The sequence below is a fragment of the Streptomyces sp. NPDC057280 genome (genome assembly GCF_042668605.1).
Lineage (GTDB): Bacteria > Actinomycetota > Actinomycetes > Streptomycetales > Streptomycetaceae > Streptomyces.
On the sequence record NZ_JBHUYR010000001.1, the window covers coordinates 1,695,995 to 1,752,500 of the forward strand.

Consider the following 56,506-nt stretch of genomic DNA (forward strand, 5'->3'; position numbering starts at 1 on the left):
CACCGAGGTGACGGCGGGCGACGCGACCGGCACGGGCTGGACGTACGGCCCGCAGGCGGTCGGCGACTTCCTGCGCGAGACGCTCGCCCCGCTGGTCGAGGGCCGCAGCGCGCTGGACATCCCCGCGACGCACGAGGCGATGTGCCGATCGGTCCGCAACGCGGGCCGGCCGGGCATCGCCGCCTGCGCGATCTCGGCACTGGACATCGCCCTGTGGGACCTCAAGGCCCGCCTCCTCGAACTCCCCCTCGCCCATCTCCTGGGCACCGTCCGCGAACGGGTCCCGGTCTACGGCAGCGGCGGCTTCACGACGTACGACGACTCGCATCTGGCCGCGCAGTTGGGCGGCTGGGTGCACGGGCAGCACATCCCGCGGGTGAAGCTGAAGATCGGCGAGAGCTGGGGCCGTTCGGTCCGGCGCGACCTCGCCCGTGTCCGCTCGGCCCGCCAAGTGATCGGCGCCCAGGCCGAGTTGTATGTCGACGCGAACGGCGCGTACACCCGCAAGCAGGCGGTGCGTGTCGGCGGGGAGCTGGCCGAGCTGGGCGTGAGCTGGTTCGAGGAGCCGGTGTCGTCGGACGACCTGACGGGGCTGCGGCTGGTCCGGGACGCGCTGGTGTGCGACGTGACGGCGGGCGAGTACGGCTACGACCTCCCGTACTTCGCCCGTATGATCGCCGCCGGCGCGGTCGACTGCCTCCAGATCGACGCGACCCGCTGCGGCGGCCTCACGGAGTTCCTCCGCGCGGCCGCCCTGGCCCAGGCCCACGGCCTGGAGGTCTCCACCCACTGCGCCCCGCACGCCCATGCGGCGGCCGCCGCCTCCCTCCCCAATCTCCGCCACATGGAGTGGTTCCACGACCACGTCCGCATCGAGGACATGCTCTTCGACGGCGCCCTGGACCCGACGGGCGGCACGATCCACCCCACCACGGGCCTCGGCCACGGGCTGACCCTACGAGCCGAGGAGGCCCTGGAGTTCAGGGTGGCGTGAGAGGCGTACGGGGCCGGCCCTCGCCTAACCCCGCCGCCGCACCGCCCGGGCGGTCAGGACGCCCGCTCCCACCAGCAGCGCGGCACCCGCCCGCCCGCGGTTGCGGGACAGCCATTCCTGTGGACTCCCCGGCAGCGACTCCTCGTCGAACCGCCCGTGCGCCCCGAAGTCCCGCCCGTGAGGACCGTCGGCCGGGCTCCACAGGTTGCCGACCGCTCCCTCCGCCGTCCCGTCCTGCTGCGCCTCGAACGCGTTGCGTGCCAGGTACCGGTCCAGCAACCCCGGCGCCACCGCGTTGGCGAGCAGTGTCGCCACCGTCGATCCGCCGACCCAGTACTCCCGCCGCCGCCCATGGGACGCGGCATGCACGATCGCCCGGGCCGCCACCTCCGGCTGGTACACCGGCGCGACCGGTCGGGCCCGTCCCGGCATGCGGCTCAGCACCCAGTCGAACTGCGGGGTGTTGACGGCGGGCAGCTGCACCATCGTCGTACGGACGCCGCTGCCCGCGTGCAAGAGCTCGCAGCGCAGCGACTCGTTGAACCCCTGGATGGCGTGCTTGGCGCCGCAGTAGGCGGACTGCAGCGGGATCCCGCGGTACGCGAGTGCCGATCCGACCTGCACCACGGTCCCCCGGTCGCGCGGCAGCATGTGCCGCAGGGCGGCCCGGGTGCCGAACACACAGCCCAGGTACGTCACTTCGGTCACCCGCCGGAACTCGTCCGGGGTGATCCGGGTGAACGGCGCGAAGACCCCGGCGAAGGCGTTGTTGACCCAGACGTCGATGCCGCCGAACGTGTCGGCGACCTTCTGCGCCGCGTCGTCGACGGCCTTGGCGTCGGACATGTCGACGGGGACGACGAGCGCCTCACCGCCGGCGCGCTGCACCTCGTCCGCCGCCGAGGCGAGACCTTCGCGGCCCCGGGCCAGCAGGGCGACCCGGTCGCCCCGGGCGGCGAAGGCCAGGGCCGTGGCCCGCCCCACGCCGCCGCTGGCTCCGGTCACCACCACGGCCCTGCCGTGCCGGGAGAGCGCGCTCCAAGGACGGCTCACCGCGCATCACGCCCGGTGGTGCGGCTGTTCGGGGTCGATGTCGTCGGGTCGCGGCGCCGCGCCGCTGCCGGGGATGCCGGCCGCGGGCGTGTCCGCGCCGGGGGCGCCGGTCGCGCCGGGGGCTGTGGGCGGCATCGGCGGATACGGCATGCCGAGTCCGCTGGGCGGCGCGCCGGGGGCCGTACCGCCCATGACACGGTCGCGGCCCGTGGTGAGGTCGGCCTCGCTCTTCGGGGTGTGCCGGGAGTGGGACGGCCGGGCCATGCCGCGCAGCACGAAGGCGACGGCTCCGAGGATCGCCGCGGTGATCAGCGCGGCGGCCCAGTCCGGCAGCCCGAGGGCGAGAACCAGGCCGAGCGTGAGGGCGAGGGCGGCGCCCGCGTACAGGGCGACGGCGCCGGACGCGGCGTACAGCATGGCCTTGCGGCGCTGCTTGCGGGTCTGTTCGCGCAGTTCGTCGCGCACGGTCTCGCGCGCGACCTGCGCCAGCTCGTCGACGAGATGCTTGTCCAGATGCTCAAGATGATCCAAGCGGTCCATGGCCGCCGGGTACCCGCACGCCCGTACGCATAACGCGGTCCGTCACGGCCGATTACCGCCGGGTAGGGGGCGGGGCGCCGGGTACCCGCCCGGCTCGCAGTCCCCTATCGGAGGGAAGAGAAGAGGATGACCGCGCACACCGACGTAGTGGAGCTGCTCAAGGGGCAGCACGCACGGATACGGGAACTGCTCGACGAGGTGGCGGCCACCAAGGGCGACGAACGGAAGCACGCCTTCCATGATCTCGTCCGGCTCCTCGCGGTGCACGAGACCGCGGAGGAAGAGGTCGTCCATCCCTTCGCCCGCAAGCACATCGACGGCGGTGAACTCGTCGTCAAGGACCGCATCGAGGAGGAGGAGCAGGCCAAGCGGGCGCTGTCGCGCCTGGACGACATGGACCCCGACTCCCCCGAGTTCCTCGATCAGTTCGCGGCGCTGCGGCAGGACGTCCTGGCGCACGCCGACAACGAGGAGCGCTACGAGTTCGCGCACTTCAACCAGGTCGCCGACCGCGACAGGCTGGAGAACCTGGCCCGTGCCGTGCAGGCGGCCGAGGCCCTGGCGCCGACCCGCCCGCACCCCGGGACCGACACCGCGCTGAAGAACGTGGCGGTGGGCCCCGTCGCGGCCGTCGTCGACCGTACCCGGGACGTCATTCGCAAGGCCATGGGCTGATCCACGCCCGGTGAGCGGCCGGGGCGAGGAGATCAGGTGAAACGATCTCCTCGCCCCGGCCGCCGCGACTAGGCTCGTCCGCATGGACATTCTGGGAGCCACGCTGCGCGTCTGCGTCGACGACCTGGAGACCGCGGTCCCCTTCTACGAACGGCTGGCGGGCGGCCCCGCGCTCCGCTTCGAGCGCGGCGGTGTCCAGGTGGCCGCCGTGGGCTGCTTCCTCCTGATGAGCGGCCCCGAGGCCGAGTTGGAGATCCTGCGCAAGGTCGCGGCGACGATCGCGGTCAAGGACGTCGACGAAGCCCACGCCGTACTGACCGAGCTGGGTGCGCGTGTGATCGCGGGTCCGGTGGGCACTCCGGCGGGCCGCAATCTGATCGCGGTGCATCCGGACGGGGCGGTGTACGAGTACGTGGACCGTCGGGTCTGAGGCCTCCTGGTCACCGCATGCGGAAGTCGTAGCGGGCCGGCAGCGGTTCGTCGCTGATCCGCTCCCACAGCCGGCCTACCGCCTCCGCCCCTTCCCGCAGATCCGCGACCTCGAAGCCTTCCTCGAACACGGCCCGCGCCTCGTCGCGCCTCCCCTCGGCGCACAGCAACTGGGCCTCGACGAACCGGAATCGGCCGCGTTCGCGGGTCGCGGGATGCAGCCGTTCCCACACCGTCCGCGCCTGTGCCGTGCGCCGCACCGCGAGCAGTGCCTCGATCGCCTCGCGGCCCAGCGCGGCCGTGGCCGCGGTCCATAGCTCGCCCGCGTCGCGCCGCTCCCGGCACAGGTCGTCGAAGGCCTCCGCGTACCGGCCGGCCGCCCGCTCGTGGTCGCCGATCTCCCGGTCGGCCACCGCGAGGCAGCGCAGCAACGGCCAGACGGACGGCGCGAGTTCGAGGGCCCGCTCCCAACTGCGCACCGCCTGCGCCCGGTCCCCGGCGTGCCACTGGGCGATGCCGAGGTGGTACTCGGTGAGCGGGGTGGCGGGCGCGGTCTCCAGCATGTCCCGCCAGTGCGGGGCGACCAGGGTCCCGCCGGGCGGCCGTACCCGGCGCGGCTCGGGCAGCACGCCGACCCGGAGCAGCTGCAGCCACGGCTCCTGCTCCTCGCCGAGGGTGCTCTCGTCGAAGGGCGTGCCGGGCAACTTCCAGTCAGCGCGCAGTACTTCGAGCGCACCCCAGCCGGAACCGGTGGCGAGGGTCTCACCGGGTTCGGTGTCGGCGTGCGGCTTCCAGGCGGCGTACGCGGCGTCCACGTCGGCGCGCGGCAGCACGGCTTCGAGCCGAGCCTCCACTTCCCCGGCCTCGGGCGCACAGCTCAACGGCCCGTACGCCTCCAGCCACGCCACCTCGCTCTCCGCCTCCAGCCGCACATGCTCCAACTGGGTGCGGGCGAGCCCCGCCTGGATCTCGCAGTAGCCACCGGTACCGGGTTCGGTCAGCCATTCCTGCCAGCGCCGCCCGCCCCTTCCGGCCCCCCAGATGAACAGCTTGCGCCCGCGCAGCACATCGGTGGACGTCTGCACCAGCCCGTGCCCTTCGTCGTCGAGGGCGGCGATCCAGCGGCGCCGGCCGTCGGGAAGGTCGTAGAAGTAGTCGGCCGCGTACGGGTGCTGCCGTAGTTCCTCGTACGACGGGACCGGCACCCGGCGCAGCCGGCGCTCGTACCCGAAGTGATAGGCCTCGTCCGCGGGCGCCAGGACCCGGCGTTCCTCCGGTACGGCGATGTTGGACCACCAGTAGGTCGGCACCGGCTTCTCGTGCGGATTGCGGACGCGGACCCCGACGTACAGGAAGTCGGAGCCCTCCGGCAGCCAGAGGTCGACCTGGAAGGGCAGGTCCCGGAGCCGTTCCCACTCCCACAGCCGCAGCATCTCGCCGCCGTCCGGGGCGGGGACGCGGGCGGCGTGCAGGGGTGAGCAGGCGAGGGTGGTGTGGCCGGTGGCGCCGATGTTCCATTCGATGCCGCCGGAGAACCAGGCGCCGTTGAGGGCGAAGTCGGCGGGCTGGAACACCGGGTTGCGGTACAGGAGTTCGCGGCCGGACGGCTTGTGGAGGAGGGAGGCGATCCGGCCACCGAGGCCCGGCAGCACGGTGACCCGCAGCCGGTCGTTCTCGATGACGAGCGTGTCGAGGGCGCGGGGCTCGCGCATCCGCTCGTAGCCGTCCCGTACCGGGACGGGCAGCAGGCTGCGCAGCGGCTCGTACCCGATCTGCCGCGCCATCTCGCGCGGGAGGCCCTCCCGGTCCTCGACACGGTGCAGCTCGTCGAGGGGCCGGAGCGGAGGCAGGGGGTTGTCGGGCCCCGGCTCCGCGGCGGGCAGCGTCACTACGTCACGTCGGATCGTCGTCACGATCACCATGGAAGCCGCTCGCCGGGGAGCTGACCAGGGGCGCTACCGGTCAGGATTGGGCAAAGGCGGACACGACGATGTCGGCGAGGAGGGCGCCCGCAGTGCCGTCCGGGTCCAGGTCGGGGTCGTAGATGGTGACGTTGAGGCCGACGCAGTGCGGGGACGCGAGCAACGGCCGCAGCAGGGCGACGAGTTCGTCCGGCAGCAATCCGTCCGGGTCGGGGCTGTCCACCGCCGGCATCACGGACGGGTCGAGGACATCGGCGTCCAAGTGGACCCAGAAACCCTCCAGTTCGGGAATCTCGAAGGCCTCGGCGGTGGCCCGCGCCAGCGCCTGCGCGCCCCACTCCCGGATGTCGCCGACGGTGACGACGGGGATCTTGAGGGCGGCGAGTTCGGCGCGGTCGTCCTCGAACGCGTCCCGGTTGCCGAAGAGCCGTACGTCCTCGTCCCGCAGATAGGGCTTGAGGCCCTCCAGGTTCGTGAGGTCGTTCTGTCCGCGCCCGGTGCCGAGGGCCACCTCCTCGCCTCCGGCCGCCCCGATCCGGTCGGAGTTGCCGGGGTGCCGGAAGTCGGCGGAGGCGTCCACCGCGACCAGCCCGTAGCGGCCCAGACGGCGCAGCGCGAGGGAGGCGCCGAGTTGGATGGAGCAGTCGCCGCCGAGGACCACCGGGAACTCCCCAGCCCGCACATGCCGCTCGATGCGGTCGGCGAGCTTCACGGTGTAGGAGGCCAGGGCAGCCGCGTTGAAGACGCCGTCGCCCTCCTGCCAGTCGCCCCGGTCGTAGCGCGGCGGCACGACCACGCCGCCCTCCAGGGCGCCCAGCCGCTGCACGATCCGCTGCTCGCGCAGCGCACCGGCCAGCTTGTAGCAGCCGGGGACGGTACCGGGCGCGGGCGGCCGCAGCCCGAGGTTGGAGGGGGCGTCCAGGACCACTCGGGTACGCATCGTCGCCGTCACTTCGCCTTCCGGATCATCTCGGCGGTGATGGCCCACCGCTCGTGGTCCCGCCAGGCCCCGTCGATGTAGAGCATGTCGGGCGAGTAGCCCTCCAGGCGGAAGCCGCAGGAGCGGGCCAGGCCGATCGAGGCGGCGTTGGCGGGCTGCACGTTGATCTCCAGCCGGTGCAGCCGCATCCCGCCGAAGGCGTAGCGCACGACGAGCCCGAGCCCCTCCCGCATCAGCCCCCGCCCGGCGGCATGGGCGAAGGCGCCGTACCCGAGCGCTCCGCTCAGGAAGGCGCCCTCGACGATGTTGTTGATGTTGATGTACCCGGCGATGGCCCCGCCGTCCTTCTCACAGACGAGGAACCCCACCTTGGTCGGGTCCTCGATCAGCCGCTGCGCGAAGCCGGCGAAGCCGCCCGCGCTGTCCGGCGGGAACAGCCACGGCTGATGCAGTTCCTTGCTCTCCCTGGCCCGGGCGGTGAACTCCGGACCGTCCTCGTAGGTGATGTGACGTATGCCCACGCGGGGGCCCTCGGCGAGGAAAGCGGATGAGGTGTGCGGCATCCCGCCACCCTACGACGGGCTAGCTTCTGCGCCTCATGAAATACGCCCCGCACAGGGCGCCGATGACGCCCGTGGCCAGCAGTGCCGTCCACAGGGGCATGGTGACCTCGGGGATCAGCAGTCTGATCCTGGTCTCGCCGGTGTTCTCGAAGATGAAGATGAGGGCGAGGACGGCGAGCAGCAGGACGACGATCCTCGCGGGCGTCACCGCGCTGCTCTTGCCGCCGGCGGTGCCGCCGCTCGCGGAGGTCTTCGGGCTCATGCGACCAGCGTGGGCCAGCAGGGTGTCCCCCGCCCGGCGGGCGCCGCCCACCGGGTGACTCAGCCGCCGGCCACGGGCAGCTCCAGCACTCCGGTGTCGCCGGGCGCGCTCACCACGGTCACCGGCTTGATCCCCCGGTTGCCGAAGTAGGCGTCGTCGCTCGCCGCCACCACGAACCGCAGCCGGTGCCCCTGCTCGTACCGGTGGACGATCCCCGGCAGCGTGACGGTGAAGCGCCGGGTCACGTCGCGCACCCGGACCGGCGCGACCAGCCGGTGCACCAGCGTCTGGGTGCCGTCGGGCGCCACGTCGTACAGCTTGGCGAACAGCACCAGCTTGTCGGCGGCGTTCCCGGAGTTCTGGGTCCGCTCGGCCTTGGGCGAGACGACCTTCAGCGTGGCCTTCGGCGCGCCCACGACGTCGGTGGCGCGGGCGAGCGGTTCGCTGGTCCAGCCGAGGTAGGTGCCGGCGGTGTCGTACGGCGCCGGGTCGGGCAGCCCGACGATCCCGGCCAGCGAGCTCTCGGAGTGGCTGGTCGGCACGAGCCAGTTGGTGTACGTCCGGCTGCCGCGCGTCACCTTGTCGCGGTTGTCGACGAGCTTGCCGTCCCCGGACAGGTACAGCTTCTGGCTGAGCACGGGCAGGCTGCCGGCGGTGGCGTAGGTGCCGTTCGGGTCGGTGATCCAGTCGCGGTAGTAGGCGAACGCGGGTCCGGTGTCGGTGTTCTTCTGCTTGCGCAGATAGCGGTCGAACCAGGCGAGGACGCGCTTGCCGACGTAGCTGGACTCCAGGTTGCCCTGGCTCAGGTCGAGTTCACCGGCGACCTGGCCCCCGCTGTGCCCCCAGGACTGCCAGATCATCTTGGCGGTCGTGCCCTGCGCCTTGAGTGTCTTGTACGTCGCTGTCGCCTCGTTCAGGTTGAAGAGGCTGTCGGTCTGTCCCTGGACGAGGAGCGTGGGCGCCTTCACCCGGCTCAGGTAGCTGACCGGGGAGACGCTGCGGGCGTAGGCGAGCAGCTCGGCGGTGTCGGCGGCGGGGTAGCTGCCGGAGTTGAGGGTGCGGACGGTGTCGCAGGCGTCGGTGACGAAGTGCAGACAGCCGAGGGAGTTGATGCGGGAGGGGTCGAGATTCGGCGTGGTCAGGGGCTGGCTCTCGCCGATGAGGTAGAAGCCGTTGGCCCACTGCCACTTGAAGGCGCCGGGCACCTCGCGGGCGGCGTTGTTCGGGTCCAGGGAGTACGCCAGGTCGTGCCAGGTGATCATCGGCACGAGCGCGTCCACGCGGTGGTCGACGGCGGCCGTCGCCAGCTGGATCGCGCCGCCGTAGGAGCCGCCGATCATGCCGACGCGCGGGTCGCCCTTGCGGTCGAGGGTGACGAAGTCGGCCTTGGTGCCGTCGTCGGCGGCCCGCTTCCCGGCGAGGAAGTCGATGAGCCCGGAGGCCGCCGTGCCGTCGATGTCCGGGTCGTCCAGGGAGATCAGGCAGCCGGAGTTGCCGAAGCCGAGCCCGGAGTAGACGAGCGAGACATAGCCGCGTTCGGCGAAGGCCTTGCCGATCACGTCCGTCGAACCGTCGGACTTGCTGCCGCCGAAGCCGTTGGTGGCGAGCACGGCGGGTGCCCGGTCGATGCCCGTGGGCCGGTACAGGTCGGCGTCGATCGTGCACGCGCGGCCGCCGGCCTGAACGGTGAACTTGAGGGCGGTGACGGTGTACTGACCGGTGGCCTGGGCGGGTGTGGCGAGTGTGGCACCTAGCAGGAGAGCGAGCGGGACGCTGTAGCCGAGCACACGACGGGACACGAGACCTCCACGCTGAGGACAACCCGACCTACCGACCGGTAAGTACCGGCCGAACGTCATGGTGTGACACGTGTCAGGCGCGGTCAATCACCGGGACGAGTGTTTCTTGACAGAAATTCAGCGGAGGGCCGGCTCCGCCAGGATCAACGTGCCCGAGTCGGCGTCGAGTTCGGCCGTGACCCCGAACGGGATCGTCAACGCCCCTTCGCAGTGCCCGAATCCGAACTCCTCCACGACCGGCACCCCGAGCCCGCCGAGCCGGTCGACGAGCAAGGCCCGCACCTGCGCGTACGGATCGCAGTCCTGCCAGGACCCGAGCAGCACCCCCCGCACCCCGTCGAGCCAGCCCGCGCGCAGGAGTTGGGTGAGATAGCGGTCGAGGCGGTACGTCTCCTCCCCCACGTCCTCCAGACACAGCAGCCCGCCCCGCGCGGAGGGCCGGGCGTGCGGGGTGCCCAGGTCGGCGGCGAGCAGGCAGAGGCAGCCGCCGAGCGTGACGCCCCGCGCACGGCCGGGGACCAGAGCCGTACCGCCGGAGGCGATCGTGCGGACCGTCTCCGGTGCGAAGAGGGTGGCTTTCAAATGCTCCTGTGCCCGCGCGTTCTTGATGAAGTCGATCCCGGCGGCCATCGGCCCGTGCAGGGTGACGAGGCCGAGCCGGTTCGCGAACGCCTCGTGCAGGGCGGTGATGTCACTGAAGCCGACGAAGACCTTCGGCCCGGCCGCCCTCATGGCGTCCCAGTCGAGCAGGTCGATCATGCGCTGGACGCCGTAGCCGCCGCGGGCGCACAGCACCGCGTCCACGGCCGGATCGCACCAGGCGGCCTGGAGATCGGCGGCCCGCTCCGCGTCGGTGCCCGCCAGGTAGGTGAACTCGTCGTGCCGGTCCAGCACATGGGGAGCCACCACCGGGTCGAGGTCCCAGCCGCGCAGCACGTCGAGCCCGGCCTGCAGCCGCTCCTCGGGCACGGGCCCGCTGGGCGCGACGACGGCGACGCGGGCACCGGGGGCGAGTCTGGACGGCCGGACGAGTTCTTTCACTTGCTGAGCTCCAGGGTCGGGATGCCGGCGAGTTCGTTCACTTGTCGAGCTCCAGAGTCGGGATGCCGGGCGGGTTGAGGACGAAGACCTGGGCATACAGGGAGAGTTCGGACTCCAGGGCCCTGATCATGGTCTCCGCCCGCCGGAACCCGTGCCCCTCCCCCTCGAAGGCGATGTACGCGTGCGGTACCCGCCGCCCCTCCATCCGGGCGAGGAACCGCTCGCACTGGGCGGGCGGGCAGATCACGTCGTCCAGCCCCTGGAGCAGCAGGAAGGGCGCGGTGATCCGGTCGGCGTGCTCGGTGGGCGAGCGCTCCGCGTACCGCGCGGGCACCTCGGCGAGCGGCCCGACGAGCGTCTCCAGGTACTGCGACTCGAAGTCATGGGTCTCCCCCTCACCCCAGCCGGCCAGGTCGAGGATGGGATAGACGATCGTCCCGCAGGCGTACACGTCGGTCGCGGTGAGCGAGGCGGCCGCGGTCCAGCCGCCCGCGCTGCCGCCGCGGATCGCCAGCCGGTCCCGGTCGGCGGTGCCCTCGTCGGCGAGGGCGAGCGCGACCGCGGCGCAGTCCTCGACGTCGACGACGCCCCACTGCTCGCGCAGCCGGTTGCGGTACTCCCGGCCGTGCCCGGTCGAGCCGCCGTAGTTGACCTCGGCGACGCCGATGCCCCGGGAGGTGAAGTAGGCGATGGACAGGTCGAGGACGAGAGGCGCCCGGCTCGTCGGACCGCCGTGCGCCCACACCACGTACGGCGGCAGCTCGTCGCCCGGCGCGACGCAGCCGGGGTGGTGGGGCGGGTAGACGTGGGCGTGGATCTCGCGTCCCTCGGGCCCGGTGAAGGTGCGGATCTGCGGCTCGGGGTAGTACGCCGGGTCCACGGAATCGTCGTGGGCGGCGCCGATCACCCTCGCCCGGCCCGTGCGGGTGTCCAGCTCCACCACCTCGTGGGCGCTGCGCGGACTGGCTCCGACGCCGACGACCCGCTCGCCGTGCACCGCGAGGGTGGACGCGAACTCCGTCCAGGGGCCCGCCGCGTCGACGACCTCCCCGGTCTCCGGGTCCAGCACCCCGAGCGCGGTGGCGCCCCGCCCGTGCACCACGGCGATCAGACCGCTCTCCAGCGGCGCGAACCAGCGCTGTCCCAGCTTCCACAGCGGCCCGCCGAACTCCTCCTCGCGCGGGCACACCGGCTCGCCGTCGCGGTAGAGGTTCCACCAGCCGGTGCGGTCGCTCGCGTACAGCAGGGCGCCGTCGTGCGCCCAGTCGACCTGGGCGATGGATTCCTCGGGGCCGCCGGCCACCGTACGCGGTTGGCGCAGGGCGCCGTCGTCGGCCACCGAGGCGAGGACCAGCTCCGTGCCGTCCCACGGCATCCGCGGATGGTCCCAGCCGAGCCAGGCCACATGCCGCCCGTCGGGGGAGATCCGCGGTCCGGTCACGAACCGGTGCCGGGCGTCGGTCAGTTCGCGGACGGCGTCCCGGTCCTGGGCGGCCGAGCCGTCCAGCGGCACCGCGGCGAGGACGCGGCGGACGTCGGTGGGGCCGTCGCCGGTGAACTCCTCCAGGACGCACCACACCTCACCGAGGCCGGGGCGGAGCACCGGGTCCGCCCAGCGCAGGCCGCCGCCCACCGGGGAGACGGGGGTCAGGGGACGCGGGTCGCCGCCGGGCTCGTACCGGTACAGGCGCTGATCGGCGAAGTTCACGAAGACGACGAGCGGCCGGCCGCCGTCGCCCATGGTCCCGGCCCAGGGCTGACCGCCGTATTCGATCACCCTGCTGCGGACGTTCCACGGCGCCGGGAGCACCGGCTCCTCGCTGCCGTCCGCGCGGCGCCGCACCAGGGTGCGCCGACCGCCCTCGGTGGGCCGTGGCTCGGTCCACCACGCCTCGTCGCCGACGAAGCCCACCCACTCGGGGTGCCCGTCGTGCGCGGCGGCGAGGGCCGCGTCGATGGGCGAGGGCCATGAACCGTAGGGCAAGGTCTGCACGTCGTCCCCCATGTGCCTAGGCGCTCCGCAGGAACCGGTCGAGGACGCGGACGCCGAAGTGCAGCGCCTCGACCGGGACCCGCTCGTCCACGCCGTGGAAGAGCGCCTGGTAGTCGAAGCCCTCCGGGAGCTTCAGCGGCGCGAATCCGTAGCCGGTGATGCCGAGGCGCGAGAACTGCTTGGCGTCCGTGCCGCCGGACATGCAGTACGGCACCACATGTCCCTCCGGCGCGAACTCCTCGACGGCCGCCCGCATCGCCGCGTACGTCGGTGAGTCCACCGGCGCCTGGAGCGCGACCTCGCGGTGGTGGAACTCCCACTCCACGTCCGGTCCGGTCAGCAGGTCAAGGGTCGCGCGGAACTCGTCCTCGCCGCCTGGGAGATAGCGTCCGTCGACGTACGCCACGGCCTCCCCGGGAATCACGTTGAGCTTGTAACCGGCGTCCAGCATGGTCGGGTTGGCGCTGTTGCGGACGGTCGCCTCGACGAGCTTGGCGGCCGGGCCCAGCTTCTCCAGCAGGGTGTCGACGTCGGTCAGGTCCGGTTCGATGCCGTACAGGACGGCGAGTTCGGTGAGGGCGGCCCGGACGGTCGGGGTGAGCCGCAGCGGCCACTCGTGCTCGCCGATGCGGGTGACGGCGGCGGCCAGGCGGGTGACCGCGTTCTCCTTGTTCACCTTGGAGCCGTGCCCGGCGCGGCCGCGCGCGGTGAGCTTCAGCCAGCCCGTGCCCCGCTCACCGGCCGCGATGGGGTAGATCCGGCGCCCGGCGCCGTCGTGGAACGTGAACGCCCCGGACTCGCTGACGCCCTCGGTGCAGCCCTCGAAGAGCCCCGGGTGCCGGTCGGCGAGAAAGCCGGAGCCGTCCTCGGCGCTGGCCTCCTCGTCGGCGGTGAACGCGACGACGACGTCCCGCCGGGGCCGCACGCCCTGCCGCGCCCAGGACCGGACCACGGCGAGGATCATCGCGTCCATGTTCTTCATGTCGACCGCGCCCCGGCCCCACACGACCCCGTCGCGGATCTCCCCGGAGAACGGGTGCACGCTCCAGTCCCGGGCCTCGGCCGGCACCACGTCCAGATGACCGTGCAGCAGCAGCGCGTCCGCCGACGGGTCGGTGCCCTCGATCCGGGCGACGACGTTCGTCCGGCCCCTGGTGCGCTCCAGCAGCACCGGCTCCAGGCCCGCCCCGGCCAACCGCTCCGCCGCGTACTCGGCGGCGGGCCGCTCCTGGCAGTCGCCCCCGCCCCGGTTGGTGGTGTCGATGCGGATGAGGTCGGACGTGAAGGTCACGACCTCGTCCATCGCCTGCCCGTCAGCCATACTGCTCCTCCACCGCGGCCGAGACGATCGTGGTGACCGCCTTGAAGGCGCGGATTCCCTCGTACATCGTGGCGCTGGTGTACGCCACCTTCCGCTCGCCGATCCGCCGCACACCGGGCACGACGGTCGCGGCCATCGCCAGGTGCTCGGCGTCGAACTCGAGCGCGATCGTGAACGGCCCCGCGTCGAACGGTTCGTGACGTACCGCCAGGGCCGCCGCCTCCTTCGCCGCCGCGCGGATGTCGGCCGCGGTCCTGGCCGGTGTCCGGCACACCGCGGCGTAGCGCGACACATGGTCCTTGACCGCGACCTTCAGCGCCTCCGGCGCGTACCCGAGCGCGTCCTCACAGGCCACGTCGTCGCCGGTGACGAGGATGACGGGTACCCCGTACTCGGCGACCACGCGCGCGTTGAGGAGCCCTTCGCTGGCCCGCTCGTCGTTCACCCACACCCCGGTGATGGAGTTGGCGAGGTACGTGTGCGCGAGGACGCCCTCCATGCCGGCCCCCGCGTGATAGCCGACGAAGGCGATGCCGTCCACGTCGCCGTGCTGCACGCCCTCCACCATGGACAGCGCCTTGTGCCGCCCGGTGAGCATCTCGGCGCGGTCGTCTAGGCGCTCCAGGAGCAGGTTGCGCATGGTCCAGTGCGCCTCGTTGATCAGCACCTCGTCGGCTCCGCCGTCGAAGAAGCCCAGCACCGCGGCGTTCACGTCAGAGGTGAACATCGCGCGGCACCGCTCCCACTGCGGAGTCCCCGGCAGCACGTCGGCCGGCCAGGTCACGCCGGTGGCGCCCTCCATGTCGGCGCTGATGAGGATCTTCATGCCGCCTCACGCTACGCGGTTCCGGCGCCTCCCGGCAGCCCTGTGGAAAACCCTCACCGGCACAGACCAGTGAATCTCACACCTCAGGCCGTACGCCCCACCACCTGCCACTTCGACGGCAGTTCGATGCGCACGCCGTCGGCGGTGTACTCCGTGGTGGTGAGCGGCAGTTCGCCGCTCGCGAGGACGCTGAGGCCGGCCGCGCTCAGATACTCGGGGACGGCGGCGTCGGAGACCTCGCCGGGCGCGATGCCGTGCCGGAAGACCGGCGCCAGCTTGGGCGGCGGGCCCGAGGGGCTCTGGGCCAGGCCCATCAGGACCGGCTTGGCGGCCTCGGAGAGCTCGACGAGGAAGGCCCGGCCGCGCTCGCCGAGGAGGGCGGCGAGCCCGTCGACGAAGGGCTGGCGGTCGTCGGGCTCGCACTGGTGCAGTACGCCCCGCACATAGACGTTGGCGTCGCCGAGCTCCGCGTGCAGTGACTCCGCCTCGCCCTTCCCGGCGGCGTCGAGCACCCGGTAGCCGGCCTGGCCCGCGGGGTCGGCGTGCCGGGCGTGCTCGACGGCCGCCTCGGACAGGTCGACGCCGAGGACGCGCGGGAAGCGGTCGGCGAGGAACCGGGTCTGGGTGCCGTTGCCGCAGCCGAGGTCGACCATGGGCAGGCCGGGGTCGGCCAACCGTGGTTCGAAGAGGGCGAGATGGAGACCGGCGGTGAGCGCGGGCTCCGCGTCCCAGAACACCGCCCCCTGCTCCTCGGGGGCCTCCCTCCAGAAGCCCTCCCAGGCCTCCCGGTACCGACTCGTCACGCTCATGCCCAACTCCCCAGGGTGCGTAGCCGACCCGTCGCGAGTGACGGGCCAGTACGGTCTATCGCGCCCTGGTTACGGCTACAAGCGCGGAGCGCATTCCTTCACCCCTCGTACGAGCTGTGCACGCCCCCGGGCGCCCCGCGCGCCCCGGCAGAGTGTCAGCGTCGCGGCAGGGTCTGTTCGAACCAGACGGTCTTGCCGGCGTTCGTCCGGCTCGCGCCCCACTCCCGCGCCAGCGTGCTGACGATGCGCAGGCCGCGCCCGAACTCGTCGTCGGGACCGGCGTTGCGCAGGGTGGGCAGTTCGTGGTCGTCGTCGTCCACCTCGCACAGCAGCGTCTCGCCCCGCACGAGCCGCAGCTCGACGGGGCGGCTGTGGGAGTGCCGTACGGCGTTGGTGACGAGTTCGCTCACCATGAGTTCGGTGGTGTCGGCCAGCCGTCCGAGGCCCCACTCGTGCAGCTGTTCCCGGACGGCGGCGCGGGCCCGGCCGACCTCGATCGGGTCGACGGCGAGCCGCCACTCGGCCACGTCGTCCGGCTCGATGCCGTTGAGCCGGGCCATCAGCAGGGCGACGTCGTCCTTGCGGCCGCCGCAGGTGTTGAGGGCGCGGATGATGGTGTCGCAGGCCTCGTCCATGGACGCGGCCGGGTGGGCGGCGGACTCGCACAGCGTGGCCAGTCCCACGCCGATGTCCTCGCCGCGCACCTCGACCAGTCCGTCCGTGCACATCACGAGCCGGTCGCCGGGCCGCACGCGCACGCGTACCGCCTCGAACGGCACCCCGCCGACGCCGATGGGCGCGCCGGTCGGCAGGTCGAGCAACTCGCTGCGGCCGTCCGCCGCGTGCACGATCACCGGCGGGATGTGGCCCGCGTTGGCGATGTGCACCTCACCGGCGATCGGGTCGTACACGGCGTACAGACAGGTCGCGAGGTAGGTGTCGCCGAGGCGCTGGGCGAGGTCGTCGAGGTTGCGCAGCAGCTGGGCGGGCGGCAGGTCCATGGCGGCCATGGTCTGCACGGCCGTCCGCAACTGGCCCATCATCGCCGCGGAGTTGAGGCCGTGCCCCATGACGTCACCGACGACGAGGGCGGTGCGGGCGCCCGGCAGCTTCACGGAGTCGAACCAGTCGCCGCCGACGCGGCCGAGGAGGGTGCCCGGCAGATAGCGGGTGGCGATGTCGCAGCCCGCCATGCGCGGCGGGATGTGCGGCAGCATGCTGTCCTGGAGGGTCTCGGCGACGCTCTCCTGGTAGGTGTACATGCGCGCGTTGTCCAGCACGAGGCCCGCGCGGGCGGCGAGTTCGGCGCCGGTGACCCGGTCCATGTCGTTGAACTCGACGCGCTCCGGGTGCCGCAGCAGGATCATGAAGCCGAGGACCACATTGCGGGCCTTGAGCGGGACGACCAGCATCGAGCGGTGGGTGATCAGGGGCCGGATGTCGCGCTTCTCGAACTGCGCGGCGATGGCGTGGCCCATCTCCTCGCTGATGCGGGGCACGAGGACGGGTTCGCCGGTGGTCATGCACTGGAAGAACGGCGTGTGGGCGGGGAACGGCATGGCCTCGCCGACCGGCACCACGTCGTCCCAGCGGCCGGGTTCGTCGGTGTGCTCCACGGCGACCCGGTGCCACAGGGTGGTGGTGTCCGGCACGCCCTCGGGGAACCCCTCGCCGGCGACGACCTGTTCCCGCAGATACGTGCCGGCGACGTCGGTGAAGCGGGGGACGACGGCGCGGCTGACCTCGATGATGGTCTTCGACAGGTCGAGGGAGGTGCCGATGCGGCCGCTGACCTCGTTGAGGAACTCCAGACGCTCGCGTACGGCGGCGTACTCGAGGTCCTCGCCGTCCTCCTCCGCGGGATCCTGGGGCAGCGCCAGACCCTCGGCCGCGGCGCGCGCGGCCCGCTCCCGGCGGGCCCTGCGCTCGGCGCGTCGCGGGACGCCCCAGTCGGGGGTCACCGGCACCCGGTCGTTCTGGCTGAACTCCAGGACGGGATAGCCCAGTTCCAGTACCTGGGAGACGATCCGGGCACCTTCGTCGACGCTCATGCTGGGCAGGATCTCGGGGAGCCTGCGGGCCAGTTCCTCGGCGCCGGGGAAGTCGGTGTGCAGCGCGAAGGCCGGGGCGATGCGCTCGACGGCGATCTCGTCATCGGGGTCGTCGGCCTTGAGGGCGTCCGCGTCGGCGGCCAGCACCAGCAGCCGCTCTTCCCCGGGTCCGACCAGGGGGTACGCCCACCAGAGCACGTCCCGCCGGTGGCCCTCGGCGACCGTGAGCCGGGCGCGGCCCGCGGCCGGGTAGGCGAGCCTGCCGCCGAGGGAGGACTCCAGATCGGGTCCGAGGCCGTCGTAGGCGTCGTACGCCCCGTAGGGCACGGTGTCTTCCTCGTCGGGCAGCGCTCCGGAGACGGGCAGCAGATCGACCGCGGCACGCCCGATCGCCTCTTCCTTGGCGGCGCCGAACAGGCGGCGCGCCCCTCGGCTCCAGTGGGACACGAGTCCGGCGCGGTCCACCACGACCACGGCCAGCGGAATGCGTCCGACCGGGGTGCTGTCCACCGCTCCGCTCTCAGCGCCGCGGCTGGGAGGTGTGTCCCTCTCGCTGCCACGGTCCATGGCCCAGGCCCTCTCTCCCACGGCTCCGCAAAGATCTGTGCCGACCGTTCCACCGTACGGCCGCGTCCGGTGGTGATGTGCGGCAATGCGGGAATTGACCCCGCCTGATCGCATGCCGTGCGCCCCGCGCACGCCCCGGCCGGACGGAAACGGCCGGTTGGGGGCACCGTGGGGTTACTGACGGGTTTTCCGCCGCTGTATCCGGCTTGCTCAGTCCTCGTGCCCCAGCTGGAGGTCCCGTTCGGTGCGGCCGCCGCCCGCGACCTGGAGGACGGTGGCGATGGGCGGGTAGCCCGCGGCGATGACCGTGTACTCGCCGGAGGAAAGGTCAATGAACCGGAACGTTCCGTCGGCGCCGGTGGTGAGCGTGTCCACGACGTTGCCCGCCGCGTCCAGCAGCGTCACGCGCGCGTCCTCGACGGGACGGCCGCCGCTCGCCCGTACCGTTCCGCGCAGCACGGCGCCGCCGGCGAGCTCGATGTCCTGGCGGGTCTCCCGGGCGGCCTGGACGGTGACGGGGAGCGCGGCCGGGCGGAAGGCGGGGGCGCTGGCGGCGAGGGTGTACTCCCCCGCCACGAGTTCGGTGATGACATAGCCGCCCTCGCGTCCGCTGCGGGTGGTGGCGACGACCTCGCCGTGCACGTTGGTGAGGGTGACAGTGGCGTCCCGCACGATGGCGCCGTCCGCGGTCACCACGCTCCCGGCCAGGCGCCCGGCGCCGCCGAGGACGACGTCGAGCTCGACGGGCCGCTCGCCGACGGTGACGGAGACGGCCTGCGGCTGGTGCCCGCCCGCCGCCGCGATCAGGACGTACGCCCCCGAGCCTGGCGTCGAGAGCGCGTACCGCCCGTCCTCGCCGCTCGCGCCCCGGCCGATCTGCTGCCCGGTGACGTCGATCAGCGTGAGCGCCGCGCGCGGGACGACGGTCCCGTCCGGGTGCTGCACCGTGCCGCACACCGGGATTCCGGCGGCGTACGGCGAACGCGCCTGCGGGATCGGCGTGTTCAGGGGTGCGGGCTCGGTTTCGGCGGCGTTGTGGGACACCAGTGGTTTCTCCTTGAGGAAGAAGGCGGTGAGCAGTCCGAGGACGAGGACCGGCACGAGGTAGAGGAAGATCCGCGGCATGGCGTCGGCGTACGCCTGGATGTAGGCGTCGCGCAGCCGCGGGGGCAGCGCGTGGACGAGCTGCGGGGTGATGGACTCGGCGTCGGGCAGCCCCGCGGTCGGGGGCAGGCGCTCGGCGAGGGCGTCGGCGAGCCGGTCGGCGAAGAGCGTGCCGAAGATCGCCGCGCCGACCGAGCCGCCGATCTGGCGGAAGTAGTTGTTGGCGCTCGTCGCCGTGCCGAGGTCGGCGGGGCGCACCGAGTTCTGCACGGCGAGGATGAGGACCGGCATCACCATGCCGATACCGGCGCCGAGGACGGCCATCCAGAGGCTGTAGTGCAGCCGGGGCGTGTCGGCCTCGAGCCGGGAGAGCAGCCACATGCCGAGGACGGAGAGCGCGCCGCCGAGGACGGGCCACACCTTGTAGCGGCCGGTGTGGCTGATGAGCTGCCCGGAGATGATCGAGGCGCCGACGATGCCGCCCATCATGGGCAGCATCAGCAGGCCCGACTCGGTGGCGCTGGCCCCGTCGACCATCTGCAGGAACGTGGGCAGATAGCTGGCGGCCCCGAAGAGCGCGACGCCGACCACCAGGCCCACCAGACCGGTGACGTTGAAGACCGAGTCCCTGAACAGCCGCAGCGGGATGAGGGGTTCGGTCGCGAAGTGCTCGGCGACGAGGAAGAGGACGGTGGCCGCCAGCGCGCCCGCGCCGAGCCCGAGGATCACCCGGGAACCCCAGGCGTACTCGGTGCCGCCCCAACTGGTCAGCAGCACCAGGCAGGTCGAGGCGGCGGCGAGCAGCAGCATGCCCGGGATGTCGAGGCGGGCCCTGGTGCGCGGCTTGGGCAGTTTGAGGACGGCGGTGACGACGGCGAGGGTGACCAGGCCGAAGGGGACGTTGATGTAGAAGCACCACCGCCAGGAGAGGTGGTCCGTGAAGTAGCCGCCCAGCAGGGGCCCTGCGACGGAGGCGAGGCCGAACGCGGCGCCGATGAGGCCCATGAAGCGGCCGCGCTCCCGGGGCGGCACGATGTCGGCGATGATCGCCTGCACGCCGATCATGAGGCCGCCCGCGCCGACGCCCTGCACCGCGCGGAAGGCGATCAACTGGTCCATCGTCTCGGCCCGTCCGGCGAGGGCGGAGCCGATGACGAAGACGACGATCGCGAACTGGAAGACGCCCTTGCGGCCGAGGAGGTCGCCGAGCTTGCCGTAGACCGGCAGGCCGATGGTGGCGGTGAGGAGGTAGGCGGTGATCGCCCAGGACATCTTGTCCAGGCCGTGCAGCTCGCCGACGATCCTGGGGAGCGCGGTGGCGACGATCATCTGCTCCAGCGCGGCCAGCAGCAGCGCGAGCATCAGCCCGAAGAAGACCAACCGCACCCGGCGCGGGCCGAGTTCGACGCTCCCGGCGGGTTCGGGGACGGCGAGCCGTGGGCTCTCCGGGGCCGGTTCGCCCCGGAGGTCCTCCTGCACCGCAGTGGTCCCGCCCACGTGTCCGCTCCCCTCGCCGCGCCTCACAATTCCCGCTTAATGCGACAACTGCGAGCAAGCGCGACGAGTTACGGCAGACCGGAGTGATGGACGGAGATCCACTCGATCCGGTGAGGGGAGCAACGTCCCCCGCTCACCGGGGACTTACTTCTCGACGTTCACCGGGGACCTACTTCTCGACCTCGGTGGCGAGGTTGGCGAGCAGCGCATCGTAGATCCGGCCGAGGCCCTTGGGGGCGAAGGTCTTCTCGAAGAAGCCGCCGATGCCGCCGGCGCCGTTCCAGACGGTGGTCACGACGACACGGGACTTGCCCTCACCGGCCGGCGTGACCCGCCAGGTGGTGACCATGGAGGAGTTGCGGTCCTTCTCGACGAGCTCGCCGTCGGTGGGCTCGCTGACCTCCAGGAGGCAGTCGCGCACACGCTTGCTGGTGGCCTGGAGCTTCCAGTGGACGAGGGTGCCCTCGCCGTCGCCGCCCTCGCGCACCTCGTACTCGCTGAAGTGCTCGGGCAGCAGCTTCTGCCGCGTGCCGCTGTAGTCGGCGAGGGCGTCGAACACCTTCTCCGCGTCGGCGGCGACGACCCGCTCGGTGGTGGCCTCGACCTGCGCCATTGCAATCCTCCAGGACCTGGATTTCGGGGGTGGGGCCAAGCCAACCACCCCGGTCCCCGGGCGCCCAAATCGGGGCCGCGCGCGACACGCGGGAGCGCCCCCGGAAAAGACAGTCGCACGATCAAGGGAACATATGTTCTATTCTCTGTTCAGTGCTACCGAGGAGGCCTCATGCGCTGGGAGAACCTCACAGAGTCCGCCGAACACGGCAGGGCGGACGCCGCCCTGTTCGGCGCCGACGCGGTGACCAGCCGGACGTTCGACACGCCCGAATTCGCCGGCATCACCTTTCACGAGATCCGGGCCCGGTCGATCATCAACCGGGTGCCCACGGTCTCCCGGATGTCCTTCCAGTGGACGGTCAATCCCTACCGGGGCTGCTCGCACGCGTGCGTGTACTGCTTCGCCCGCAAGACGCACAGCTATCTGGACCTCGACACCGGCCTCGGCTTCGACTCGCAGATCGTGGTCAAGACCAACGCCCCGGAGCTGCTGCGCCGCCAGCTCGGCTCACGCCGCTGGCAGGGCGAGCACATAGCGATGGGCACGAACGTCGACTGCTACCAGCGCGCGGAGGGCCGCTACCGCCTGATGCCGGGCATCATCGGCGCCCTCACCGACCACGCGAACCCGTTCTCGATCCTGACCAAGGGCACGCTGATCCTGCGCGACCTCGACCTGCTGAGGCGGGCGCACGAGGTGACGGACGTCGGCATCTCCGTCTCGGTCGGCTTCACCGACCCCGACCTGTGGCGGACCGTGGAGCCGGGCACGCCCGCCCCGGAGCGCCGCCTGGACGTCGTCCGCACCCTGGCCGAGCACGGCATCGGCTGCGGCGTCCTGATGGCTCCGGTGATCCCGTTCCTGAGCGACGAACCGGCCCAACTCCGCGCCACCGTACGGGCGATCGCGGCGGCCGGGGCGACCTCCGTCACCCCGCTGGTGCTGCATCTGCGCCCCGGCGCACGGGAGTGGTTCATGTCCTGGCTCGCCCACCACCATCCCTACCTGGTGCGCCGCTACGAGCGCCTGTACGCCGACGGCTCCTACGCGCCCAAGTGGTACCAGCGCCGGATCACCCGTCAGGTCCACGAGCTGGCCAGGGAGTACGGCATCGGCCCCACCGACCCGGGCATGCCGCGCCGGCTTCCGGAGCCGGAACCCGATCCGGTCGCGCCCGACTTGCCGGGAGGAACCCAACTCACGCTGATCTGAGAGCGTTCGAGCGCTTCCGGCGGCCCAATCGGGTCAAGTCTTGCCAGAACGCGTTCTTCCGGGCGCCCTTTCCGGGACGATGCGGCGAGGACCGTGAAACTCGCGGCCCGAAACCTCCGTCCTGGGAGGACTCCATGAGAAAACGCGCAGCCGTGCTGTGCGGCGCCGCTGTCGTCATGGCCGGGAGCTTCACCGCCCTGCCCGCCGACGCGAGCACTCCGCGCACCGCGGACACCGCTCCGGCCGCGAAGCTCACCTGGAAGAGCTGCGGCACCACGAACTACCCGACGCTCCAGTGCGCGTCCCTCAAGGTCCCACTCGACCACGACCGCCCGCACGGGCGGCAGATCACGCTCGCCCTGTCCCGCGTGCCGCACACCGCGAAGAAGTCCCAGGGCCCGCTGCTGGTCAACCCCGGCGGTCCCGGCGGCAGCGGTCTGACGCTGGCCGGCTTCGTGGCCGGTTCGCTGCCCAAGGCGGTCGCGGCGCAGTACGACGTCATCGGCTTCGATCCGCGCGGTGTGGGCAAGAGCAAGCCGGCGCTCGACTGCAAGCCCGGCCACTTCAACCCCGTCCGCCCCGACTCCGTGCCGAGCACGCCCGCGATCGAGAAGGCCAACCTCCAGCGCGCCAAGTCCTTCGCGGCCGCCTGCGGCAAGAAGTACGCCGACCTGCTGCCGTACATCAACACGGTCCAGGCCGTGCGGGACATGGACTCGATCCGTGCCGCCCTGGGCGCGAAGAAGATCAACTACTTCGGCTACTCGTACGGCACCTATCTGGGCGCGGTCTACGCCAAGCTCTTCCCGGAGCGCGTACGGCGGCTGGTCCTGGACTCGATCGTCGACCCGACCGGCATCTGGTACGACGACAACCTCGGCCAGGACTACGCCTTCAACGACCGCCACCTCGCCTTCATGGCCTGGGTCGCCAAGTACAACGCCACCTACAAGCTCGGCACCGATCCGGCGAAGATCGAGGCCAAGTGGTACAAGGTGCGGGCCCGGCTCGCGAAGAAGCCTGCGGGCGGCAAGGTGGGCGCCTCGGAGTTCGAGGACACCTTCATCCCGGGCGGCTACTACAACGGCTACTGGCCCTACCTGGCGGCGGCGTTCGCCGCGTACGTGAACGACAAGAACGCCGACCCGCTGGTCGAGGCGTACGAGAACTTCGCCGCCGTCGACGCCTCCGGCGACAACGGCTACAGCATCTACGCCTCGGTGCAGTGCCGTGACGCCGACTGGCCGCGCGACTGGAGCCAGTGGCGCGACGACAACTGGGCGGTGTACAAGAAGGCGCCGTTCATGGCCTGGAACAACGCCTGGTACAACGCGCCGTGCGCGTTCTGGCCGACCGGCTCCCTGGAGCCCGTGGACGTCGCCAACGGCGACCTGCCGCCGGTGCTGCTCTTCCAGGCGACGAACGACGCGGCCACCCCCTACCAGGGCGGCGTGATGGTCCACCGTCTGCTGCACGGCTCCAGCCTGGTGGTCGAGCAGGGCGGCGGGAACCACGGCATCACGCTGAGCGGGAACGCCTGCCTGGACAAGCACCTGGCGGCGTACCTGACCGACGGCACCGTGCCGCGCAGCGGCGGCGAGGTCGACGCGGTGTGCGACGCGCTGCCCGACCCGAAGCCGCTGAGCTCGGCGTCGGCGGCGTCGCGGGGCTCGACGCTGCACGGCATGCTCGGCTTCCGCGGCTGAGCGGCCTTGCCTGACGGCCCGTCGGGGGCGTTGTCAGACCCGTGGTCCACCATGGACGCATGAGTGAGCTGACCAGGATTTCCGCCCCCGACGGGCTCGCGCCCGCCGCCCAGTACTCCCATGTCGTGCTGGGCACCGGCACGTTCGTCGCGATCTCCGGCCAGCTCGCCCTGGACGAGGACGGAAAGATCGTCGGCGAGGGCGATCCCGTGGCCCAGGCCCGCCAGGTCTTCGAGAACCTCCGCCGCTGCCTGGCCGCCGCGGGCGCCGGCTTCGACGAGGTCGTCAAGCTCACGTACTTCGTCACGGACATGGCACACATGCCTGCGATCCGCGCGGCCCGCGCCGCGCACCTACCCGACGACCGGCTGCCGGCCGCCTCCGCGGTCCAGGTCGCGGCCCTGGTGCGGCCCGAGTTCCTGATGGAGGTCGAGGCGTTCGCGGTGATCGCCCGATGATCCAGGTCAGAGACATGACCCTCGCCGACTGCGACCGCGTCGCCGAGCTCCGCATCCGAGGCTGGCAGACCGCGTACCGCGGTCTGATGCCGCAGCCGTACCTGGACGCACTGAGCGTGACCGAGGACGCCGAGCGCCGTCGCGAGCGGTTCCGGCAGTCCGGCGGCAGCGTGGTGAACCTCGTCGCCGAGCAGGGCGGCGAGCTGGTGGGCTGGGCCGCGCACGGCCCGTACCGGGACGGTGAAGAGCGCACGTCCGACGCCGAGTTGTACGCGATCTACGTCGACGCGGCGCGGTTCGGCGGCGGCATCGGGCACGCCCTGCTCCAGGAGTCGGTACGCCGCTGCACGGCCGCCGGTCACCCCCGCCTGCTCCTGTGGGTCCTCAAGGGCAACGCCCGCGCCCGTGGCTTCTACGAGCGGGCGGGGTTCCACCCCGACGGCGCCGAGGAGCCGTTCGAGGTGGACGGGGTGTCCGTACCCGAGGTGCGGTACGCCATGAGCCTCGGCGCGGACCTCAGCGCGGGCTAGGGATGCGGGCCAGCGCGTGCACCGCCGCCTCCGCCAGCGCCGGATGCGCCAGGGCCTCGTTCAGTACGGGCCGGGCGCGGGCGTCGCCGAGGGTGCCGAGGCCCTCGACGCAGGCGAGGGCCACGCGGCGGTAGGGGTCGTGCGGACGCAGGCGCCGCGAGAGCGTGGTGATGAGGGCCGGCACCGACTCGGGGGCACGCAGTTCGGCGAGCAGCCGGACCGGGTGCAGGGCGTAGGCGACCCGCAGTTCGTTGGTGGCCAGGGCCGCCGCCGCGCGGGCCGTGCGCGGGTCGCCGAGGCGAGCCAGGGCGTGGGCGGCGGAGGCGCAGCGCTGCGGGTCGCGGTGGTTGAGCAGCAGGACGAGGGCCTCGAAGGCGCGGGAGTCGCCGGCGACTCCCAGGCGGAACGCGGCCAGCTCCCGCGCCCACAGCGGCTGCCCGGGTTCGGTCAGCACCGCCGCCAGTTCGTCGAGGTCCTTCGTCCCCGCCAGCCGCTCATAGGCCGCCGACGCTCCCGACTCCTGCCGTAAGCGCTCCGTGAGCGATCGCAACTCTTCGTCCATGAAGGGCAGCCTAGGCGGGGTCAAGGGAGCGAGGGACGTACATCACAAAGACCGGGGGCTGGCGCGCTCGTTACCCGCGGGTTAAGCTCAATCGAGCGAGTTACCCACTCGCGGAACTCCTTGCGGTGGCCTGGTGACGCAGCCATCGCGAGAGCAGTCGGTTCGGTACCTCAGGTATCGGTATCTCAGTACGACGCGGCTTGGGACAGGGCCGGTCGGCTTCACCGTTCTCCGGGCGTGTGCACGCCCGCGACGACGGCATCGCACCACCGGGCGTGTGCGCGAGTAGCCCGGCAACACCCGCATCTCGCAGTTTCCCCGCACCCGGTGCGCCCTTCGGCGTACCGGGTCGCGCTCCCAGTCGTCACCCTCATTCCTGGAGTCCCGCGATGGCCGCTCCCCTGTCCGACACCCCTCTGTCCCCGATCCAGACCGTCGCCGTCGTCGGCCTCGGCACCATGGGCACCGGCATCGCCGAGGTCCTCGCCAAGGCCGGCCGCACGGTCCTCGGCATCGACATCAGCGAGGCCGCGGCCGCTCAGGCCGTCGCCGCCCTGGAGAGCTCCACCGGCCGTGCCGTGACCCGGGGCCGGCTGACCGAGGAGCAGCGCGCGGACATCCTCGCCCGGATCCGCACCTCCACCGACCTGCGCACCGCGGCCGACGCGGACCTGGTCATCGAGGTGGTCCCGGAGTCGTACGAGATCAAGCACCAGATCTTCCGTGAACTCGACGGCATCGTCCGGCCCGAGACGATCCTGGCGACCGGCACCAACGCCCTGTCCGTCACCCGGCTCGCGGCCGACTCGGCCCGTCCGGAGCGCGTGCTCGGCCTGCACTTCTTCAACCCTGCGCCGGCGATGAAACTGGTCGAGGTGGTCTCCTCGGTGCTGACCGCACCGAACGCCGTCACCGCCGTCACCGATCTCGCCCTCGACCTGGGCAAGGAACCCGTCGCGGTCGGCGACCGGCCCGGGTTCGTCGCCGACGGGCTGCTGTTCGGCTACCTCAACCAGGCCGCCGCGATGTACGAGGCGAAGTACGCCTCCCGCGAGGACATCGACGCCGCGATGCGGCTCGGCTGCGGACTGCCGATGGGCCCGCTCGCGCTCCTCGACCTGATCGGCATCGACACCGCGCGCACCGTCCTGGACGCCATGTACGCCGAGTCCCACGACCGGCTGCACGCCCCCGCCCCGATCCTCAAGCAGCTCAGCGAGGCGGGACTGACGGGCCGGAAGTCGGGCCGCGGCTTCTACTCCTACGAGGCACCGGGCAGCGCGACGGTCGTCCCGGACGCCCTGACGCCCGCCGAAGGCGGCTCCCGGGCCGAGGGCCGCACGGTCCGTTCCGTCGGTGTCGCGGGCTCGGGCACCATGGCGTCCGGCATCGCGGAGGTCTTCGCCAAGGCCGGGTACCAGGTCGTCCTCGCCGCCCGCAGCGAGGAGAAGGCGCAGGCCGCCAAGGCCCGCATCGGCAAGTCTCTCTCGCGCTCCGTCGACAAGGGCCGGCTCACCGCCGAGGCGGCCGCGCAGACCCTGGACCTGATCACCCCGGCGGGCTCCTACGACGCCTTCGCCGACGTCGACCTGGCCGTCGAGGCCGTCGCCGAGGACCTGGAGATCAAGCAGCAGCTGTTCCAGACGCTGGACAAGGTCTGCAAGCCGGGCGCGGTCCTGGCCACCACCACCTCCTCACTCCCGGTCGTCGCCTGCGCCCGCGCCACCTCGCGCCCGCAGGACGTGATCGGCATGCACTTCTTCAACCCGGCGCCGGCGATGAAGCTGGTCGAGGTCGTGCGCACGGTCCTCACGGCGGAAGACGTCCACGCGACGGTCCGCGAGGTCTGCGGCCGGATCAAGAAGCACGCGGTGGACTGCGGCGACCGGGCCGGGTTCATCGTGAACGCCCTGCTGTTCCCGTACCTCAACAACGCCATCAAGATGGTCGAGGAGCACTACGCCTCCCTCGACGACATCGACGCCGCGATGAAGCTCGGCGGCGGCTACCCGATGGGCCCCTTCGAACTGCTGGACGTCGTCGGCCTCGACGTCTCGCTCGCCATCGAGAAGGTCCTGCACCGCGAGTTCCGGGACCCGGGCCTGGCCCCGGCCCCGCTCCTGGAGCACCTGGTGGCCGCGGGCTGCCTCGGCCGCAAGACCGGCCGCGGCTTCCGCGAATATGCCCGCCGCTGACGCGTCCGGCGACTGGTACAGAACGAACGAGGACTGGGGCGGACTGCTCGACCCGCACGGAATCCCAGGAAACCCCCCGCCCGCAGCGGGCGGGGACTACCCGGGACATGAGCGCCAACCTGCGCACATGCAGTACGTTCGGGTCATGTCCCAGCCCGCCAAGTCCTCACGTACACCAGCTACGCCCGACGCGCCGGAGAGTGCCGCAGGCAGTCGCGCGGCCGCCCAGCGGCTCAAGATGCGCCGAGAACTGGCGGCCGCGGCGATGGAGCTGTTCTCGACCAAGGGGTACGAGGCGACCACCGTCGACGAGATCGCGGCCGCGGCCGGAGTCGCGCGCCGTACCTTCTTCCGCCACTTCCGCTCCAAGGAAGAGGCGATCTTCCCCGATCACGACGACACCCTGATCCGCGCCGAGGCCGTGCTCAACGCGGCTCCCCCGCACGAGCATCCGCTCGACACGGTGTGCAACGGCATCAAGGAAGTCATGCGGATGTACGCGGCCCGGCCGGAGATCTCGGTCGCCCGCTACAAGCTGACGCGCGAGGTGCCCACCCTGCGCGAGGCGGAGATCGCGTCGGTGGCGCGCTACGAGCGCCTGTTCACCCGCTATCTGCTCGGCCACTTCGACGAGCACGCGCACGACGACGACGCCAACGACGACCCGCTGCTCGCGGAGGTCGCCGCGTCCGCCGTGGTCACCGCGCACAACCACGTGCTGCGGCGCTGGCTCCGGGCCGGCGGGCAGGGCGACGTGGAGGCCCAGCTGGACCACGCCTTCGCGATCGTACGGAAGACCTTCGGGACCGGCATCGGGGCCGGACGCACGGCCGCTCCGCAGCCGTCCGCCGCGACGGTCTCCACCCACGGCGAGGTCCTGGTGACGGTCGCGCGCACCGACGCCCCCCTGGACCAGGTGATGCGGACCATCGAAGAGGCCCTCAAGGACCGCTGAACTCTCCGCCTCCGCTGTGATGACGGCCACCCTTCGGGGTGGCCGTTTTGGCATGTCAGAGCCCCTTTTCGAGCGGAATTCAAGCCGCGTTCGATCGATCATCGCTCATTTGTTACGTAAAGATTTCACCTGAGAGCGGTTGCTGGCACTCAGTGCCTTGCCAGGTGACACGCGGTGTCATACGTTGAAGGAGTCCGGGCGGCCGGCGTGCAGAGACCTTTCGCACGTCGGCTGTCCCAACAAGTCATCGGCTTGCCCCGCCCGGACGCCTGCGTCACAGGCAACCTCCCGCGCCACAAAGCGCTGCCGCACACCAAGACCGCCGAACCGACGGCACCGACGTAACCCTCAGCGTCCCTCCCTCAGGACGCGTATCGCCGGAGGCAACACCGTGACCACGAAGGACATCCTGGACGCGATCCAGTCGCCGGACTCGACTCCGGCCGACTTCGCCGCCCTGCCGCTCCCCGAGTCGTACCGCGCGATCACCGTGCACAAGGACGAGACGGAGATGTTCGCGGGTCTGGAGACCCGCGACAAGGACCCGCGCAAGTCGATCCACCTGGACGAGGTCCCGCTGCCCGAACTCGGCCCGGGCGAGGCCCTGGTCGCCGTCATGGCGTCCAGCGTCAACTACAACTCGGTGTGGACCTCGATCTTCGAGCCGCTGTCCACCTTCGGGTTCCTGGAGCGCTACGGCCGCACCAGCGACCTGGCCAAGCGCCACGACCTGCCGTACCACATCATCGGCTCCGACCTCGCGGGCGTCGTGCTGCGCACCGGACCGGGCGTGAACTCCTGGAAGCCCGGCGACGAGGTCGTCGCGCACTGTCTCTCCGTCGAGCTGGAGTCCTCCGACGGCCACAACGACACGATGCTCGACCCCGAGCAGCGCATCTGGGGCTTCGAGACCAACTTCGGCGGCCTCGCCGAGATCGCGCTCGTCAAGTCCAACCAGCTGATGCCCAAGCCGGGTCACCTGTCCTGGGAGGAGGCGGCGGCCCCGGGTCTCGTCAACTCCACCGCCTACCGCCAGCTGGTCTCCCGCAACGGCGCCGCCATGAAGCAGGGCGACAACGTCCTGATCTGGGGCGCGAGCGGCGGACTCGGCTCGTACGCCACGCAGTTCGCGCTGGCCGGTGGCGCCAACCCGATCTGTGTCGTCTCCAGCCCGCAGAAGGCGGAGATCTGCCGCGCGATGGGCGCCGACGCGATCATCGACCGCAACGCCGAGGGCTACAAGTTCTGGAAGGACGAGAACACCCAGGACCCCAAGGAGTGGAAGCGCTTCGGCAAGCGCATCCGCGAGCTCACCGGCGGCGAGGACATCGACATCGTCTTCGAGCACCCCGGCCGCGAGACCTTCGGCGCCTCCGTGTTCGTCACCCGCAAGGGCGGCACCATCACCACCTGCGCCTCCACCTCGGGCTACATGCACGAGTACGACAACCGCTACCTGTGGATGTCGCTGAAGCGGATCATCGGCTCGCACTTCGCCAACTACCGCGAGGCCTGGGAGGCCAACCGGCTGATCGCGAAGGGCAAGATCCACCCGACGCTGTCGAAGACCTACTCCCTGGAGGAGACCGGTCAGGCCGCGTACGACGTGCACCGCAACCTCCACCAGGGCAAGGTCGGCGTGCTGTGCCTCGCCCCCGAGGAAGGCCTCGGCGTGCGCGACGAGGAGATGCGCGACCGGCACATCGACGCCATCAACCGCTTCCGCAACATCTGAGACACCCGGGGTCATAGATGACTGAGCGTCAGCCCGCCGACGGCGCGCGGGAGAAGGACCGGCCGTGGCTCATGCGCACGTACGCCGGCCACTCCACGGCCGAGGCGTCCAACGAGCTGTACCGGCGCAACCTCGCCAAGGGCCAGACCGGCCTGTCGGTCGCGTTCGACCTGCCGACGCAGACCGGCTACGACTCCGACCACATCCTCGCCCGCGGCGAGGTCGGCCGGGTCGGTGTGCCCATCGCGCACCTCGGTGACATGCGCCGGCTGTTCCAGGACATCCCCCTGGAGCAGATGAACACCTCGATGACGATCAACGCCACCGCCATGTGGCTGCTGGCGCTCTACCAGGTCGTCGCCGAGGAGCAGGGCGCCGACATCACCAAGCTCCAGGGCACGACCCAGAACGACATCGTCAAGGAGTACCTGTCCCGGGGGACGCACGTCTTCCCGCCGGGACCGTCGCTCCGCCTGACGACCGACATGATCGCGTACACGGTCTCCCACATCCCGAAGTGGAACCCGATCAACATCTGCAGCTACCACCTGCAGGAGGCCGGGGCCACGCCGGTCCAGGAGATCGCGTACGCGATGTCGACGGCGATCGCCGTCCTGGACGCCGTCCGGGACTCGGGCCAGGTGCCGGCCGAGAAGTTCGGTGACGTCGTCGCCCGGATCTCCTTCTTCGTGAACGCGGGCGTCCGCTTCATCGAGGAGATGTGCAAGATGCGCGCCTTCGGCCGCATCTGGGACAAGATCACGCTGGAGCGGTACGGCATCGAGAACCCGAAGCAGCGCCGCTTCCGGTACGGCGTCCAGGTCAACTCCCTGGGCCTGACCGAGGCGCAGCCGGAGAACAACGTCCAGCGGATCGTCCTCGAGATGCTGGCCGTCACCCTCTCCAAGGACGCACGCGCGCGTGCCGTGCAGCTGCCCGCCTGGAACGAGGCGCTGGGCCTGCCCCGGCCCTGGGACCAGCAGTGGTCACTGCGCATCCAGCAGGTGCTGGCGCACGAGAGCGACCTGCTGGAATACGAGGACATCTTCGAGGGCTCGCACGTCATCGAGGCGAAGGTGAGCAAGCTCGTCGAGGAGTCCCTCACCGAGATCGAGCGCATCCAGGAGATGGGCGGCGCGATGGCCGCCGTCGAGTCCGGCTACCTCAAGTCGCAGCTCGTCTCCTCGCACGCCGAACGCCGGGCCCGGATCGAGTCCGGCCAGGAGAAGATCGTCGGCGTCAACATCTTCGAGACGACCGAGCCGAACCCGCTGACGGCCGACCTGGACACCGCGATCCAGACGGTCGACCCGGCGGTCGAGGCCCGGGTCATCGCCGGCCTCCAGAACTGGCGCGACACCCGCTACCAGCCGCCCTTCAACCACCCGCGCCCGTGCAAGGCGCTGGAGAAGCTGAAGGAGGCCGCCAAGGGCACCGCCAACCTCATGGAGGCCACCCTGGAGTGCGCCCGCGCCGGGGTCACGACCGGCGAGTGGGCCGGGGCGCTGCGCGAGGTCTTCGGCGAGTTCCGCGCCCCGACGGGCGTGTCCTCCGCGCCGGTGGCCGTCCCCGCCGAAGAGGGCTCGCCGATGGCGGACGTCCGCCGCAGGGTCGACCTGACGGCCAGGGACCTCGGCGTCGGCAAGCTCCGCTTCCTCGTCGGCAAGCCCGGCCTGGACGGGCACTCCAACGGGGCCGAGCAGATCGCCGTGCGGGCCCGTGACGCCGGGTTCGAGGTGGTCTACCAGGGCATCCGGCTCACCCCGGAACAGATCGTGGACGCGGCCCTCGCCGAGGACGTGCACGCGGTCGGCCTGTCGATCCTCTCCGGCTCGCACGCCCAGCTGGTGCCGGACGTGCTGGAACGGCTCCATGTGGCCGGTGCCACAGATATCCCGGTGATCGCCGGTGGCATCATCCCGAATGGCGATGCCGAGCAGCTCAGGGCCGCCGGAGTGGCCGCCGTCTTCACCCCGAAGGACTTCGACATCACCGGAATCATCGGCCGCATCGTCGACGAGATCCGGAAAGCGAACAAGCTCGACCCCCTGGAGGTCCCCGCATGACCGTCAACCGTCTGCGTCCCCGCCGCTCGTGTCTCGCGGTACCGGGAAGCAACCCCCGCTTCCTGGAGAAGGCGCAGGGCCTCCCGGCGGACCAGGTCTTCCTCGACCTGGAGGACGCGTGCGCCCCGCTCGCCAAGCCCGAGGCGCGGCACACCATCGTCAAGTTCCTCAACGAGGGTGACTGGACCGGCAAGACGAGGGTCGTGCGCGTCAACGACTGGACGACCGAGTGGACGTACCGCGATGTCGTCACGGTCGTCGAGGGAGCCGGCCAGAACCTCGACTGCATCATGCTGCCGAAGGTGCAGACGGCCGAGCAGATCGTCGCCCTGGACCTGCTGCTGACGCAGATCGAGAAGACGATGGGCTTCGAGGTCGGCAAGATCGGCATCGAGGCTCAGATCGAGAACGCGCAGGGCCTGAACAACGTCAACGAGATCGCGACGGCCTCCCAGCGCGTCGAGACGATCATCTTCGGCCCGGCCGACTTCATGGCGTCCATCAACATGAAGTCGCTGGTCGTGGGTGAGCAGCCGCCCGGCTACCCGGCGGACGCCTACCACTACATCCTGATGAAGATCCTGATGGCCGCCCGCGCCAACAACCTCCAGGCGATCGACGGCCCCTACCTGCAGATCCGCAACATCGACGGCTACCGCGAGGTCGCCCAGCGCGCCGCGGCCCTCGGCTTCGACGGCAAGTGGGTGCTGCACCCGGGCCAGGTCGAGGCGTCCAACGAGATCTTCTCGCCCTCGCAGGAGGACTACGACCACGCCGAGCTGATCCTGGACGCGTACGACTACTACACGTCCGAGGCGGGCGGCAAGAAGGGCTCCGCGATGCTCGGCGACGAGATGATCGACGAGGCCAGCCGCAAGATGGCCCTGGTCATCTCCGGCAAGGGACGCGCCGCCGGCATGCAGCGCACCAGCAAGTTCGAGATCCCGGAGGCCTGAGCGCCATGCAGTTCGGACGCACCTACGAGGAGTTCGAGGTCGGGGCGACGTACAAGCACTGGCCGGGAAAGACGGTCACGGAGTACGACGACCACCTGTTCTGTCTCCTCACCATGAACCACCACCCGCTCCACATGGACACCAACTATGCGGAGAAGACGACGGACTTCGGCAAGAACGTCGTCGTCGGGAACTACATCTACTCGCTGCTGCTCGGCATGTCCGTCCCGGACATCTCCGGCAAGGCGATCGCCAACCTGGAGATCGAGTCGCTGAAGCACGTGGCGCCGACCTTCCACGGCGACACGATCTACGGCCAGACGACCGTCCTCGACAAGTGGCCGTCGAAGTCGAAGAACGACCGCGGCATCGTCTACGTCGAGACCAAGGGCTACAAGCAGGACGGCACGCTGGTCTGCGTGTTCCGCCGCAAGGTCATGGTGCCGACCGAGACCTACATCAAGGAGCGCGGCGGCGAGCAGCCCGGCCGCCCGGAACTTCAGGAGGGCTGAGCCCGATGGCACGCCTCGCCCAGACCGCCGGTCTGACCGACATCCAGCAGGAAATCCTCTCCACCGTCCGCGACTTCGTGGACAAGGAGATCATCCCGGTCGCCACCGAGCTGGAGCACCGCGACGAGTACCCGCAAGCGATCGTCGACGGGCTCAAGGAGTTGGGCCTGTTCGGCCTGATGATCCCGGAGGAGTACGGCGGTCTGGGCGAGTCGCTCCTGACGTACGCGCTGTGCGTCGAGGAGATCGCCCGCGGGTGGATGTCGGTGTCCGGCATCATCAACACCCACTTCATCGTGGCCTACATGCTCAAGCAGCACGGCACGCAGGAGCAGAAGGACCACTTCCTGCCGCGCATGGCGGCCGGCGACATCCGGGGCGCCTTCTCGATGTCGGAGCCGGGCCTGGGTTCCGATGTGTCGGCCATCACGTCCAAGGCGGTCAAGGACGGCGACGAGTACGTCCTCAACGGCCAGAAGATGTGGCTCACGAACGGTGGGACGTCAAGTCTGGTCGCCGTTCTCGTCCGACGTGATGAAGGACACCCCGAGGGCACCGCGCCCCACAAGTCGATGACGACCTTCCTCGTCGAGAAGGAGCCCGGCTTCGGAGAGGTCCGCCCCGGCCTCACCATCCCGGGGAAGATCGACAAGATGGGCTACAAGGGTGTCGACACCACCGAACTGATCATGGATGGCCTGCGCATTCCGGCCGATCGCGTCCTCGGCGGCGTCACCGGCCGAGGTTTTTACCAAATGATGGACGGCGTGGAAGTCGGCCGCGTCAATGTGGCGGCGCGTGGCTGTGGCGTCGCTCAGCGTGCCTTCGAACTGGGTGTCCAGTACGCCCAGCAGCGTCACACTTTCGGCAAAGCGATCGCCCAGCACCAGGCGATCCAGTTCAAGCTGGCCGAGATGGCTACCAAGGTCGAGGCCGCGCATGCGATGATGGTCAACGCGGCACGCAAAAAGGACTCCGGGGAGCGAAACGACCTTGAGGCTGGGATGGCGAAGTACCTCGCCTCCGAGTACTGCAAGGAGGTCGTGGAAGACGCCTTCCGGATCCACGGCGGCTACGGCTTCTCCAAGGAGTACGAGATCGAGCGCCTCTACCGAGAGGCACCGATGCTGCTGATCGGCGAAGGTACCGCCGAGATCCAGAAAATGATCATCGGTCGCAGGCTGCTCGAAGAGTATCGATTCCAGGGCTAGATGTCCGGATACGGGGTGTTTTCTTGGAGAAGAAGATCACACCCCGTCAACCCTCTTCGGCCGCCGACTCGGCTTCCTGGCTTGCCCAGTTGTGGTCACCGACCGGTACGATCCCCGGAAAGCCGCCGTCCCCCGTCACTGCGCGGCATCATCCGCTACGAAGGTCATCCATGCCCCACAGCCAAACCTCTGCACCTCGCGACAGCCAGGTCGGCGTACGCCTCGCGCGCGGAGCATCGCCGTGGCTTCTTCCGACCGTCGCCACCGCAGCCCTCAGCCTGGTGCGCGCGCGCAAGTCCGGCGCCGCCAAGGCCGTCGCCGTGCCCGCCACCGCGCTCGCGGCGGGCATGCTGTGGTTCTTCCGCGACCCCGAGCGCGAGATCGCCACGGGCCGCGTCATCTCGCCCGCCGACGGTGTGGTGCAGAGCATCATGCCGTGGAAGGACGGCCGCACCCGCGTCGCGATCTTCATGAGCCCGCTCAACGTCCACGTCAACCGCGCGCCCCTCTCCGGCACGGTGACGTCGGTCGAGCACATCCCGGGTGGGTTCGTGCCGGCGTTCAACAAGGAGAGCGAGAACAACGAGCGCGTCGTCTGGCACTTCGACACCGAACTCGGTGACATCGAGATGATCCAGATCGCCGGCGCGGTGGCCCGTCGCATCGTCCCCTACATCCCGCAGGGCACGAAGGTCGAGCAGGGTGACCGCATCGGTCTGATCCGCTTCGGTTCGCGCGTCGACATCTACCTGCCCGAGGGCGTGGATGTCGCGGTCGAGGTCGGCCAGAAGACCGTGGCTGGGGTGACTCGCATTGACCGTGATTGATCCTGAGACACAGGCGGGCTGGGTGCCCGGGGCCGACGAGGTGGACGACGAGGAGGAGATGCCCCTCTCTCTCCGCCTCTCAATAGCGGACACCCTCACCCTCGGCAACGCCACGTGCGGCTTCATGGCGGTGTACTTCACCACCACCGGCATCCTGATCCCGGACCTCACCGGCAGCCCGGCGACCGGCATGACCCGCCACAGCGCGGCCACGGCGGTCATCCTCATGCTGTGCGCGGCGGTCTTCGACCTGTTCGACGGCCTGGTCGCGCGCAAGCTGCGGTCCTCGCCGATGGGCGCGGAGCTGGACAACCTCTCCGACCTGATCAGCTTCGGCCTCGCCCCGGCGTACTTCGTCCTCGTCTACGGCATGGTCGCCGACGACGCGCACCAGCGGGTGGCCGCGGTCGGGGCAATCGTGGTGCTCTTGGCCGTGGTGCTGCGGCTGGCCAGATTCTCCTGCGTGACCGTCCCGAACGGCATGTTCCAGGGCATGCCCTCGCCGTTCGGTGCGCTGACGGTGGTCTCGATCGTCCTGCTGGAGCTGCCCTTCGTGGCGACGCTGCTGGCAATCCTCGGCACCGCCTGGCTGATGGTGAGCCGGGTCGAGTACCCGAAGCCGCGGGGCCGCCTCGCGGTGGCGATGCTGACCTGGATCGTCGTGTCCATGGGCCTCCTGGCCGCGTGGGCCTTCGACGCCCCGAGCGGTCAGCTCCTGCTCCAGACGGGCTGCGCGCTCCAGCTGGTCACCGGCGCGGTCATCCCGCTGTTCGCCACGGCCCGCCGGGTGAACAACTTCCGCGACAACCGTCGCGAGGCGCGGGCGGCGCAGCTGCCGTAACGGCTTGAAAGCTTGAAAGAAGGCCCGAACCGATTCCGGTTCGGGCCTTTCTGCGTTTCCCCTCAGGGGTTGTACGTCTTCGCCGCATCCGAGGCCGCCGCCTCGCGTACGACCCGCATGCCGCCCGTGACGCTCTTGTCGGGCTGGAGGATCACGCTCTCCCGGGAGGACGCGGATTTCGGGTCGGTGAAGTCCTGGACGGGGCCGAAGCCGAGGTCGAAGTCGTTGATCGTGAGCAGGGCCCGGTCGACGCCCTCGCGGGTGAGGTCCTTGTTCTTGCAGGCCTTCTTCAGGGCCTCGCCGAAGGCGGACGCGGCGGTCCAGCCGGCGACGATGCCGTTGTCGAGGGCGTCCTTGGGATACGCCGCCCGGTAGTCGGCGACGAGCTGCTTGGCCTCCGGGGTGTCCGCGCCGATGGGGAGCGACGGCGAGGCCACGTAGTAGTTCTTCATCAGGGCCGGGCCCGCCTGGGTGGCGAGGAGCTGGGGTGCGAAGGCGGAGTTGTTGCCGATGACCGGCACGTCGAAGCCACCCGCCGCGGCGACCCCGACGAGCGAGGCCGCCTGACGCGGACCGGCGCTGAGGACGATCGCCTTCACGCCGGCCTGCTTGAGGGCGGCGACCTGGGCGGTCATGTCGTTGTCGGTGGGTTTGATCTTCTGCTCGACGACGGTCAGCCCGGCGGCCTTCGCCATGTGCCGGGAGCCGGTCAGGGCGCTCTCGCCGTAGTCGCCCTCGAAGTAGACGTGACCGATCTTGTCGCCCTTCTTGATCCCCTTCTCCTGGAGCAGGAAGTCGACGGCGTTGATCGTCTCGATGTCGTACGTGGAGCCGATGACGCGGATGTACGGGCTGCCGAGCAGCGCCGCCGACCAGGCCTGCGGCAGCACCAGGCCCTTGTCCTGGCCGTCGACGCGCTGCTTGACGGCGGCGACGAACGGGGAGCCGATGAACTGCGCGAAGCCCAGGACCTTCGGTTCCAGCTCGGTGTAGCCGGAGACGGCCTTCTGCGGGTCGTAGCCGTGGTCGCGGACGGTGAGGGCCACCTTGTAGCCGCAGACGCCTCCGGCGGCGTTCAGCTGCTTCACGTACAGCTGCTGGGCCTGGGTGACGCTCTTGCCGAGGGTGGCGTAGACGCCGGTCATGTCGGTGAGGGCGCCGAGGGTGATCGTCTTCCCGGAGATGCCCTCGCCGGTCTTGATCCCGCCCGCGGACTGTTCGCCGCTGTTGTCGTCCTGGGCCTTGGAGCTGCACCCGGCGAGCAGGAGCAGCGCGGCAAGAGCACCGGCGGCCTTGGTCGCGTACGTCGTCGTGGTCATCGTTCCTCCGTGAGGGTTCTGGTGCGGCGCCGGGCGGTCACCCTGACCAGGCCGCCGGGCAGGAACAGCACCACCAGCACGACGGCGGCGCCGTAGAGATACCGGGACGCCTCGCCCGGTGCGATGCCGCCCGTGCCAGGGGCGGAGACCAGGGGCAGCGCGTCGCTGTAGCGGGTCAGCAGCTGCGGCAGCAGGGAGACGAACACGGCCCCGGCGATAGCGCCGGAGACCGAGCCGAGCCCGCCGACGACGATCATGGCGAGGTATTCGAGGGACAGCGTGATGCCGAAGTAGTCCGGCACGGTCCGCTGGAAAACCAGGGCCAGCAGGACGCCCGCGAGGCCCGCGTACATCGACGACAGCACGAAGACGGCGGCGCGGTACCGGGCCACCGGCACGCCGATCACCCCGGCCGCGATGCGGTGGTCGCGGATCGCGTTCATGGCCCGGCCCGGACGGCCGCGCAGGACGCCCCGGGCGAACAGGGCACCGGCGAGAAGGGCGAGCAGTCCGGCGTACCAGAGTTTCTCCGCCGAGCCGAACGGGACGGCGGCGACGAGGAGTTCGCGGTCGTCGAAGGTGAGGCCGAAAAGGTTCAGGGGTGGTACGTCGCGGCCGTTGGCGCCGCCGGTGAGGTCATGGGCGTTGAACATCACGTGCTGGCCGATGAAGACGAGGGCGAGGGTGGCGATGCCCAGGTAGGCGCCGCCGAGGCGGCCGGCGATGGGGCTGAACAGGCCGCCCGCGATCCCCGCGACCAGCACCGCGAGCACCGCCGCGAGCCAGGTCGGCAGGCCGAGGCCGGTCAGTCCGTCGTCGCCGTCGGCCGCGAGGACGCAGTAGCCGTAGGCGCCGACGGCGAGGAAGAAGGCGTGGCCCATGGAGAGTTGGCCGGTGGCGCCGGTGAGGAGGTTGATGCCGATCGCGCCGAGGGCGGCGGCCATGGCGAAGAGGCCGGCCTGGAGCCAGAAGCGGTCCAGGTAGAAGGGGAGGGCGAGGAGGAGGACGGTCGCGGCGGTCCAGAGGTACGTGCGTGCGCCGAGGGCTTTGAGGGGTCTCACCAGGGCTTCAGACACGGGCGAGCTCCTTCGTGCCGAACAGTCCGGCGGGCCGGACGAGCAGGATCGCGACCATGACGAGGTAAGGGGCGAGGTCGCCCAACCCCCGGCCCAGGAAGGTCAGATCGCTCTGGTAGCCGGTGGCCAGCGACTCCGTGACGCCGACGAGCAGCCCGCCGACCAGCGCGCCGGTCGTGGAGTCCAGGCCGCCGAGGATCGCGGCCGGGAAGGCCTTCAGCGCGGCCAGTGAGGTGGCCCGTTCCAGGCCCGGCGTCGGGAACACGGTGAGGAACAGTGCGGCGACGGCGGCCAGGCCCCCGGCCACCGCCCAGGCACTCATCGACACCCGGCCCAGCCGTACGCCCATCAGCGCGGCCGTCTCGGCGCTCTCCGCCGCCGCGCGCATGGCCACGCCCCACGCGGTGTACCGGAAGACCACCAGGAACGCGGTGATGAGCAGGGCCGCCGCCACGAACGCGGCGATCCGGGTGTGGGCGAGGGAGACCGGCCCGATCCTGAGGACCGCGTCGCCCCACGGGTCGCCGAGCGTCAGGACGTCCGTGCCGATCCGGCGGGTCAGCTCGGTGGTGAGCAGGATGTCGACGCCGATCGTGACGATGGCGAGGACGCTGTGGTCGCTGCCCCGGTAGCGCCGCATGACGAGGAACTCCACGGCCGCCCCGACCAGCGCGGCCCCCGCGATCCCGACGAGCAGCGCGGGCCAGAAGCCGAGGTCGTCGTGGAGGCGCGCGGTGACATAGCCGCCCGCCAGCAGCAGGGAGGCGTGGGCGAAGTTGACGACCTCGGTGGCCCGGAAGATCACCACGAACCCGAGCGCGATCAGCGCGTACACCGACCCCAACGAGACGCCGTTGACCAGGATTTCGGCGAAGGTGCTCATGATCCGGCTCCCAGGTAGGCCTGTACGACGGCCGGGTCGTTCTGTACGTCGGCGGGGGCGCCGTCGGCGATCCGGCGCCCGAAGTCCAGTACGGTCACCGCGTCGGCGAGCCGCATCACCACCCCCATGTCGTGTTCCACCAGCACGATCGAGATGCCGAGGCCGTCGCGGACGCCCGCGATCACGCCGGCGGTCCGGCGGCGTTCGGCGGCGGTCATCCCGGCGACGGGTTCGTCGAGGAGCAGCAGCCGCGGCTCCATGCAGAGCGCGCGGGCGAGTTCGGCGAGCTTCTGCTGCCCGTACGGCAGGGACCCCGCCGGGCGGTCCAGGCAGTCGGCGATGCCGACGAACTCGGCGATCTCGCGGACGCGTTCGCGGTGGACGCGTTCCTCGCGGGCGGCCGACGGCAGGCGAAGTCCGGCCGCGAGGAAGCCGGTTCGGGTGAGCCGGTGGCGGCCGAGGAGCAGGCTGTCCTCGACGGTGGCGCGGGGCGGCAGGGCGAGGTTCTGGAAGATGCGGGCGATCCCGAGGGCGGCGATGCGGTGCGCGGGCATGCCGGTGAGTTCGCGGTCGCCGAAGCGGACGCTGCCGGAGGTGGCGCGGTAGACGCCGGACAGGACGTTGAAGCAGGTTGATTTTCCTGCCCCGTTGGGGCCGATGAGGGCGTGGACGGTGCCGGGGGCGACGGTGAAGGACACGGCGTCGAGGGCGGTGAGCCCGGCGAAGCGGACGGTCAGATCGCGTACGTCGAGGGGGTCCACCGGGTCAGCCCTCCCATCGGGTGAGGATCCGGGCGCCGGTCGTCTCCGCGTCGGCCGCCGCGTCCTCGTCGACCACGCCCAGGTAGCGGCGGCGGACCTCGTCGGAGGCGGCCAGTTCCGCGGCCGGGCCCTCCAGGGTCACCTCGCCGACTTCGAGGACGTAGGCGTGGGTGGCGAGGCGCAGGGCGAGGGCGGCGTTCTGTTCGACGAGGAGGACGGCGGTGCCCTGGTCGTTGATCTCGCGGACGGTGTCGGCGATCCGCTCGGCCATGAGCGGGGCGAGGCCGAGGGAGGGTTCGTCGAGGAGGAGGAACCGGGGGGCGGCCATGAGGGCGCGGGCGACGGCGAGCATCTGCTGTTCGCCGCCGGAGAGCAGCCCGGCGCGCTGGTGGGCGCGTTGCGCCAGCACCGGGAACAGCTCGTGGACGCGGGCCAGGGCCCCGGCGCGGCCCCTCCGGTCGCCGCCGAGGGCGCCCGCGCGCAGGTTGTCGGCGACCGTCATACGGGCGAACACCCGCCTGCCCTCCGGCACTTGGGAGACCCCGGCGGTGACGACCCGGTCCGCCGGCAGCCGGTCCAGTCGTCGGTCGCCGAGCAGCACCTCGCCCTCGGTGACCGCGCCGCCCTGGAAGGACAGCGTGCGGCTGATCGCGCGCAGCAGCGTCGACTTGCCCGCGCCGTTGGCGCCGAGGACCGTCACCACGGTCGCCTCGGGCACCTCCAGCGACACCCGGCGCAGGGCGCGCACGGGACCGTAGCCGACCGACAGGTCCCGCACCACGAGTCCGGATCCGACCATGGACTTCCCTTCTGTCCTCACTCGGTGTGGCGCTCACCCCAGCACCGGTGGGGGCGCCCGTCCACGGCCCGCGGCGGAATCGCTGCGGGTGCCCAGCGGGCCGGTGCCGTCGTTGTGCGCGTGCACAACACCGCGTGTCAGGGGCCTGTGCGGGGGCCGGTGGCGATGGCATGCTCCGGCCATGGGAGCGCGACGGCCGCGTACCGGTCATGACTGGAAGCTGCTCGCGGAGTCCTGCACGGCTCTGCTGGAGCGGGTGCCGGAGCTCGTCGACGAGCACCTCAGGCAACTCTTCGACCACTCCCCCGTCTACGCGCAGGTGCTGCCGTACGACCAGCAGTGGCGGGAGGCGGAGGAAGCGATCCGGATCGGGATCGAGACGATCTCCGCGCCCCGGGACTCACCCCGCCGCGACCTGGAGTGCGCCGAGGACGCGGGGCGGCGGCGGGCTCGGCAGGGGTTGCCCCTGGATCTGCTGGTCCACGCCTACCGCAACGCCGGCTATCTGGTGTGGGACGCGTTGGTGGAGGGCGCCGGGGGGCGGGAGCCGGAGCGGCTGGCGGCGCTGATGCGCTCGACGACGATGGTGTGGTCGGCGGTGGACGCGCAGGCGGAGGCGGCGTCGGAGGCGTACCGGGCGACGGAGGCGGAGCTGCGGCGGCGCACGGACGAGCAGTTGCAGGCGCTGCTCGACGCGCTGCTGGAGGGCAAGGCGACGCCGGGGCTCGCGGCGCGGGCCGCCGCCGGACTCGACCTGCCCGAGCACGGGCCGTACGCGGTGGTCGTGCTGCGGGCCGAGCGGCGGGACGCGGTCGAGCGGCCGGTGCAGGGGGCCGGGTTCCGGTTCATCTGGCGGATGCGGGCCGACGGCGAGGTGGGCGTGGTGGCCCTCTCCCCCGGTCAGGGCCTGGACGGGGTGGCGCGGGTGCTGGAGGGGCGGTGCGCGGGGCCCGGCGGGATCAGTCCGGTGGTGCCGGGCCTCGCCGAGCTGGGGCGGGCCCGGCGGCTGGCCGAGCTGGCGCTGCGGACCTGCCCGCCCGACGGCACCGCCGTCGTCCGCCTCGATCAGCGCATGCCGACGGCGCTGGTGGTGAGCCAGCCGGAGCTGGCCGACCGGCTGGTGTCGGACGTCTTCGGCGGGCTGCTCGAGCTGGAGCCCGCCGACCGGGCCGTGCTGCTGGAGACCCTGGACGTGTGGCTGGCCTGCGAAGGGTCGGCCGGCCGGGCCGCCGCGCGGCTGTACTGCCACCGCAACACGGTGTTCAACCGGCTGCGGCGCCTGGAACAGCTGACGTCACGGTCGCTGGCCCGGCCGCGGGACCTGATCGAGATGACGCTGGCGCTGGACGCGTACCGCCTCTCCGGGGGCCGGAGGTGAGGTGTGCGGGCTCGGCGCGGCGGGTGTCTCCGGTGCGGCTCAGGTCAGGAAGTCGCGCGCGATCTGCTCCGCCACCCGCTCCAGGATCGGCCCGGCGTCCGCGATGCACTTCGCCACGTCCGGCTCGACCTCGGTGAGCGGGTACGCGCGCCGGATGCCGGCCCTGCCGAGCGCCTCCGGGGGCAGGGCGAGGCGTCCGCACACCGCGACGACCTCCTTGCCGGCGGCGCGGGCCGCGGCGGCGACGCCCGCGGGGGCCTTGCCGTGCAGCGTCTGCTCGTCGAGGGATCCCTCGCCGGTGATGACCAGGGTGGCCTTCTCCAGCGCGGGGGCGAAGCCGAGGACGTCCAGCATGACCTCGATGCCGGCGCGGAACCGGGCGCCGACGAGGAGCGCGCCGTAGCCGATGCCGCCGGCCGCGCCCGCACCCGGCGCCGCGGCGTACTCGGCGGCCTGGGCGCCGACCGCGTCCTCCAGCACGCGCGCGTAGTGCGCGAGAGCGGCGTCCAAGGCCTCCACGTCGTCCGGGGAGGCGCCCTTCTGCGGGCCGTAGACCGCGGGCGCGCCCTTCGGGCCGGTCAGCGGGTTGTCGACGTCGCTGGCGAGGACCAGTTCCACGTCGGCGAGGCGCGGGTCGAGCCCGGACAGGTCGGCCGTGGCCAGCCCGGCGAGGCCGCCGCCGCCCGGGGCGACCGGCTCGCCGTCCTTGTCGAGGAACCGGGCGCCGAGCGCGGTGAGCATGCCGGCGCCGCCGTCGGTGGTGGCGCTGCCGCCGACGCCGAAGACGACGGTGCGGGCGCCCGCGTCGAGCGCGGCCCGCAGCAGCTCGCCGGAGCCGTAGGTGGAGGAGGTGAGGGGGGCGAAGACGCCCTGGGGGAGCCGCTGGAGCCCGCTGGCCTCCGCCATCTCCACGACGGCGGTGTCGCCGCGCAGCGCGAACGCGGCCGTGACCTCCTGGCCGAGCGGGCCGGCGACCTTGATCTCGTGCCGTTCGAAACCGGCCGCGACCGCGGCGTCCACGGTGCCGTCGCCGCCGTCGGCCACGGGCAGCGCGGCCACGTCGAGGCCCGGCACGGCCCGGCGCAGCCCGGCGGTCACCCGCTCGGCGACCTGCACGGCCGTCAGCGATCCCTTGAACTTGTCCGCGGCGATGAGCACCCGCTCGGTGCCCCTGCCTGCAGCGTCAGCCACTTGCCATCCCCTTGCTCTCAGGCCCGACGCATGTCCGGGCCAGTCGCGCCGCTGCGACCTTAACCGGAGCCCGCCCTCCCCGTCATGCCCTGCCCGGACCTTGAGAAGCTCCTGCGACCCCACTGTGCAGGCCCCCGATACCGGGGTAAACCGGTCCTATGACCCCTGTGGGCAGTGCGCCAGAACTCGCCGACCGCGTTCTCGGGGGCTGGCTGGGCCGGATCGCGGGCAACATGCTCGGCAAACCGGTCGAGCAGGGCGACCTGTGGACGCGGGACCGGATCGACCGCTATCTGCGGCAGGCCGCCGCCCTGCCGCTGACCGACTATCTGCCCGAGCCGCCGAGCGAGAACGACGGCTTCGAGCTGCGCCCGGAGTGGCGCAGTTGCGTGCGCGGCCGCATCCACGGCAGCTGCCGCGACGACGACGTGGACTACGCCATCCTCGGCCTGGACCTGCTGGAGACCCACGGCTTCGGCTTCAGCACCGAGCAGGTCGGCGACCTGTGGCTGCTGAGACTGCCGTACCTCCAGACGTTCACCGCCGAGCGGGCCGCCTACCGCAACCTCGCGAGCGGGCTGAAGCCGCCGCTGACGGCGACGTACGACAACCCGTACCAGGAGTGGATCGGGGCGCTGATCCGCGCCGACATCTACGGCTGGACCTGCCCGGGCGCCCCGCGCCGGGCGGCCTCGCTGGCCCGCCGGGACGCGGTGCTCTCGCACACCGGGAACGGGGTGTACGGGGCGATGTGGGCGGCGGCCCTGGTGTCGGCGGCCTTCACCGCGGCGACCGTGCGGCACGCGCTGGACCAGGCGCTGGCCGTCGTACCGGAGAGCAGCCGGCTGGCCCGGACCGTGCGCCGGGTGATCTCCCTGCACGGCACCCGGATGACCTGGGAGGACACGCTGACGACGGTGGCCGAGGAGACCGCCGGGCTGGGCTGGATCCACACGATCCCCAATGCCGCGGTACTCACCGCCGGGCTGCTCTACGGCGACGGCGACTTCACCCGGACCGTCACGCTGACCGTCCGCGGCGGTCTGGACACCGACTCCAACGGGGCCACGGCCGGTTCGGTGGCCGGGGTGCTGACCGGAGCGGAGGCGATCCCGGAGCAGTGGAAGGACCCGCTGGAGGACACGGTGCGCAGCGCGGTGTTCGGGTTCGACGGGGTACGGATCAGTGAACTGGCCGAGCGGACCGTGCGGTTGATCGACGGTGAGTGACCCGCCGTCTCGGCGGTCGGTGGCTCTTCGTCCGGGAACTACTCTTCAGGGATGACCAGCGCTCAGGACTTCGCCACGTACATCGACGGCCTGCCCCGCATCCTCGCCGGCGCCGCCGCCCTCTTCCGGGACAGCGAGGGGCGGGTGCTCCTCGTCGAGCCCAACTACCGTGAGGGATGGGCTCTTCCGGGCGGCACCATCGAGTCGGACGAGGGCGAGACCCCACGTCAGGGCGCGCGCCGCGAGACGCTCGAGGAGATCGGTCTGGACCGTGAACTCGGCCGGCTGCTGGCGGTGGACTGGGTGTACCGGCCGGGCATTCCGCCGCTGGTGGCGTACCTGTACGACGGTGGCGTGCTCGGCGAGGACGAGCTGAAGGCGATCCGGCTCCAGGAGGAGGAGCTGCTGTCGTGGCGGCTCGTGCCGCGCGAGGAGCTGGACGACTATCTGCTGGGTTTCCTCGGCGGCCGGGTGCGGGTCGCGCTGGACGTGCTCGCGGAAGGCGCGGGGACGGCGGAGCTGGAGAACGGCCGACGGGTTTCCTGACGCCTGATGTTCCGGGTGTCGATTAACGTCATTCCCGTCGATTCCGCTGCGGAAATGTGTTCTTGAAGCTACGCCCTTGCGCGTATGGACCCCCTGTATCCGCGCCAATAGCGTGCGAGTCCTCGCCTTATCCGCAGGTACCGGTGGCACGCGGTTCTCCGTGCCGCCGGATTCAATCACAGGGGGAAACATGCGGGTAATCGTTCAGATGCGTCCGGAACCCGATCTCGTCCAAGCGGTCGTGGATCCGTCGATCAGCACTCCGCCGGCCTCCGACGTCGCCGGCTCACTCCCCGGCGTCCGGCTGGACCCGGACTTCGTGCCGGTGCCGGTGCCGCAGCCCAAGCCGGCGTTCTCCGACGGCGATCCGCTGTCGCTGGACCAGCCGCTCACCTTCTCGCTGGCCCCGGAGGACGCGAGCGTCCTGGTGCGCGGCGAGATCGAGGACCGCGACGGCGCCGCCCGGCTGGCGCTGCTGAGTTCCCGGCGGGCGGACATCGTCGGGATCGCGGCCGACCCGGCCGTGGAGACGATGCCCACCTGCGGCAACACGCCGCCGGTCGGCGACTGGCACGACGTGCAGCGGGCCCTCACGGACGCGCTGACCAGCGAGGGCCTCGACGGATCGGGCGTTCCGCTGGCCATCGTGGACACCGGCATCAACGTCGCGCACCTCGGCACGGTCCTCGGCTCACCCGTGACGGTCGACGCCGGGCGCAGCTGGAAGCCCCCGGGGGTGAACGGCAACTTCGGCCAGTTCCCGGTGAACCACGGCACGATGTGCGCGTTCGACTCGCTGATCGTGGCCCGGAAGGTGTCCCTGCTCGACATTCCGGTGCTGCTTTCGCAGCGGCCGGGCGCCACCGTGATGGAGGGCCTCCTCTCCGACGCGATCTCCGCGTACGCGCACCTGTGGGGGCTGCTGGAGCAGATGCCGCGGGACCGGCGCCGGCTGGTCATCAGCAACAGCTGGGGGTCGTTCAAGCCGACGTGGGACTTCCCGCCGGGGCACCCGGGCAACTACTCCGACAACCGCGCCCACCCGTTCAACCTGATCGTCGCCGCCCTGGAGGTGTCCGGCGCCGACATCCTGTTCGCCGCGGGCAACTGCGGTGTCGAGTGCCCCGACGGACGCTGCGGCTTCCCGAGCCGGCCCATCAACGGGGCGAACTCGCACCCCAGCGTGCTGTCCGTGGCCGGGGTGGACACGCATGACGCCCGGGTCGGCTACTCGTCCCAGGGTCCGGGGCGGCTCACCGTGCGCAAGCCGGACATCGCCACGTACACGCACTTCAGCGGGTCGAAGGCGTTCGGGCAGAACAGCCCCGACTCGGGGACCTCGGCGGCCTGTCCGGTCGCGGCGGGGGTCGTCGCCGCGGTGCGCGGCAAGCTGTCGGTGAAGGACCTGCCGCCGTCCCGGCTGCGCACGCTGATCCGCCGGTCCGCGCACGACGCGGGCGGGCACGGCTACGACTTCGACTACGGGTACGGCATCATCAACACCCCGCAGCTCGTCGACGCGGTGCGCCGCCTCGGCAAGAACAACGGCCGTCCGTAGGAGACCCATGGCTCCCGAGAGCCCCACCGTCCTCATCACCGTGACGCTTCCGCCGCGGTCCACCATCGAAGACGCCCAGCGCCGTCTCGGCCTCGCCGACGACGAGGTCGACACGGCGTACGGCCTGGTCCCGGTGGATCCCGCGCACGGTACCTACGCGCTGCTGGTGACCGAGGCGGCCGGGGCGAGGCTCCAGGGAGCACCGGAGGCGCGGGGGTCGTACCAGGGCCCCTTCGCCAATCCGAAGATCGAGCCGTTCGGGCCGGTGCGGCCGAAGGACGAGGAGGAGGACGACGGCGACGGCTGATTTATCCGTTCGCCCCGCCCCGTCCCGCCGATCTACTCTCGGCCGCATGAACAGGCCCCTCGTCGCCCTTCTCAGTGGCGCAGGAATTTCGACCGACTCGGGAATTCCGGACTACCGCGGTCCGGGCGGGCTGTGGCAGCGCGATCCCGAGGCGGAAAAGCTCGTGACGTACGACTACTACATGAGCGATCCGGAGATCCGGCGGCGGTCGTGGCGTATGCGCAAGGAGAATCAGGCGCTCGGCGCGGAGCCGAATGCCGCGCATTACGCGGTGGCCGAGCTGGAGAAGTCCGGGGTGCCGGTGCGGGTCGTCACCCAGAACGTCGACGGACTGCACCAGCTCGCCGGGATGCCGGCCCGCAAGGTCCTCGAACTGCACGGCACCGCACGGCAGGTGGTGTGCACACGGTGCCACGCGCGCGGCCCCATGGAGGACGCGCTGGCGCGGCTCGACGCCGGGGAGGACGACCCGGCCTGTCTGGACTGCGGCGGCATCCTGAAGTCCGCGACCGTGATGTTCGGCGAGCGCCTCGACCCCGTCGTCCTCGGCGAGGCCGTCGCCATCACCAAGGCCTGCCAGGTCTTCGTCGCCGTCGGCAGCAGCCTCCAGGTGCAGCCCGCCGCCGGGCTCGTCGGCGTCGCCGCCGATCACGGAGCCCGGCTGATCATCGTCAACGCCGAGCCGACCCCGTACGACGACCGCGCCGACGAGGTCGTCCGCGAACCCATCGGCACGGCCCTGCCGAAGCTGCTGCGCCGGCTTCAGGAGTAGCGACCGGCCGGGGCGCGTCGGACCCGCCTAGAACAGGGCCGCTCCTTGCTCGAAGTCCAGCAGGCGCTGCTTGCGTTCCAGGCCGCCGCCGTAGCCGGTCAGGCTGCCGTTGGAGCCCACGACGCGGTGGCAGGGGACGATGATGCTGACGGGGTTCTTGCCGTTGGCGAGGCCGACCGCGCGGGAGGCGCCGGGGTTGCCGAGGGCTGCGGCGAGGTCGCCGTAGGAGCGGGTCTCGCCGTACGGGATGCGCAGGAGCTGCTCCCACACGCTGCGCTGGAACGGGGTTCCGTGCAGGTGGAGTTCGAGGGTGAACTCCTTCAACTCGGCGGCGAAGTAGGCCTCCAGCTGGTCGATCGCCTCCCCGAAAGGGCGGTCGTCGCGTACGCCGAACGTCTCCTGCGCGGGACGGTGGCGCTGGTCGGTCATGTAGAGGTTGCTCAGGGTGCCGTCCGTCGCGACCAGGGTCAGCGGGCCGTACGGGCTGTCGATCACGGTGTGTTGCTTCAGAGCGGGAACAGAGGTCACGGAACGTCCTTATACCGGAAGGAAGTTGATCGGGTGGCTGTCGGTCGCCCACAGGTACTGCACCGCGTACGCCCGCCACGGCCGCCAGGCCGCCGCCCGCGCGGTCAGCGCCGCCGGCGTCGAGGGCAGGCCCAGCTCCTGGGCGGCCTTGCGGATGCCGAGGTCGGTGGGGAGGAAGGCGTCGGGGTCGCCGAGGGCGCGCATCGCGATGACGTCGGCGGTCCAGGGGCCGAAGCCGGGCAGGGCGAGGAGGCGGGCGCGGGTCTCGGACCAGTCGGTCTCCACGCCCAAGTTCAGTGTCCCGTCCGCGAGTTGGCCGACCAGGGTGGTGAGGGTCGTGCGACGGGTGCGGGGCATGGCCAGCGACTCGGGGTCCACTGCGGCGAGTTGCTGCGGGGACGGGAAGAGGTGGGTGAGGCCGCCCTCGGGGTCGTCCACCGGGTCACCGTGGGCCGTCACCAGCCGGGCGGCGTGGGTGCGGGCCGCGGCGGTCGAGACCTGCTGGCCCAGGACCGCCCGGACGGCGAACTCGGCCTCGTCCACCGTGCGCGGCACCCGCCGCCCGGGCGCCTTCGCGACCAGCGGCGCCAGCACCGGGTCCGTGCGCAGCTGGTCGTCGATCGCGACCGGATCGGCGTCCAGGTCCAGCATCCGCCGGCAGCGGCTGATGGCGACCGTCAGATCGCGCAGGTCGCTCAGGGTGAGGCGGCAGGCGACGTGGTCGGGGTTCGGGGTCAGCGCCACGATGCCGTGGCCGTACGGGAGTCGGAGGGTGCGGCGGTAGGCGCCGTCGCGCCACTCCTCCACCCCGGGCACGGCGGTCGCCGCGAGGTGGCCGAAGAGGTTGTCGGGGTTGAGGGGGGCGCGGAACGGCAGCCGGAGCGTGAGAACGCCGGGAGTCACCGCACCGGCGTTCCTGCGCGGCACCCGGGTCCGCAGCTCGCTCGGTGAGAGGGCGAAGACCTCGCGGACGGTGTCGTTGAAGGTGCGGATCGAGGAGAAACCGGCGGCGAACGCGATCTCCGCCATCGGCAGCGTCGTCGTCTCGATCAACAGCCGTGCGGTCTGGGCGCGTTGGGCGCGGGCCAGCGCGAGCGGGCCCGCGCCCAGTTCGGCGAGGAGCTGGCGTTCGACCTGCCGGGTGCTGTAGCCGAGGCGGGCGGCGAGTCCCGGCACCCCTTCGCGGTCCACGACTCCGTCGGCGATCAGCCGCATCGCCCGGGCCACCAGGTCCGCGCGTTCGTTCCACTCGGGTGAGCCGGGGCTGGTGTCGGGACGGCAGCGCTTGCAGGCCCGGAACCCGGCCTGCTGGCAGGCCGCGGCGCTCGGGTAGAACGTCATGTTCGCGGGCTTGGGCGGCACGACCGGGCAGCTGGGCCGGCAGTAGATCCGGGTCGTCAGGACCGCCGTGAAGAACCACCCGTCGAACCGGGCGTCCTTCGACTGGACGGCGCGCACGCAGCGCTCGGTGTCGGTGTGCATCCCCTTCTGCATGGGTCCAGCATGGTGCAGCGGCGGACCGGCGGCTGGCGGGAATCCGACATCAAGCTTGCGCGGGCTGCACCGGCCCGGATCGCCAGGCCGCCTCTCGCAGCAGCCGCAGCCCGTTCAGGCCCACGAGGACGGTCGAGCCCTCGTGGCCCGCGACGCCGAGGGGCAGCGGCAGATGTCCCACCAGGTCCCACGCCACCAGCACGGTGATGAAGGTCCCCGCGATCACGAGATTCTGCACCACCAGCCGGCGGGCGGCCCGGGACAGCCGGACGACCGCGGGTACGGCCGTCAGCTCGTCCCGCACCACGACCGCGTCCGCGGTCTCCAGCGCCAGGTCGGAGCCCGCGCGGCCCATCGCGACCCCGGAGTGGGCGGCGGCGAGCGCGGGCGCGTCGTTGACACCGTCCCCGACGAACAACACCTTGCGACCGGCGGCCTGCAGCTCCCGTACGGCGTTCACCTTGTCCTCGGGGAGCAGGTCCGCGCGGACGTCCGCGATCCCCGTGGCCTCGGCGACACGGGCCGCGGCGCGGGCGTTGTCGCCGGTCAGCAGGACGGGCGCGGTGCCGGTCAGGGCGGTGAGACCGGCCGTGGTGACGGGGGCGGCGGGGCGCAGCCGGTCGGCGAGGGCGAGGGTGCCCACGGGGACGCCGTCGCGGGTGACCTGGACGACGGTGGCGTCGCTGTCGGCGGTCTCGGCACGGCCGACGCTCACCGGGCGGCCGTCGACGGTGGCGGTGACTCCACGCCCCGGTACGGCGGTGAAGTCCTCGGCGCGTGCGATCAGCAGCCCGCGGGTGCGCGCCGCCGCCACGATCGCCCGCGCCAGCGGATGCTCGCTGGGCAGCTCGGCAGCGGCGGCCAGGGCCAGGAGGGTGTCCGCGTCGAGGCCGGAGCCGGGTGTCGGGCGGACGTCGGTGAGCTCGGGCGCGCCCTCGGTCAGCGTGCCGGTCTTGTCGAGGGCGGCCAGGTCGATCTCCCCCAACCGCTCCATCGCCACCGCCGACTTGACCAGCACCCCGTGCCGGCCCGCGTTGGCGATGGCGGAGAGCAGGGGCGGCATCGTCGCGAGGACGACCGCGCACGGGGAAGCGACGATCATGAACGTCATCGCGCGGAGCAGCGCGTCGGTGAGGTCGGCGCCGAAGGCGAGCGGGACGGCGAAGACGGCGAGCGTGGCGGCGACGATCGCGACGGCGTACCGCTGCTCGATGCGCTCGATGAACAGCTGCGTCGGCGCCTTGGTGCGGGACGCCTCCTCGACGAGGGTCACGATGCGGGCGATGACGGAGTCGGCGGGGTCGCGCTCGACGCGGACGCGGAGAGCGCCGGTGCCGTTGAGGGTGCCGGCGAAGACCTCGTCGCCGGGGCGCTTGACGACGGGGAGGGGCTCGCCGGTGATGGTCGCCTGGTCGGCGTCGCTGATCCCGTCCAGGACGCGACCGTCGGCGCCGATCCGCTCCCCCGGACGGATCAACAGGACGTCACCGACGGCGAGTTCGGCGGTCGGGACGACGGTCTCCGCGCCGGAGCCGGTGACGCGGGTCGCGGTCGTCGGCGCGAGGTCGAGCAGGCCGCGCACGGAGTCGGCGGTGCGGGCGGTGGCCAGGGCCTCCAGGGCACCGGAGGTGGCGAAGATGACGATCAGCAGCGCCCCGTCGAGGACCTGTCCGATGGCGGCGGCGCCGAGGGCCGCGACGATCATCAGCAGGTCGACGTCGAGGGTCTTCTCGCGCAGCGCCCGCAGTCCTTCGAGCGCGGGCTCCCAGCCGCCGGTGACGTAGGCGACCGCGTAGAGCGGCCCGTACGCCCAGGCGGGGGCGCCGGACAGGTCCAGGGCGAGGGCCACCAGGAACGAGACCGTCGCCGCGAGCGCCCAGCGGGCCTCGGGGAGGGCGAGGACGCGGGTGCGGCGATGGGGCGCGGTCGGGGTGGGGGCAGAGGCACGGGTGGGGGCAAGAGTCGCTGACACCCGGCCACCATACAGGAACACATGAAGACTCATTCATCTGTTCATGTACGGTGGGTAAGATACCCCGCATGGGTCATGGAGCCGTCACCAGCACCGCCGAGGAGCGCGTACGCCTCGACGCGGGGAACGTCGCGAAGGTCGCCACCACGCTCCAGGCCCTGTCGACGCCCTCCCGGCTGCTGATCCTGGCGCGGCTGCGCGAAGGGCCGCTGCCCGCGACGGAGTTGGCGGCCGAAGTGGGGATGGAGCAGTCGGCGTGCTCGCACCAGCTGCGGCTGCTGCGCAACCTCGGTCTGGTCGTCGGCGAGCGCCGCGGCCGCTCGGTGGTCTACACCCTGCACGACCACCATGTCGCCGAACTCCTCGACCAGGCCGTCTACCACGTGGAGCATCTGCGGCTGGGCCTCAGTGACACCACCGACTGAAACGCCTTCCGCGCACCGCATGTGGCCGCTGTACGCGGCCGGATTCACCACCGCGTTCGGGGCGCACGGCATCGCCGCGAACCTCGGCGCCGACAGCGGCGACGCGGTCACCTCGCTGCTCGTCCTGGGCGGGCTGCTCGCGCTGTACGACGGTGCGGAGGTGCTGCTGAAGCCGCTGTTCGGCACGCTCGCCGACCGGGTCGGGGCGCGGCCGGTGCTGCTGGGCGGGCTGGCGGCGTTCGCCGTGGCGTCCGCGCTCTACGCCCTCGCCGGCAGTCCGGGCTGGCTGTGGGCCGCCCGGCTCGGTCAGGGGGCCGCCGCCTCCGCCTTCTCCCCCGCGGCGTCCGCGCTGGTGGCCCGGCTGAATCCGGCGGCCAAGCACGGGCGGGCGTTCGGGAGTTACGGCTTCTACAAGTCGATCGGCTACACGCTGGGCCCGCTGCTCGGCGGAGTGCTGGTGTGGGCGGGCGGCCTGCGGCTGCTGTTCACGGTGCTCGCCGTGCTGGGCGCGGCGGTGGCGCTGTGGGCGCTGGTCGCGGTACCCGTCGTACCGCCGCTCCCCCGGGCCCGGCTGACGGTGGTCGACCTGGCGCGCCGGCTGGCCGATCCGGCGTTCCTGGTGCCGACGGCCGCGCTGGCCGGGGCGACCGCCGCGTTGTCGGTGGGCGTCGGGTTCCTGCCGGTGTCGGGGACGGTGGCCGGGCTGGGCACGGTGGCGACCGGCGCGGCGGTGTCGGTGCTGGCCGCATGCGCGGCGGTCGTCCAGCCGCGGGCGGGACGGGCGCTGGACGCGGGCCGGATCACCACGCGGAGCGGGCTGACCGCCGGGCTGCTGCTCGCGGCGGCGGGGCTGGCCTGCGCGATGCTGCCGGGTCTGACCGGGATCCTGCTCGCCGCCGCCCTCGTGGGCGCGGGCACGGGCCTGATCACCCCGCTGGGCTTCGCCGCCCTCGCCGCCTCGACGCCTCGGGAACGGCTGGGGCAGACCATGGGCGCGGCCGAGCTGGGCCGCGAACTGGGCGACGCGGGCGGGCCGTTGCTGGTCGCGGGGGTGGCCGCGGCGACGACACTGACGTACGGGTACGGCGTGCTGGCGGTACTGCTGGCGTGCGGGCCGGTGGTGGGGTGGCGGGGCACGGCGGCGGGCGCGGGCTCATGGAGCCGGGGCGTCCTGAGAGATCTCCGCTGAACGGCATCCGGGCTCATGGAGCCGGAGCGTCCAGAAGGATGTCCGCTGAACGGCATCCGGGCTCACGGAGCCGGGGTGTCCTGAATGCCGTCACATTCCCTTCGCCCGCGCCGCCAGCAACGCGATGTCATCGTGGACCGAGCCGGTCGCCGCGTGGGCCAGGATGCCGTCGAGGATCTCGTCGAGGTCGCCGCCGGGCGGCAGGCGCAGGTCGGTGAGGCGGCTGAGGGACATGTCGATGTCCTCGTCGCGGCGTTCCACCAGGCCGTCGGTGTAGAGGAGCAGGGTGCCGCCGGGCAGGCCGGGGCGGGTGACGGTCTCGTAGGCGCCGAGGCCGGTACCCAGTGGGGGGCCGGCGGGGAGCGGGACCAGTTCCACGTGGCCCTCGGAGGTGATCGCCAGCGGGGGCAGGTGGCCGGCGTTGGCGTAGCTGATCGTGTCGGTGGCCGGATCGCCGAGGGCGAGCAGGCAGGTGGCGACGCGGTCGAAGCCGGACGCGGCGATCATACGGTCGGCGGCGTGGAGCATCTCGTGGAGCGGCAGCCCCGAGGAGAAGGCGAGCGCCCGGAGCATCGACCGGTAGTGGCTCATCGCGACGGCCGCCTCCACCCCGTGGCCCATCACGTCGCCGATGACGAGGAGGTTGCGGCCGTGCGGAAGCGCCAGCGAGTCGTACCAGTCGCCGCCGACCACCGCGCTGTCGTCGGCGGGGAGGTAGCGGGACGCGGTCTCCAGGTCGGGATGCGGGAGGGTCGGCTCGCTGAGCAGGGCCCGCTGGAGCTCAAGGGCCATGGTGTGTTCACGGGCGTAATGCCGGGCGCGTTCCAGGGCGCGGGAGGCGCGGCCGGCGAGTTCCTGGGCGACCACGCCGTCCTCCACCGTGAAGGCCGGTGAGGAGCCCGCCCGCACCATGGCGAGGACGCCCACGCTCCGGGAGTCCGTGGTGAGCGGCACGACGAGGCCGGAGTGGATGCCGGCGGCCCGGTACTCCGCCAGCCGGTCCGCGTACGGGCCGCGCAGCCCCGGCGGCCGTCTGCCGGGCACGGGCGTCAGCAGCGGTCTGCCCCGTTCCAGGACCCGTCGCACGGGGGACGCCGCGCCGTGCTCGTTGACCTCGTCCAGCACGGGTGGCCTGCCGAGCCGCCGGGCCAGCTCCGGGCTGCGGCTCACGGCGGCGCGCCGCAGCCGTACCACCCCGCCGGGCGGGGGTCCCGGCGGGCCGTCCTCGACGACCAGGTCGACGGAGGCGCCGTCCGCCAGGTCCCGCACCACGAAGTCGACGAGTTCCCGGCAGGTCCGCTCCAGGTCGAGCGTGGTGCCGATGCGCAGGGTGGCCGCGTGGATCATCGCCATCCGGCCGTGGGCCCGTTCCAGTTCGTTGACGTACCGGCGCGGCTCGGTGACCTCCACGCCGACGGCCACCAGGCCGATGACCTCGCCCCGCTCGTCGTAGCGCCGGTGGTAGGTGCACTGCCACTCCCGGCGGACCCGGTGGGCGCCGGTGCCCATGCTGCCGGAGACGACGACGTCACGGGGCCGGCCGTCGCGCAGCACCGCCCGGGGCACGTCGACGGGCCGCTCCACGCCGGGCATGACCTCGGTGAGGGTGCGGCCCAGGTGCTCCCGCAGCGGTACGCCGTTGATCCGGGCCATGTGGGGATTGACGTACACATAGCGCAGCCGGGTGTCGAGGACGGCGACGGCCGCCGAGCCGCCCTCCACGATGTCCCGCAGCAGCCGGTACTCCCGCCTCAGCTCCCCCTCCGCGCCCACCGGCAGCGCGTCGGCGTCCGCGGACAGCAGGGTCCGCGGGAGAGAGGGGTCCGTCCCCACGGGCGCCTCCCGTTCTCCAGGACAGGGGTTCCATGATCGGGCCGGACGGTGCGAGGCGCATGTCGCGGGCCGCCGCGCACGGGGCTGGTGAACATGTGGATCAAGCGTGGGTACGGCTGAGCCGCACCCTGACGGGCGAACGCGACGCCGCACCCGGATGGCGCCGCCTCGGCGGCGAAACCGCCTGGTCAGGGTCATCACGCGGAGGGCGCGGGGTGGCCGTGGGGCGGCCTGACCGGTTTGCGGGGCGTCTGCCCCGTTCTCACGGTGGGCCCAAGGACTGCAGTTTCGAGCGCTTCGAAAGGAACTTCATGCGCGCCCTAGTCTCCCGCGGCCTCCTCGTGCCGCCCCTGGTCTGCGCCGCCCTCGTCTTCGGCCAGGCCGGCACCGCCGCCGCCGTCGGTGACGTGGGCCGAGCCGTGCCGGGCCCGAGCATCGCGGAGGCGGCTGTGCGGGCCGACGCCGGGATGGACACGTT

General features: G+C 71.8%; 51 protein-coding genes (2 of these 51 cut by a window edge). 25 read left to right on the top strand and 26 right to left on the bottom strand.

Annotated elements, in window-relative coordinates; translation table 11 throughout:
• Nucleotides 1–994: the 3' portion of an enolase C-terminal domain-like protein gene (locus ACFUO4_RS07750; protein ID WP_383480900.1), read on the top strand. The gene continues 98 nt to the left of window position 1, outside the view; 994 of the gene's 1,092 nt are visible here — the last part of the coding sequence; its start codon lies off the left edge, out of view; its stop codon occupies nt 992–994.
• Nucleotides 995–1,018: 24 nt separating this feature from the next.
• Here the strand turns inward: ACFUO4_RS07750 and ACFUO4_RS07755 are convergent, their stop codons facing one another.
• Entirely contained in the window at nt 1,019–2,047 is a 1,029-nt protein-coding gene (locus ACFUO4_RS07755; RefSeq protein WP_383480903.1) for an SDR family oxidoreductase, read from the bottom strand.
• Between the two features lie 6 nt (nt 2,048–2,053).
• Nucleotides 2,054–2,587: a phage holin family protein gene (locus ACFUO4_RS07760; RefSeq protein ID WP_383480906.1), complete on the bottom strand. Its 534-nt coding sequence runs from the start codon at nt 2,585–2,587 to the stop codon at nt 2,054–2,056.
• 126 nt (nt 2,588–2,713) lie between these two features.
• Between ACFUO4_RS07760 and ACFUO4_RS07765 the strand changes: the two genes are divergently transcribed.
• Both ACFUO4_RS07765 and ACFUO4_RS07770 read left to right on the top strand, forming a co-directional pair.
• Entirely contained in the window at nt 2,714–3,262 is a 549-nt protein-coding gene (locus ACFUO4_RS07765; RefSeq protein WP_383480909.1) for a hemerythrin domain-containing protein, read from the top strand.
• Between the two features lie 82 nt (nt 3,263–3,344).
• A complete protein-coding gene (locus ACFUO4_RS07770) occupies nt 3,345–3,692 on the top strand; it encodes a VOC family protein (protein WP_079308518.1) in 348 nt (115 codons plus the stop codon).
• Nucleotides 3,693–3,702: 10 nt separating this feature from the next.
• Here the strand turns inward: ACFUO4_RS07770 and ACFUO4_RS07775 are convergent, their stop codons facing one another.
• From ACFUO4_RS07775 to ACFUO4_RS07835, 13 genes are all read right to left on the bottom strand, one after another.
• Nucleotides 3,703–5,613 (bottom strand): DUF5107 domain-containing protein, encoded by a 1,911-nt coding sequence (locus ACFUO4_RS07775; protein WP_383480912.1) that lies wholly within the window; start codon nt 5,611–5,613, stop codon nt 3,703–3,705.
• Between the two features lie 40 nt (nt 5,614–5,653).
• A complete protein-coding gene (locus ACFUO4_RS07780; protein ID WP_079308553.1) occupies nt 5,654–6,553 on the bottom strand; it encodes an arginase family protein in 900 nt (299 codons plus the stop codon).
• Between the two features lie 8 nt (nt 6,554–6,561).
• Nucleotides 6,562–7,116 (bottom strand): GNAT family N-acetyltransferase, encoded by a 555-nt coding sequence (locus ACFUO4_RS07785; protein WP_079308517.1) that lies wholly within the window; start codon nt 7,114–7,116, stop codon nt 6,562–6,564.
• Nucleotides 7,117–7,135: 19 nt separating this feature from the next.
• Nucleotides 7,136–7,378 (bottom strand): LapA family protein, encoded by a 243-nt coding sequence (locus ACFUO4_RS07790; RefSeq protein WP_383480917.1) that lies wholly within the window; start codon nt 7,376–7,378, stop codon nt 7,136–7,138.
• Nucleotides 7,379–7,437: 59 nt separating this feature from the next.
• Nucleotides 7,438–9,177 (bottom strand): CocE/NonD family hydrolase, encoded by a 1,740-nt coding sequence (locus tag ACFUO4_RS07795; protein WP_383480920.1) that lies wholly within the window; start codon nt 9,175–9,177, stop codon nt 7,438–7,440.
• A gap of 117 nt (nt 9,178–9,294) precedes the next feature.
• Entirely contained in the window at nt 9,295–10,218 is a 924-nt protein-coding gene (locus ACFUO4_RS07800; protein ID WP_383480923.1) for an LD-carboxypeptidase, read from the bottom strand.
• Nucleotides 10,219–10,255: 37 nt separating this feature from the next.
• The gene (locus ACFUO4_RS07805; RefSeq protein ID WP_383480926.1) at nt 10,256–12,223 is read right to left on the bottom strand and encodes a prolyl oligopeptidase family serine peptidase; all 1,968 of its coding nucleotides are present in this window, start codon (nt 12,221–12,223) and stop codon (nt 10,256–10,258) included.
• Nucleotides 12,224–12,227: 4 nt separating this feature from the next.
• Nucleotides 12,228–13,532 (bottom strand): M20/M25/M40 family metallo-hydrolase, encoded by a 1,305-nt coding sequence (locus tag ACFUO4_RS07810; protein WP_383480929.1) that lies wholly within the window; start codon nt 13,530–13,532, stop codon nt 12,228–12,230.
• Entirely contained in the window at nt 13,525–14,358 is an 834-nt protein-coding gene (locus ACFUO4_RS07815; protein WP_383480932.1) for a M55 family metallopeptidase, read from the bottom strand. The genes ACFUO4_RS07810 and ACFUO4_RS07815 overlap by 8 nt, the downstream gene beginning before the upstream one ends.
• An 83-nt stretch (nt 14,359–14,441) precedes the next feature.
• Complete coding sequence (locus ACFUO4_RS07820; protein WP_383480934.1) at nt 14,442–15,167, bottom strand: class I SAM-dependent methyltransferase; 726 nt, start codon at nt 15,165–15,167, stop codon at nt 14,442–14,444.
• 155 nt (nt 15,168–15,322) lie between these two features.
• On the bottom strand, nt 15,323–17,785 hold the full coding sequence (locus ACFUO4_RS07825; RefSeq protein WP_383480937.1) for a SpoIIE family protein phosphatase: 2,463 nt from the start codon (nt 17,783–17,785) through the stop codon (nt 15,323–15,325).
• A gap of 210 nt (nt 17,786–17,995) precedes the next feature.
• Nucleotides 17,996–20,386 carry an MFS transporter gene (locus tag ACFUO4_RS07830; RefSeq protein WP_383480940.1) on the bottom strand — a complete coding sequence of 797 codons (2,391 nt, stop codon included), beginning with the start codon at nt 20,384–20,386 and terminating at the stop codon, nt 17,996–17,998.
• 169 nt (nt 20,387–20,555) lie between these two features.
• Nucleotides 20,556–20,999, bottom strand: a complete 444-nt coding sequence (locus ACFUO4_RS07835) for an SRPBCC family protein (protein WP_383480943.1) — start codon at nt 20,997–20,999, stop codon at nt 20,556–20,558.
• A 171-nt stretch (nt 21,000–21,170) separates the two neighbouring features.
• On the opposite strand from ACFUO4_RS07835, the gene ACFUO4_RS07840 reads away from it, so the two are divergent.
• From ACFUO4_RS07840 to ACFUO4_RS07855, 4 genes are all read left to right on the top strand, one after another.
• Nucleotides 21,171–22,214, top strand: a complete 1,044-nt coding sequence (locus ACFUO4_RS07840; RefSeq protein WP_383480946.1) for an Rv2578c family radical SAM protein — start codon at nt 21,171–21,173, stop codon at nt 22,212–22,214.
• 134 nt (nt 22,215–22,348) lie between these two features.
• On the top strand, nt 22,349–23,920 hold the full coding sequence (locus ACFUO4_RS07845) for an alpha/beta hydrolase (protein ID WP_383480949.1): 1,572 nt from the start codon (nt 22,349–22,351) through the stop codon (nt 23,918–23,920).
• 59 nt (nt 23,921–23,979) lie between these two features.
• Nucleotides 23,980–24,378, top strand: a complete 399-nt coding sequence (locus ACFUO4_RS07850; RefSeq protein WP_383480952.1) for a RidA family protein — start codon at nt 23,980–23,982, stop codon at nt 24,376–24,378.
• Entirely contained in the window at nt 24,375–24,908 is a 534-nt protein-coding gene (locus ACFUO4_RS07855) for a GNAT family N-acetyltransferase (protein ID WP_383480955.1), read from the top strand. Before ACFUO4_RS07850 ends, ACFUO4_RS07855 begins: the two co-directional genes overlap by 4 nt.
• On the opposite strand, the gene ACFUO4_RS07860 is transcribed toward ACFUO4_RS07855, so the two are convergent.
• Nucleotides 24,895–25,470, bottom strand: a complete 576-nt coding sequence (locus tag ACFUO4_RS07860; protein ID WP_079308505.1) for an adenylosuccinate lyase — start codon at nt 25,468–25,470, stop codon at nt 24,895–24,897. The genes ACFUO4_RS07855 and ACFUO4_RS07860 overlap by 14 nt on opposite strands.
• A 389-nt stretch (nt 25,471–25,859) precedes the next feature.
• Here ACFUO4_RS07860 and ACFUO4_RS07865 point away from each other — a divergent pair, with 389 nt between their 5' ends.
• From ACFUO4_RS07865 to pssA, 9 genes are all read left to right on the top strand, one after another.
• Nucleotides 25,860–27,665: a 3-hydroxyacyl-CoA dehydrogenase family protein gene (locus tag ACFUO4_RS07865; protein WP_079308504.1), complete on the top strand. Its 1,806-nt coding sequence runs from the start codon at nt 25,860–25,862 to the stop codon at nt 27,663–27,665.
• Between the two features lie 145 nt (nt 27,666–27,810).
• Nucleotides 27,811–28,620 (top strand): TetR family transcriptional regulator, encoded by an 810-nt coding sequence (locus ACFUO4_RS07870; RefSeq protein ID WP_179143332.1) that lies wholly within the window; start codon nt 27,811–27,813, stop codon nt 28,618–28,620.
• Between the two features lie 391 nt (nt 28,621–29,011).
• A complete protein-coding gene (gene ccrA, locus ACFUO4_RS07875) occupies nt 29,012–30,355 on the top strand; it encodes a crotonyl-CoA carboxylase/reductase (protein WP_079308503.1) in 1,344 nt (447 codons plus the stop codon).
• A gap of 17 nt (nt 30,356–30,372) precedes the next feature.
• Nucleotides 30,373–32,421 carry a protein meaA gene (locus ACFUO4_RS07880; RefSeq protein ID WP_383480961.1) on the top strand — a complete coding sequence of 683 codons (2,049 nt, stop codon included), beginning with the start codon at nt 30,373–30,375 and terminating at the stop codon, nt 32,419–32,421.
• Nucleotides 32,418–33,377 (top strand): CoA ester lyase, encoded by a 960-nt coding sequence (locus ACFUO4_RS07885; protein ID WP_031475710.1) that lies wholly within the window; start codon nt 32,418–32,420, stop codon nt 33,375–33,377. The genes ACFUO4_RS07880 and ACFUO4_RS07885 overlap by 4 nt, the downstream gene beginning before the upstream one ends.
• Nucleotides 33,378–33,382: 5 nt before the next feature.
• Nucleotides 33,383–33,889 carry a MaoC family dehydratase gene (locus ACFUO4_RS07890; RefSeq protein ID WP_059195327.1) on the top strand — a complete coding sequence of 169 codons (507 nt, stop codon included), beginning with the start codon at nt 33,383–33,385 and terminating at the stop codon, nt 33,887–33,889.
• A gap of 5 nt (nt 33,890–33,894) precedes the next feature.
• Nucleotides 33,895–35,100 carry an acyl-CoA dehydrogenase family protein gene (locus tag ACFUO4_RS07895; protein WP_383480965.1) on the top strand — a complete coding sequence of 402 codons (1,206 nt, stop codon included), beginning with the start codon at nt 33,895–33,897 and terminating at the stop codon, nt 35,098–35,100.
• Nucleotides 35,101–35,270: 170 nt separating this feature from the next.
• Nucleotides 35,271–35,927, top strand: coding sequence for a phosphatidylserine decarboxylase (locus tag ACFUO4_RS07900; RefSeq protein ID WP_059195329.1), 657 nt, complete (start codon nt 35,271–35,273; stop codon nt 35,925–35,927).
• 22 nt (nt 35,928–35,949) lie between these two features.
• The gene (gene pssA, locus ACFUO4_RS07905; protein WP_059195330.1) at nt 35,950–36,768 is read left to right on the top strand and encodes a CDP-diacylglycerol--serine O-phosphatidyltransferase; all 819 of its coding nucleotides are present in this window, start codon (nt 35,950–35,952) and stop codon (nt 36,766–36,768) included.
• A 62-nt stretch (nt 36,769–36,830) separates the two neighbouring features.
• Here pssA and ACFUO4_RS07910 read toward each other — a convergent pair whose 3' ends face one another.
• From ACFUO4_RS07910 to ACFUO4_RS07930, 5 genes are read right to left on the bottom strand one after another with little or no spacing between them, the layout of a single operon-like run.
• On the bottom strand, nt 36,831–38,087 hold the full coding sequence (locus tag ACFUO4_RS07910) for an ABC transporter substrate-binding protein (RefSeq protein WP_383480968.1): 1,257 nt from the start codon (nt 38,085–38,087) through the stop codon (nt 36,831–36,833).
• Nucleotides 38,084–39,163 (bottom strand): branched-chain amino acid ABC transporter permease, encoded by a 1,080-nt coding sequence (locus ACFUO4_RS07915; protein ID WP_383480971.1) that lies wholly within the window; start codon nt 39,161–39,163, stop codon nt 38,084–38,086. The genes ACFUO4_RS07910 and ACFUO4_RS07915 overlap by 4 nt, the downstream gene beginning before the upstream one ends.
• Nucleotides 39,156–40,046, bottom strand: a complete 891-nt coding sequence (locus tag ACFUO4_RS07920) for a branched-chain amino acid ABC transporter permease (protein ID WP_383480974.1) — start codon at nt 40,044–40,046, stop codon at nt 39,156–39,158. Before ACFUO4_RS07920 ends, ACFUO4_RS07915 begins: the two co-directional genes overlap by 8 nt.
• Nucleotides 40,043–40,807, bottom strand: coding sequence for an ABC transporter ATP-binding protein (locus tag ACFUO4_RS07925; protein WP_383480977.1), 765 nt, complete (start codon nt 40,805–40,807; stop codon nt 40,043–40,045). The genes ACFUO4_RS07920 and ACFUO4_RS07925 overlap by 4 nt, the downstream gene beginning before the upstream one ends.
• A 4-nt stretch (nt 40,808–40,811) precedes the next feature.
• Nucleotides 40,812–41,606, bottom strand: coding sequence for an ABC transporter ATP-binding protein (locus ACFUO4_RS07930; RefSeq protein ID WP_079308499.1), 795 nt, complete (start codon nt 41,604–41,606; stop codon nt 40,812–40,814).
• Between the two features lie 181 nt (nt 41,607–41,787).
• On the opposite strand from ACFUO4_RS07930, the gene ACFUO4_RS07935 reads away from it, so the two are divergent.
• Entirely contained in the window at nt 41,788–42,984 is a 1,197-nt protein-coding gene (locus tag ACFUO4_RS07935; protein WP_383480980.1) for a PucR family transcriptional regulator, read from the top strand.
• A 39-nt stretch (nt 42,985–43,023) separates the two neighbouring features.
• Here ACFUO4_RS07935 and ACFUO4_RS07940 read toward each other — a convergent pair whose 3' ends face one another.
• On the bottom strand, nt 43,024–44,175 hold the full coding sequence (locus tag ACFUO4_RS07940; RefSeq protein ID WP_383480983.1) for a glycerate kinase: 1,152 nt from the start codon (nt 44,173–44,175) through the stop codon (nt 43,024–43,026).
• 158 nt (nt 44,176–44,333) lie between these two features.
• On the opposite strand from ACFUO4_RS07940, the gene ACFUO4_RS07945 reads away from it, so the two are divergent.
• The 5 genes from ACFUO4_RS07945 to ACFUO4_RS07965 all read left to right on the top strand — a co-directional run bounded on the left by ACFUO4_RS07945 (nt 44,334) and on the right by ACFUO4_RS07965 (nt 48,587).
• Nucleotides 44,334–45,404: an ADP-ribosylglycohydrolase family protein gene (locus ACFUO4_RS07945; RefSeq protein WP_079308497.1), complete on the top strand. Its 1,071-nt coding sequence runs from the start codon at nt 44,334–44,336 to the stop codon at nt 45,402–45,404.
• Between the two features lie 51 nt (nt 45,405–45,455).
• Nucleotides 45,456–45,950: an NUDIX domain-containing protein gene (locus tag ACFUO4_RS07950; RefSeq protein ID WP_383480986.1), complete on the top strand. Its 495-nt coding sequence runs from the start codon at nt 45,456–45,458 to the stop codon at nt 45,948–45,950.
• 208 nt (nt 45,951–46,158) lie between these two features.
• Nucleotides 46,159–47,508, top strand: coding sequence for a S8 family serine peptidase (locus ACFUO4_RS07955; protein ID WP_383480989.1), 1,350 nt, complete (start codon nt 46,159–46,161; stop codon nt 47,506–47,508).
• Between the two features lie 7 nt (nt 47,509–47,515).
• The gene (locus tag ACFUO4_RS07960; RefSeq protein ID WP_383480992.1) at nt 47,516–47,815 is read left to right on the top strand and encodes a hypothetical protein; all 300 of its coding nucleotides are present in this window, start codon (nt 47,516–47,518) and stop codon (nt 47,813–47,815) included.
• Nucleotides 47,816–47,861: 46 nt separating this feature from the next.
• The gene (locus ACFUO4_RS07965; RefSeq protein WP_383480995.1) at nt 47,862–48,587 is read left to right on the top strand and encodes an NAD-dependent deacetylase; all 726 of its coding nucleotides are present in this window, start codon (nt 47,862–47,864) and stop codon (nt 48,585–48,587) included.
• A 27-nt stretch (nt 48,588–48,614) separates the two neighbouring features.
• On the opposite strand, the gene ACFUO4_RS07970 is transcribed toward ACFUO4_RS07965, so the two are convergent.
• Genes ACFUO4_RS07970 through ACFUO4_RS07980 form a run of 3 tightly spaced genes read right to left on the bottom strand, consistent with a single transcriptional unit; the run spans nt 48,615 to nt 52,614 of the window.
• Complete coding sequence (locus ACFUO4_RS07970; RefSeq protein WP_383482363.1) at nt 48,615–49,097, bottom strand: methylated-DNA--[protein]-cysteine S-methyltransferase; 483 nt, start codon at nt 49,095–49,097, stop codon at nt 48,615–48,617.
• Nucleotides 49,098–49,124: 27 nt separating this feature from the next.
• On the bottom strand, nt 49,125–50,609 hold the full coding sequence (locus ACFUO4_RS07975) for an AlkA N-terminal domain-containing protein (RefSeq protein ID WP_383480998.1): 1,485 nt from the start codon (nt 50,607–50,609) through the stop codon (nt 49,125–49,127).
• A 49-nt stretch (nt 50,610–50,658) separates the two neighbouring features.
• Complete coding sequence (locus ACFUO4_RS07980) at nt 50,659–52,614, bottom strand: heavy metal translocating P-type ATPase (protein WP_383481001.1); 1,956 nt, start codon at nt 52,612–52,614, stop codon at nt 50,659–50,661.
• 35 nt (nt 52,615–52,649) lie between these two features.
• Here ACFUO4_RS07980 and ACFUO4_RS07985 point away from each other — a divergent pair, with 35 nt between their 5' ends.
• Nucleotides 52,650–53,006, top strand: a complete 357-nt coding sequence (locus ACFUO4_RS07985) for an ArsR/SmtB family transcription factor (protein WP_383481004.1) — start codon at nt 52,650–52,652, stop codon at nt 53,004–53,006.
• 19 nt (nt 53,007–53,025) lie between these two features.
• Entirely contained in the window at nt 53,026–54,195 is a 1,170-nt protein-coding gene (locus tag ACFUO4_RS07990) for an MFS transporter (protein ID WP_383481007.1), read from the top strand.
• A gap of 90 nt (nt 54,196–54,285) precedes the next feature.
• Here ACFUO4_RS07990 and ACFUO4_RS07995 read toward each other — a convergent pair whose 3' ends face one another.
• Nucleotides 54,286–56,028, bottom strand: a complete 1,743-nt coding sequence (locus ACFUO4_RS07995; protein WP_383481010.1) for a SpoIIE family protein phosphatase — start codon at nt 56,026–56,028, stop codon at nt 54,286–54,288.
• 311 nt (nt 56,029–56,339) lie between these two features.
• Between ACFUO4_RS07995 and ACFUO4_RS08000 the strand changes: the two genes are divergently transcribed.
• On the top strand, nt 56,340–56,506 hold the 5' portion of the coding sequence (locus ACFUO4_RS08000) for a hypothetical protein (protein ID WP_383481013.1). It continues 409 nt past the right edge of the window; 167 of the gene's 576 nt are visible here — the first part of the coding sequence; its start codon is at nt 56,340–56,342; its stop codon lies off the right edge, out of view.

Bases quoted from the DNA above. Each gene is read 5' to 3' on its own strand.
- ACFUO4_RS07810 (WP_383480929.1), bottom strand. From the start codon at position 13,532: ATGGCTGACGGGCAGGCGATGGACGAGGTCGTGACCTTCACGTCCGAC.
- ACFUO4_RS07985 (WP_383481004.1), top strand. From the start codon at position 52,650: ATGGGTCATGGAGCCGTCACCAGCACCGCCGAGGAGCGCGTACGCCTC.
- ACFUO4_RS07900 (WP_059195329.1), top strand. From the start codon at position 35,271: ATGCCCCACAGCCAAACCTCTGCACCTCGCGACAGCCAGGTCGGCGTA.
- ACFUO4_RS07850 (WP_383480952.1), top strand. From the start codon at position 23,980: ATGAGTGAGCTGACCAGGATTTCCGCCCCCGACGGGCTCGCGCCCGCC.
- ACFUO4_RS07820 (WP_383480934.1), bottom strand. From the start codon at position 15,167: ATGAGCGTGACGAGTCGGTACCGGGAGGCCTGGGAGGGCTTCTGGAGG.
- ACFUO4_RS07780 (WP_079308553.1), bottom strand. From the start codon at position 6,553: ATGCGTACCCGAGTGGTCCTGGACGCCCCCTCCAACCTCGGGCTGCGG.
- ACFUO4_RS07825 (WP_383480937.1), bottom strand. From the start codon at position 17,785: ATGGACCGTGGCAGCGAGAGGGACACACCTCCCAGCCGCGGCGCTGAG.
- ACFUO4_RS07760 (WP_383480906.1), bottom strand. From the start codon at position 2,587: ATGGACCGCTTGGATCATCTTGAGCATCTGGACAAGCATCTCGTCGAC.
- ACFUO4_RS07935 (WP_383480980.1), top strand. From the start codon at position 41,788: ATGGGAGCGCGACGGCCGCGTACCGGTCATGACTGGAAGCTGCTCGCG.
- ACFUO4_RS07895 (WP_383480965.1), top strand. From the start codon at position 33,895: ATGGCACGCCTCGCCCAGACCGCCGGTCTGACCGACATCCAGCAGGAA.
- ACFUO4_RS07805 (WP_383480926.1), bottom strand. From the start codon at position 12,223: ATGGGGGACGACGTGCAGACCTTGCCCTACGGTTCATGGCCCTCGCCC.
- ACFUO4_RS07790 (WP_383480917.1), bottom strand. From the start codon at position 7,378: ATGAGCCCGAAGACCTCCGCGAGCGGCGGCACCGCCGGCGGCAAGAGC.
- ACFUO4_RS07815 (WP_383480932.1), bottom strand. From the start codon at position 14,358: ATGAAGATCCTCATCAGCGCCGACATGGAGGGCGCCACCGGCGTGACC.
- ACFUO4_RS07865 (WP_079308504.1), top strand. From the start codon at position 25,860: ATGGCCGCTCCCCTGTCCGACACCCCTCTGTCCCCGATCCAGACCGTC.
- ACFUO4_RS07855 (WP_383480955.1), top strand. From the start codon at position 24,375: ATGATCCAGGTCAGAGACATGACCCTCGCCGACTGCGACCGCGTCGCC.
- ACFUO4_RS07765 (WP_383480909.1), top strand. From the start codon at position 2,714: ATGACCGCGCACACCGACGTAGTGGAGCTGCTCAAGGGGCAGCACGCA.
- ACFUO4_RS07890 (WP_059195327.1), top strand. From the start codon at position 33,383: ATGCAGTTCGGACGCACCTACGAGGAGTTCGAGGTCGGGGCGACGTAC.
- ACFUO4_RS07880 (WP_383480961.1), top strand. From the start codon at position 30,373: ATGACTGAGCGTCAGCCCGCCGACGGCGCGCGGGAGAAGGACCGGCCG.
- ACFUO4_RS07870 (WP_179143332.1), top strand. From the start codon at position 27,811: ATGTCCCAGCCCGCCAAGTCCTCACGTACACCAGCTACGCCCGACGCG.
- ACFUO4_RS07835 (WP_383480943.1), bottom strand. From the start codon at position 20,999: ATGGCGCAGGTCGAGGCCACCACCGAGCGGGTCGTCGCCGCCGACGCG.
- ACFUO4_RS07930 (WP_079308499.1), bottom strand. From the start codon at position 41,606: ATGGTCGGATCCGGACTCGTGGTGCGGGACCTGTCGGTCGGCTACGGT.
- ACFUO4_RS07975 (WP_383480998.1), bottom strand. From the start codon at position 50,609: ATGCAGAAGGGGATGCACACCGACACCGAGCGCTGCGTGCGCGCCGTC.
- ACFUO4_RS07770 (WP_079308518.1), top strand. From the start codon at position 3,345: ATGGACATTCTGGGAGCCACGCTGCGCGTCTGCGTCGACGACCTGGAG.
- ACFUO4_RS07910 (WP_383480968.1), bottom strand. From the start codon at position 38,087: ATGACCACGACGACGTACGCGACCAAGGCCGCCGGTGCTCTTGCCGCG.
- ACFUO4_RS07785 (WP_079308517.1), bottom strand. From the start codon at position 7,116: ATGCCGCACACCTCATCCGCTTTCCTCGCCGAGGGCCCCCGCGTGGGC.
- ACFUO4_RS07840 (WP_383480946.1), top strand. From the start codon at position 21,171: ATGCGCTGGGAGAACCTCACAGAGTCCGCCGAACACGGCAGGGCGGAC.
- ACFUO4_RS07920 (WP_383480974.1), bottom strand. From the start codon at position 40,046: ATGAGCACCTTCGCCGAAATCCTGGTCAACGGCGTCTCGTTGGGGTCG.
- ACFUO4_RS07965 (WP_383480995.1), top strand. From the start codon at position 47,862: ATGAACAGGCCCCTCGTCGCCCTTCTCAGTGGCGCAGGAATTTCGACC.
- ACFUO4_RS07860 (WP_079308505.1), bottom strand. From the start codon at position 25,470: ATGGACGAAGAGTTGCGATCGCTCACGGAGCGCTTACGGCAGGAGTCG.
- ACFUO4_RS07845 (WP_383480949.1), top strand. From the start codon at position 22,349: ATGAGAAAACGCGCAGCCGTGCTGTGCGGCGCCGCTGTCGTCATGGCC.
- ACFUO4_RS07990 (WP_383481007.1), top strand. From the start codon at position 53,026: ATGTGGCCGCTGTACGCGGCCGGATTCACCACCGCGTTCGGGGCGCAC.
- ACFUO4_RS07955 (WP_383480989.1), top strand. From the start codon at position 46,159: ATGCGTCCGGAACCCGATCTCGTCCAAGCGGTCGTGGATCCGTCGATC.
- ACFUO4_RS07950 (WP_383480986.1), top strand. From the start codon at position 45,456: ATGACCAGCGCTCAGGACTTCGCCACGTACATCGACGGCCTGCCCCGC.
- ACFUO4_RS07945 (WP_079308497.1), top strand. From the start codon at position 44,334: ATGACCCCTGTGGGCAGTGCGCCAGAACTCGCCGACCGCGTTCTCGGG.
- ACFUO4_RS07885 (WP_031475710.1), top strand. From the start codon at position 32,418: ATGACCGTCAACCGTCTGCGTCCCCGCCGCTCGTGTCTCGCGGTACCG.
- ACFUO4_RS07775 (WP_383480912.1), bottom strand. From the start codon at position 5,613: ATGGTGATCGTGACGACGATCCGACGTGACGTAGTGACGCTGCCCGCC.
- ACFUO4_RS07960 (WP_383480992.1), top strand. From the start codon at position 47,516: ATGGCTCCCGAGAGCCCCACCGTCCTCATCACCGTGACGCTTCCGCCG.
- ACFUO4_RS07980 (WP_383481001.1), bottom strand. From the start codon at position 52,614: ATGAGTCTTCATGTGTTCCTGTATGGTGGCCGGGTGTCAGCGACTCTT.